We start from the raw sequence: 57,671 nt of genomic DNA on the forward strand, positions 1-57,671 counted from the left end.
AATATCGAACTCAGGCCTTGAAAGCCGCTTAACAGAAATGTCCAACTTTACGGGGTCACTTCATAAAGCGGCTTTAGAGAAGTTTGGAAAGATTACTTAGTCGAGTTTCGATTGCACGAACGCTAGGATTTCTTGCATCGTTGCATCGTCAACTTTCTTCAGGTTTAGCGCTAGATTAGAGCCTTTACGGCTGTATGAAGCACGACCTTTGATAAGCTCAACTTTAGGTGATGCTTTTTTCGCTGGCGCAGGAGCCAGTTCAAGAATCCAACCTTCTAGTGTTTCCGTTACGTCTTTAGTTAAACGAGTTACACCTTGTGCTTCGCTGCGCTGCCACACAAAACCTTCAGACGCATCACACTTAGTCAGTAACGATTGTTGTTGGTCGTCAGTCAGGCCGCTGAATTGTTTATGCAGTTTAACAATCGTTGGGCGACCAAGATCGCTCACATTTGGGTAAGCTTGCAGTAATTCCAGTGGTAAAGCGGCTGCTTTCAATGCACCACTTACTAGCGCCTCACTGCATTGGAACATTTTTGCTAGCGCTTTTTGGTCTTCAGCTTCGCCTTTATCAAGCTTCGCTTGCATCTCTTTCCCCTTCTCGTACAGAGAAAGTGGTTTATGAGCGTTTGCAACGTCAGATAAGAACTTAGCGTGTTCGCCGTTAATGTTTTCAGCAACATAGATAAGGAACTCTTTGTCAGCCAAAATACACGACATACGACGACGGCTACCATCAAGAACTTCAATCTTACCGTCTTTGTTTTTACGACCAACTGCTGGATATTGCTGACCGCGTTCTTTCAATGTTGTAAGAACATCAGAAAGAGCATGTTCGTTTAGGAAAGATTGCTCACGAGCATTCTCTTCAAAAACAACGGTGCGAGTTGCTACTTCAGAAGCAGGAATTCGAACCAATTCAAATGAAACTAAATCTTCGCCAGCAACAGAAAGCTCGATCACTTGAGCCTGTTCTTTAGCAGCCGTTTGCGCTTCTTGAGGCGTAGCAACACGACGTTTGTTCGCCTTACCAAATAGCTTTGCATTTAAGTCAGATGTTTTAATTGCCATTCTTGTTATCCCTGATTAAGTGAAGGCCAGTTGCTATGTAATACTCGCTCTAATTCTAGAGCACTTTTTTGTACCGCGTCTTGAGCGACAGCCAGAGTCTTCTTACCACCTTCAAAATCACTCACAGTAAGGTCGAAAACCGTGCTGTAAGTATCTGCGCAAGTCTCGAATGCGCGGCTTCTTGGAATGGTTGCCATCATGACTTGGTCATTCAACAGGTAGTTCATTTCAGTCAGTACTGATACCTGTTTCTTGTTGTCGTCTTCAAACATGGTTGGCATCAGACGAACAAACTCAAGCCCTTTCCAATCGTCCGGGAACATTTCGTAGACGGTTGGTAAGTGTTGGAAGAAGTTAACCGTTGAAGCCCAGTCCAAACGCTTCGCCGCACATGGAATCAATAGCGCGTTAGACGCGTACATTGCGTTCCATACAAGTGGGTCTACGTGAGGGCCAGTATCAATCATAATCACATCGAAATCGTCCGCGATTTTATCGATAAGCTTCTCTTTTAAAAGACGAACAATGTCTAAAGACTGATCTTGAGAAAGGCTTTGCCACGCCTCAGCATTAAACATTGCATCTTCTGGGAACGCAGAAATCGTCTTTAGGTTTGGATATTGTGTTGGCAACAATACATTTTTGCGCAGAAATTCTTGGTCAACCTCTTGGCCTTCAGGCACGTTGTCCAGCATGATATCAACAGCAGAATAAATGCTATCGTGCTCAGCACCACTAATTTGTGGGTTTAGGAACAAACGCAGTGAGCCTTGTGGATCTAAATCGATCAGACAGATGCGGTAACGCTTATCAAGATTCAAAGATAAGCATGCCGCTAAATGAACCGCTGTCATTGATTTACCCGTACCACCCTTTTGGTTCTGTACGTTGATAATCCATGGCTTATTGCCCGCATGCTGTTTACGTTGGTGGAACTTTGGCACTTCAGCCGCGTCCATTAGCATGTGAGCTTCGGTCAATGAAATCGAGTAATGGTTGGCATTATTCTTCGTAAACTGATGGCCTTCCGCCTCAAGCTTAGTGATAGCTTCATCCAATTTACGACGAGTTAAACCAGAACGAGTCTCCATCATGGCCTTAGACATAGGCGGAAAATGCTCATCACTTCGCTCTTCCAAAATAATCTCAATTCGGTCAGCCTGAACTTGTTGAGTTTGTTCGGCTAGCTGATAGAGCTTATCAATCGTTTGTTCTCTTTTCATTGCCAGTTTCCGTAATGATTAACTAAGTACAAATTGTACAGCGATTAACAATAAAAACAACAAAAACATGAACATACATTTATGAGTAAAATCACATAAAATAGACTGAATTTTTACAGTTTGATGAAATAGTATCTAAAACGAATACAAATTTGACCATTTTCATAGTGTATAACGAGCCTAATTTCTCCTTAGATTTTAAATGTTACAGCATCACTTATTTACAATGTAAATGCGAATATGAAGAAAAACCTTCGGAACGATTGAAATACAACCATAGATTACGGTAGATGTGATTTGTATTCGAATATTGACTGTGAAACAGGTGATGAACATACACGTTCAATAACAGAGTTGATTGATGCTAGATAAATAACTCGCAGACCTAAAATTTAGTCGTCAGTTGGCCAAACGAACAATCGTGTCGCCGACGACGACGGAAGAATGATCATTGGTTTCATCACATATGCTTGGATTGATAAGCACATATTATGAAGCATGATCAAGGCTTATGGTCCCCAATATTGATCCACTAAAATGCGCGCTCCAAATGATCAATCTCCGGAAAAATGATCAAGCAGATATCGTTTCGGAAGCATATATTTTCAGGGCTAACTTACGGACGAATGCTTTTGGAATGGGGATTCAAGGCTCATAAGGCTTAAACACTAGGAAATTCAATCGACACGAGCTGAGAATACGTAAACATGACAATTTCATGATCATGCTTCCTATATTTAGCGGGTTCTCTTTCCGGAGCTCCAAATCAGTAATGAGTAATCAATATTGAGTGGATTTTGTACGACAGGAGGTAGGAACGATAAAAATACCGACTTACTTGATCATCGTTCCGATACATTGATAATCAAAAATATCCACATTGCCAGCAAATAAGTACTTCGAAACAAAGTAGACAAAGATCGGCTGTGGATAAGCTGTATAACCATAATGATCATGCTTTCGAATCAATAATGATCATACTTACAATGACTTAATGATCATCGTTCTGACTCGCTGTGATCATGCTTTCTTCTGTTTTATGATCATCGTTTCGAGTAACTTATGATCATGCTTTCCAAGCGAATTTTATTTAACAGTTTAAATTCAGCAACTTAAAAGCAAACTTACAGCCAGATCATTAGATCACTTAATCATTTAAGATCATATTAATCAAAAAGATCAGTTATTTAAAAGCCAATAAATTCTCTTTATTTATGATCATTCTTTCTTTATCATTCAGGAACTATAGTGAAATTACGGTTAGTGTGATACGGATCAAAAATGAAACCAGAAGAGAAATTGTTAATTAAGGCACGAAGCCATAAAGATGGTCATTTATTTGAGGTATCTGAAACAGCCGTTGAATGGATAGAACAATATCAACACTTCAAAGGTGTCACCAAAAGCATAGTTGAGCTTCTTAACCTAATTTCACTTCGTGGGTTTAGTAGCAAAGACGGATACGTCTCCACCACTGAGATTATCGAATCAACCGATGGTCAAGTCACTCGCGCGGCCTTACAGCAAAGGCTGAGAGCAGCAGTCAATATTGGATTGTTCAAACAAATCCCCGTTCGCTTTGAAGAAGGCCTTGCTGGTAAAACCATGTTGCATCGCTTTGTGAACCCAAACCAACTGATTTCGGTACTGGGTGCCACAAGCTTAGTAACAGAAAGCGTGAAACAAAATGAAAAGCAAAAGCGCTCTAAAGCCCTAGCTCAAACCAAAGTAAACAAGCGCTTACTGAATGAACATGGACTGAATACCCCACCAACGATGAAAGATGAAGCGGATCAATTCATTGTTTCGCCAACCAATTGGGCGGGGATTATTGATCAAGCGTTAGCGCCGCCTAGAACTCGTAAGAGCTACCAGAAATCCATGGTTTCGATCTCTGGCACTCGAGCGGTGATCGAGACACGATCTTCTAAAAATATCATGACGGTTGACGATCTGATGACGCTATTCGCGTTATTTACGCTCACCGTTCAATATCATGATCATCACCAAGATGATTACCACCTAGACGCTAAACACACACCGAACAAAACACCACTCTACATCACTGATATTTTGTCTTTGCGTGGCAAGAAAGACAGCGGCCCAGCACGTGATTCGATCCGCGACAGTATTGATCGTATTGAATTCACTGATTTCCAACTGCATGAGCTTACAGGCCGCTGGCTTAGTGAGAACATGCCAGAAGGTTTTAAGAGTGATCGTTTCCGATTCTTAGCTAGAACCATTACCGCATCGGAAGAAGCGCCTACAGAGGGCTCTGACGGCGAAATTCGCATTAAACCGAACCTATACATCTTGGTTTGGGAACCTTCGTTCTACGAAGAGCTGCTGACGCGTGATTATTTCTTCCTATTTCCGCCAGAAATTCTGAAGCAACATACCTTGGTCTTCCAAATGTATTCGTACTTTAGAAGCCGCATGGCACGTCGTCATTCAGATTGTATGTTGCTCAGTGAGCTCAACCAGAAATTGGCGCGTAACATTGATTGGCGTCGGTTCTCGATGGATCTGATCCGTGAACTCAGAAAGTTGGGCGAAGTAGGGGATCATGAAGATACCTTCCTGGTTAACCTTTGGGGTTATCACTTGACGATCACCGCGTTGATCGAAAAAGGCAAAACGACGGATTATCAAGTAGATATCAAGTGTAACGTGGAAGAAGTACTACGTTACTCAAGAGCACGAACTACCAACGCCGGTAAACGTAATATGGCGCCGACGCTACCGAACCCGCTTCGTAACGAAATGGTTTCCAAGCAGAAGCTGGAAGAGCTGTCTGAAATCATTGATGGTGAGTTCGAGCCAATCCAACGTAAAGCACCATCACCAAGAGGCAAGTTAGGACGTCGCGTTAAACAACGTAAGCACTCTGTAGAGATTAACGCTGATGAGATCATGATAACGCTCTCTAAATATACCTCTGCAGAGGCTCTAGAACGCAGTATAACGGCTTTATCTGCTATGACAGGGCACTCGCATGCCTCAATCAAAGAAGAGTGTTCAGAGCTTATTGAGAAGCTTGATTGGCTGAGAGTAGGGGATGAGATCATTCCTTACGAAACACTAAGTAAGTTAATTGAGCTATATAACGATCGCGATAGTAACAGTAATCGCCACCTTTCGATTGAACGTCTTATCTCAGGCTTAGCGGTGCGTCGTAAGGTTTGTAAGCAAGTTCACGAAGGGCATTTGGATGAAAATGTATTCCTAGCGTTGGATGAAATGGCGATAGGTCATTAATTCTGTGCCAGTTTTCAGTGCTATGAATGGGTCTTTGAAACACATTAGGTGTTGATAAGAACCGCACCTAACGCTGACAAAGTGATGACAAAGTAGCGCACTCGGTTGATTATTATTTATCCCGAATAGACAACCTTTTGTCCTTTCTTATGATTAATAGATTGGCTCATATTTTGTTACATCATACTGAATAGATTTTTGCGAGTTCCCCCAAGGGACTCGCTTTTTTTTGTCTAAAATCCGCCTAACTATTAAAAATCAACAGCTTAAGATATTCTTTACCGAAGCATGATCAAGGCTAGATCATGCTTTCATGGATCCAACTCATCGCTACCGATGAAAACTTTTACGAAAAAGTATCAGATCAATAACTCGGTGATCAGTGAATCTGATGTTTTACATTGCCTTGATCATCGTTTCGGGGATGGCTGGCCATAAAGCGGACATGCGACTCGATCAACTTCTCTGATTCTGCTTGCCAGCGCGGCTCCTGCTGTTGATTGGCAAACTCTAGAGCCAGTACACACAGATGCTGAACTCGTTGAGTACACCACTCTTGCAAGTCTGGCTCCGCTTTGGGGTCACAAGACACCGCTTGCAGCTTGCCGTAAGCAAACATTAGGTATTGGTAAGCCTTTTCTTGATGGTGTGCATTTTCGTTCGGCTGTCGATAGAAGGTAAAGATTCTCAGGCAGCCATCTAACCAACATGCGATGCCTTTGCTTTGTTCATCCGTGATCAACGGCCCCCAGAGTGCATCTGGAGGCGTTAAGAGCAAAGGTTCTAACCGTTCCACTTGATCATGCTTTCGGGCTTTGTACCAATCTCCGATCCGCTCTAACCAAGTGTCTAGTTCATTCATGCAACATTATCCCATTGTTTTACAAAGTGATTATCAGCAACTTGCTTAACGTTATGCTGTATTTCACTGCTTTGTTCTCGAATACGATCTGCGTCTATTGAATAGTTTGGTTCATTTTTAACGAGTTCGCCAAATGGCAGATCAGGATCTGGCACCGCAGAGCTCAATAGCTTGGTGTATGGGTGTTGAGGATTGGTCAAGATCGACTGAGTGGATCCCCATTCGACGATCTGTCCTTTGTACATAACTGCTGTTTCTTCTGCTATGTAATGTGCGGTCGCGAGATCATGGGTTATGTACAAAAAGCCAATCCCGAGTTCTTTCTTCATTCGTTGCATTAGGTTGAGCACGCCAAGTCGAATTGAAACATCCAGCATGGAGGTGGGTTCGTCGGCAAGAATAACCTCAGCACCAACAGCCAGTGCTCTTGCTAGGTTAACCCTTTGTCTTTGGCCTCCACTGAGCTCGTGAGGGTACTTAGCCAGTGTTTCAATGGGTAACTCCACCAGCGTTAATAACTCTTCCAGACGCTCTGCTAGCGCTTTTTTATTAGCGACTTGCTTATGAATCTTGAGAGGGCGCGTTAAATGGTGCTCTATAGTATGTGTCGGATTCAACGAGCCAAACGGGTCTTGGAACACCATTTGCACTCTGCTGCGGTAGTCCAAGATCTCTTTGCGGCTGTTGAGGGTTGAGATGTCTTTGCCATTGAACAGGATCTCGCCTTCTGTCGGTGGGTAAACCTTGGTCATTAGCCTCGCGCAGGTACTTTTTCCGCAGCCTGATTCGCCAACGAGAGCTAACGTTCTTCCTGCGTATAAGTCAAAACTCACGCCATGCAGGGCTCTAAATATCTCCTCTTTGCCAAATCCGCCACCAACGGTGAACTCTTTAACGAGGTTTTTTACTTGCATAATTGGTTGTGACATTGAAGCTCCTAGCACGCTGTGGCGTGAGCATGTTCGTGAATATTAGGGAATGAACTCCACAGCTTTTGGGTGTAGGAGTGTTGAGGGTTATTGCGAATCTCATAGGCTTGATTGACTTCAACTATCTTGCCATGACGCATAATGGCAATGCGGTCACACAGCTGGCTCATCAGGGCCAAATCGTGGGTGATAAAGAGGATTGAGAAGCCGAACTCTTCTCTGAGTTGGTGTATCTGTTGCAATATTTCTCGTTGAACGACGACATCCAATGCCGTGGTTGGCTCATCCATGATGATCAGTTTGGGATTGAGCGCGAGAGCAATCGCAATCACTAATCGTTGACGCATACCGCCACTAAATTGGTGAGGATATTCGGTCAGGCGATGACGAGGGATATTCACTAGGTCGAGCAGCTTTTCTGCGCGATCCTTGGCTTGTTCATCACTCATCCCTTTGTGGTGGCGTAACACATCGGCAAACTGTTCTTCAATGGTTAACACTGGGTTGAGTGAGTTCATGGCACTCTGAAACACCATGGCGATCTCACTCCAGCGTAATGTATTAAGCTGGCTGTCAGATAGTCTCAGTAGGTCTTGCCCACCAAAAAGTATTTGACCGCCAGAGATGAATGCGGGCGGCTTATGAAGTCGGTTAATGGCAAATGCGATGGTGCTCTTGCCACAGCCTGACTCGCCAGCCAGGCCAAAGATTTCTCCTTGTCCTATGCTAAAGCTGACGGACTTTACCGCGTTGAAGTCTCCGTCATCGGTGATGTAGTCGACACATAGGTTCTTCACTTCGAGAAGAGGTGTATCTGGATTTTCCATAGACATAATAGATACTCAGTTATGATATTGATAACTATTATCATTAACATGTGTTGGATTTAGTGAAAGCGATCAGCACAAAAACAATGAAGTGCCTCGAAATTTATCTTGGGGTATTTCAGGAATTTTCAGTGGGAAACGCGAAAACTAAGGGAGGAAAGTGAGAGTTGGATCAAACCACATTTCTTATGGGGAATCTTTTAAATGTAATTGCAGAAAATGGCTTTGGCAAAGTTTAAATGAGCCATTTATTAATTAGCTTTATGAAGCGTCGGAATCATCACATTTCAGTGCAGAATTTCTTAACAAGCGAAATAGCATTTGCTACAGATTACCTGTCCATTACATGGTGCTTTTCGGAGGAAAACATGTCCATTAATTCTATCAACCATGATGAAATGACAAACATTGCAAACAAGTGGGATGCTGAAGAAGAAGTATCTTTCAAGCCAGAAAAGAAAATGAAGTCCGCTGAAGCTCGTCGTCGTATCGAGGCGCTAAGAGAAATTAGAGAAAGCGGTTTGAGTCTGGAAGAAGCGAGGGAGCTGGGTCTTATTCACTAATATCCCCGATTGCATTTAATAGGGTGGCTCAGTGCCACCCTTTGATTTATAAGCACTTTATTCATCTCTCTTTCGATTCTCATCTGTAATTTCACCTTCTGGACACAAAGTTCACTCACACAAATTTTCTCAGTGGTCTCTATTTTTTGTTTAAAAGCAGGCTGACGGCATACTCTTGAACTAAGTTGTTTGACAGCAATATGTGACGCCACTAATTTTAAAGGCAAAGCAAAAATATGCGATGTCGTTGGTAGGGAGAAGGCTATGTCCAATTCTGTGGCTCAAGCTGAAGAAGTGTTGTTTTATGAACCAGAAGATCCGAACGGATACCTTTCAAATTTTGCTGCTTGCCCGATCAAGGTAGATGGGCAAGTGTGGGCAACCAGTGAGCACTATTATCAGGCAATGAAGTTTTCTTCACCGTCGCTGAGAAACATGATTCTTGAAGCCTGCACACCTGCTGAAGCATTCGCTTTGAGCCGCCAATACGAAGAGCAGGTTCGAGAGGACTGGTACGATATTCGTGTAGAGGTAATGCGATTCATTGTGACCGAGAAATTCACACAGAACCCGCAGTTTGCTTTGTTTTTAACGAGCACGGGTGATTCGGTGATCAAAGAGCACTCTCATAAAGACCATTTTTGGGGAGATGGGGGAGATGGAACCGGTGAGAATCACTTAGGGAAAATTTTGATGGCAGTGCGCCAACAACTTCGTAGTCAGCAACTGCATTTGATCACATCACATTAATTACACATTAAAAAGGCCGCTCTGTTTAGCTTGTACGCTAAAAACAGAGCGGCCTTTTGTATTTCTGTAGTTCCGGTATCCGAAGTCGCTAGAGTGCGCTAACGAGCCATAGAATGACGTTAGAACTATAAGTAACTTTGGACGATGTCATCAAGCTGTCCATCGTCTTTCATTTGGTCTAAACGTTGGTTAATAAAAGTTTCGAGCTTGGGATCCATTTCTGGGTCGAAAGCCAAATGAATTGGGTAGTTACTGATGACTGAACCGAAGTCCTGCATTTGGTAATCATCGATATTGAGTTTCTGATCGTTTAGGTTGTATTTGATTCGTGATTCCATTTCTACAAATACGGTATCACCAGGTGCACGGTTAATAACGCGGAATGCGGCTGTATAATCTTTTACTCGGATCTCATTGAGCTTGCCTTGCTTGATGTACGGCTCTAAGTTTGGATATTCAAATCCCACGAGCAATACCACTGCCTTGCCATCTAAATCGTCAATGGTATTGAACTCGAACGGTTTCTTACCGCTACTCAGCAATACGTGTTTTACATTGTAAATTGGCTCTTCAGACAGGTTTACTGATTGGATGTTTCCCCAGCTAGGACTGCCATAGGTAACCCAATTTGGGTTCTCTCTCGCATCTAGCTTGTCAATCATTCGATTAAAAGGGTAGGTGTGGTAGTTAATCTCGTACTGGCTATCGTCAAACACTGCTTCAACAATATCAGAAACGATTCCTCTGTGGGATGACCCGTCAGTTTCGATCTGAAAAGGTTGCGCTTGGCTCGCAATAATGTAGTAGTGAAGAGGCTCGCTTGAGAAAGCATAACTGCTTGAAAACAAACTGACTATGGATGCAACGATAATATGTTTTTTCATAACCTTCCCTAGTTATTTGATGAATGACTACTACTATACTAGTTGAGTAATTGTAGTTTACTAAGATAACAACATTGGTAATTTTTATATGGTGAAAAAAGGAAAACGCTATATTGGACTCTCTCGACAGTTGATCGGGGCCATCATTGCCATCAGTACCTTATTCACAGTCATAGTGACAGGTCTGGGGCTGTATGTGGAGTACCAAAATCGAGTTTCTTTTATCAGTTCTCAGATCGAGCAGGTTAAAGCTGGCTACCTTTCTGGTTTAACGTCAAGCCTATGGGTTGAAGATCGCGCTCAGTTGTTTGTACAAGCGGAGGGCATTTCGCGTCTCCCTTCCGTCAGTTATCTCCTTATCGTAAGCCCTGACGAAAAAATCTTAGAGCTTGGCAGCCCCACAACCGGGCAATCTTATTCTCAGTCATGGGAAATGGTGTATCAAATGGGGGGGAAAGACTTCCCACTTGCCACCCTCACGGTGCAATCCGATTTAAGTATGATCCTCAATGACTTCGAAGAACGAGTGCTGTTGCTACTCGCTTTTGAAGCCGTGAAAATCTTTTTGCTGTCATTGGTCTCTTTGGCCATTGTTTATCGCTTGGTCGTCAAACGCTTGATGACCATGTCCTCTCAGATAAACGAGCAGCAAGTTGAAGACAATAAACCCCGTTTTTTAACGCCAACTGACTCTACTTATAAAGATGAAATATCGACGCTGGAAAACAGCTACAACCAATCAATCGAACGCATTCGTCAACAGTATCAAGAGTTGATTAAAGCTAAAGAGACGGCTGAAGTTGCTAACCGCAACAAGAGTGAATTTTTGGCTAACATGAGCCACGAAATCCGCACTCCAATGAACGGAATCATCGGACTTTCGTCTCTGCTTTCAGAAATGGATATGCCGAAAGAGCAAAAAGAGTACGTCAACATGCTCAATACCTCTTCGTTAACTCTTCTAGACCTTATTAACGACATCTTGGATTATTCGAAAATTGAAGCGGGACGTTTAGAACTGCAACAAGAACCAATGAAAATGATGGGTATTGCAGCCGATGTTGAATCGACCTTCAGAGTGAAAGCCGAACAAAAAGGTTTACGATTCCAATTGGAGATAGACCCTAAGATCCCCACCATGGTGATTGGAGATGGAACCCAGCTCAGACAGGTACTGAATAACTTAGTCGGCAACGCCATCAAATTTACCGAGCGAGGTCATGTGACGCTTTCTCTTCGCTTAGAAAAAGTGATCGAGCCTGAGCAGAAGTTGAGAGTTCGATTTGAAGTTGCTGACAGTGGTATTGGTATCGCAGAAGATAAGCAAAAATCGGTATTCGATAAGTTTCAGCAGGCCGACGGCAGCACCACTCGTATTTACGGCGGCACAGGATTGGGTCTGACCATATGCGATAAGATAGTGTCCTTAATGGGCAGTAAGCTTGAGCTAACCAGTATTGAAGGCAAGGGCAGTACCTTTTACTTTGCGGCTGACTTTGATCCGTGTTTGGAGCTCGACGAGAGTAATATCGATTTCAATAAGGTCTCGGTGTTGCTGGTGGATGATAGCCAACTGAACATGCGTATCACATCGACACAGCTACAATCGTTTGGTGTGTCCTCTACATGCTGTCAAACAGCAACCGAAGCGCTAGAGCTCGTTTCAGAGTCTGTCGAAAACGCTTCGCCTTACGACTTAGTGTTGGTTGATAAATTGATGCCTTCCATCGATGGGTTCCAGCTTGCAAGAAAACTGATAGAGCGCTTTGGCAAAGCCTGCCCTAAGCTTGTCATGATCTCTGCCGACCCTCGTAAGCAAGACGAAATGCATGCTAAGCAAGTGGGGTTTATTGCCTACATTGCTCGCCCGTATCAAGATAACCAGCTTAAATGGACCATCAGTGAGGTGTTGGCGAGAACAGCTGAAACCGAGACCTTTACCTATCCAAATCGAGGTGAGGTGGCGTTTAAGGACAATGACCCTCTATCAACCACTAAACCCGCGGTGGTGGCGAAAGAGAGCGTTAAGGTTGAAGAGTCTAAGCCTCAAACTGAAACTTCGTTATTTAGCGGTAAAGTACTGGTGGTCGAAGACTCCAGAGTCAACCAACAAGTTGCCAAGATGATGCTCAAGAAGCTTGGTTTTGAAGTGGACATTGCCGACAACGGTAAAGTCGGAGTCGATAAATTTAAGCACAACGAATATCAGATGATCTTCATGGATTGTCAGATGCCAGTGCTCGATGGTTTTGAAGCGACGAAACAGATTAGAGCACTCGAAGAAGGGACGTCGAAACATATTCCTATTGTGGCGCTGACAGCCAACGTAGTGCTGAAAGATAAGCACTTATGTTTTGATGTGGGGATGGATGAGTTTCTACCTAAGCCTGTTAATCAAGGTACACTGAGAGAAGTCGTAGCGAGTTTTTTGTCTGATAAGAACAAGCTTACAGGCGACAGTGAGCAGAAGATTGTTTAGTCCGCGCGCCATTAAATCTCATCGTTAAAACCCAAAACTCCGACTTAATCCGTCGGAGTTTTTGTATATGTGACTTTACTCTCTAAAAAGATACGGCACTAGCCAATGCTATCAATGTGGATCACTACTGAGTCTGGTCGCCAGTATTCCAGTTCGCAGTCCATCAACTCGCCATCTTGCTTGTAGTTCACACGGCAGATCTTCAGCACCGGTTGACCCTCAGCCAAATTTAGCGCCTTAGCGACATAGGCTGGGGCTGAAGTGGGAATTACATCAAAGCGCGATCGTTTGGTTTCGTAGCCGTATTTTTCTCGGTAGATACTTGTCAGTGACATGGTGAGGTTTTCCGACAATATTTTTTCAAACAGGGGTGCTTTTAAGACGTTTTCGACGAACAGCACCGCTCGGCCATCAATAAAGCGTAATCGCTCAATCACGTGTATCGGGGTTATCTGATCTATCTCTAATGCTTTGGCGTAATCGCCTGCGGCCATCTCTGTGCGGGTGCTCAGCAGCCTTGTTTCTGCAATGCGATCTTGTTCGCGAATCATTTGATGAAAGTGAGAGCGAGATAATGGGTTGTAGCGAATACGTTCGGGTGACACATACCATCCTCGGCGCTCCTCTCGGTATATCAGACCTTCAGTTTCTAACGACACCAATGCATCTTTGAGTGTGATTCGTGTGGTGGAAAACAGTTCGCTGAGCTCTCGTTCGGATGGCAGTTTTTGCCCCTCGGTGAAGATACCCGATTGAAGTTGTTCTCTAATGCTCGCCTTAATTCTGCCTAGTTGTGTCCCTGATTGTGCTGTTGCCAATGTTCTCATTACTAATCTAGTCCATAAGTTCGTATGCTCAATAAGGTAAACCATGGAGTTAACAGGAATGTGACAGTAAACAAAGGCTTACTGTCATATGAGTGAAATATAACTGCCACGAAAATGCACCCTAACTGTCAAATAAGTTGCGCGAAAGCGTCACACTCTGGCGATAGTATACAAAACGAACTTACTGACCTAGTCCAGAGGGATAGAGACAATGAAAACTTTGCTTAGCCGTTCAACTGTATCGCCAGCCAAACTGATTGGTTCACCTGCAAAATTAATCGGCGCAACGCTAATAACGGCAACACTTTCAATGCCAGCGATGGCGAAGGATGCTGATCTTGAGTCACTGATTGAGGCCGCTCAAAAAGAGGGTGCAGTTTACAGTGTGGGCATGCCAGACAGTTGGGCAAACTGGAAAGGCACATGGGCTGATCTGAAAGCAAACTACGGTTTGAAGCATCAGGATACAGACATGAGCTCGGCACAAGAGATCTCGAAATTTGAAGCAGAGAAAAGAAACGCAACCGCAGATATCGGTGACGTTGGCTTCGCCTTTGCACGTGTTGCGGTGAAGAAAGACGTGACTCAGCCATACAAGCCAAGTACTTGGAATGATATTCCAGACTGGGCGAAAGACAAAGATGGTCACTGGGCTCTGGCCTATACGGGCACTATCTCGTTCATCTCAAACAACAATCTTGTTGAAGATGCACCAAAATCTTGGAGTGACCTACTAGAAGGCGATTACAAAGTCACTGTTGGTGACGTTGGCGTAGCAGCGCAAGCAAACAACGCGATTCTCGCGGCTGCATTTGCTAACGGCGGTGACGAGTCGAACCTAAAGCCTGCTATCAAATTCTTTGGTGAGCTAGCGAAGCAAGGCCGCCTATCTTACACCGATCCAAGCATTGCGAACCTTGAAAAAGGTGAAGTGGAAGTAGCGATCATGTGGGATTTCAATGCACTGAACTACCGTGACAAGATTGATCGTGAGCGCTTTACTGTAAATATTCCACAAGATGGTTCAGTGATCTCTGGTTACACAACCATCATCAATAAATACGCAAAGAACCCGAATGCGGCGAAGTTAGCTCGTGAATACATCTTCAGCGACCAAGGCCAGATCAACCTAGCAGAAGGTTACGCGCGCCCAATCCGTAGCAACGTGACGCTACCTCAATCAGTACAAGACAAGCTGATCTCGAACGAGCAATACAGCAACGTTCATCCCGTCACTGACTTCTCAGCATGGGAAAAATCAGCACGTCGTCTGCCGCGCCAATGGCAAGAAAGCGTCTTGATTCACCAGCAGTAATCCCCGCTTAACAAGCCACCTGTAACGGGTGGTCCATAGAAACAATCAATAGAGAATAGACCATGAGCAATAAGGTTATCCTTGTTGTTCTAGATGGACTGAATTATCAGGTAGCCCGTGATTGCATGGGCTACCTGAACGGTCTTCTAGAACTGAGTGATCTTCATGAAAAACAAGGCGATTCGCTAAACATGAGCACGCAGAAAAACAAGCTGCGCGCGACGCTTTACCCAATGCAGTGCGAGCTGCCGTCCATGTCACGTCCGTTGTATGAGTGCATCTTAACTGGAGTCCGCCCCGTTGAGAGTGGCATCGTTAACAATCAAATCGTGCGTTTGTCGAATCATGAATCAATTTTTAGCTTGGCCAAATCGCAGGGCAAAGTAACAGCCGCCGCCGCGTATCACTGGGTGAGTGAGCTGTATAACCGAGCGCCCTTTGATGCGATGCGTGAGCGATTTACCAACGACGAAACCATGAACATTCAACATGGCTGTTTCTATCACTGGGACCACTACCCAGATGAAGCCTTGTTCTTGGATGCTGAGCACTTGCGTGTCACTCATCAGCCGGACTTCTTACTGATTCATCCAATGAACATTGACGACATGGGTCACAAGCACGGGTTGGACTCTCGCCAATATCGCAATAGTGCACGTGGCGCGGATATTTACCTATCGAACTACCTTGAGAAATGGGTTGACGATGGTTATCAGGTGATCATCACCAGTGACCACGGCATGAACAATGACTTATCGCACGGTGGCATTCTGCCTGAAGAACGTGAAGTGCCATTCTTTGTGATTGGCGATAAGTTCACACACCAAGCCTGTTCAGTGAAACAGACTGATATTTGCGGCAGTGTGTGTCAGCTACTCAACCTTGAACACGATAAATCTTACACTCAGGAATTGTTGGCCCTATGAGCAGTTCTGTAATCACGCAGAGCGATGGCTCTGCCCTTAAACCTCAAACCAAATCTTGGTTCAAACGCTGCAAGCCCGCTTTGTGGCTTGCGCCTTTCGCCCTGTTTTTCTATCTGTTTCAACTGGCCCCTATGGTTTGGGTGCTGATCAACAGCTTCTTCTACGACGATGAGTTTTCCTTAGAAAACTATTCTGAAATATTCGACTCTGCTTTTATGATGCAGGCCTTTGGCAACAGTTTATGGTTGTCTATTTGGTCGAGCATTGTTGGCTTGGCGATTGCGACTCTGCTCGTTTCTTCATTGCGTCGCGTTGATTCTAAAATCCGCGATGCGGTGATTGCTTTCACTAATATGAGCAGCAACTTCTCTGGCGTACCTTTGTCGTTCGCCTTCATCATCATCTTAGGCACTAACGGTGCAATCACCTTATTGCTCAAGCAGTACGGATTGCTTGGGGACTTCGACTTGTACGGCAAGTGGGGCTTACTGGCGATTTACATCTACTTCCAGATTCCACTGGCGGTGTTGTTGCTGTATCCAGCGTTTGATGCCCTTAGCGATGACTGGCAAGCCGCCTCAGCACTGCTTGGTGCGAAAACCTGGCAATACTGGACCAAAGTTGCGCTTCCTGTGCTGTCTCCGGCCTTATTTGGCACCTTCATCATCTTGATTGCTAATGCGATTGGCGCGTATGCAAGCGTGTATGCGTTGACCTCGGGTAACTACAACGTGATTACGATTCGTATAGCGAGCTTGGTATCGGGCGATTTGTTCCTAGAACCTAATCTAGCTGCGGCGATCTCCGTGATTCTGATGGCGATGCTGGCCTTCATCACAGTGATTAACCAATGGCTGATCAGCAAAAGCTACGCAGGGAAGAGAAAGTAATGAATACTGTAAATACTCACTTTCATAAAACCGTGGTCTATTCGATCGTGGGTATCATGATGATCCCGCTCTTAGCGACCTTTATCTACTCGATCTCGTCGCGCTGGGGCGCCACGATCTTGCCTGATGGCTTTACTTTGGATTGGTACATCAACCTGCTGACGGATCCTCGCTTCTTACAAGCCTTCGGCCGTTCACTGTTTATCTGTGTGGCGGCGCTGTCACTGAGTGTGGTGTTGGTTCTGCCTGCGATTTTCGTGGTGTTCTACTATTTCCCGAAACTCGACAAGGTCATGAATATCATGATCTTATTACCGTTCGCGGTGCCACCTGTTGTGTCGTCGGTGGGCTTACTTCAGCTGTATGCCGATAGCGAAATCTCACTGATAGGTACACCATGGATTCTGATTGGTACTTACTTCACCATCGCGCTGCCATTCATGTATCGCGCGATTGCCAACAGCTTTGAAGCAATCAACTTGCACGACTTGATGGACGCGGCTCACCTGCTCGGCGCAAGCACCACCAAGGCATTCTTGCTGATTATTCTGCCAAACCTTAAGAAAGGGTTAATGGCGTCACTGTTCTTATCGTTCTCGTTCCTACTAGGCGAGTTCGTGTTTGCCAACATCTTGGTGGGGACACGTTACGAGACATTGCAAATCTACCTATACAACATGCGTCAAACCAGTGGTCACTTCACGTCAGCCCTTGTGATGACGTACTTTCTGTTTATTTTCTTACTGACTTGGTTGGCAAGTCGTTTCAGCCAGGGAACCAAATAATGAGCTATGTAAATGCGAAAAACCTCACCAAGCGTTTTGGTGACAACACAGTATTTGAAGACATTGAATTTTCCATCGAGAAAGGTGAATTCATTACGCTACTTGGCCCGAGTGGCTGCGGTAAATCAACGTTGCTACGTAGCTTAGCAGGTCTAAATCCGGTCGATGGTGGCGAAATCTGGGTGAATGGTGAAGAGATCACTCACCAAGTGCCGCAAGAGCGTGGCATCGGCATGGTGTTTCAATCTTATGCGTTGTTCCCGAATATGACGGTTGAGGGCAACATTGCGTTTGGCCTTAAGATGAAAAAGCTTGCTGCTGATGAGATAAAGCGCGAAGTCGCGAAAGTGATTGGGCTGGTGGATTTAACGGGCAAAGAGAAGTTCTACCCGCATCAACTATCAGGCGGTCAGCGCCAGCGTGTGGCTTTGGCAAGAGCCTTGGTGGTCAAGCCGCGTATTTTATTGCTTGATGAACCACTTTCAGCGCTGGATGCGAAGATCCGTAAACATCTGCGCCAACAGATCCGAGACATCCAAAAAGAGATGAATCTGACCACGATCTTCGTGACTCATGATCAAGAAGAAGCGATGATCATGTCTGACCGTATCTTCCTGATGAATAAAGGCGAGATCGTCCAAGCCGGCACACCTGAAGAGATCTACACTCAACCAGCCAATGAGTTTGTGGCAGGGTTCATGGGACACTACAACTTGGTACAAGCGAGCAAGGCTAAGCAGCTGTTTAATATTGAAACCGAGTGGAAAGTGGCGATTCGACCTGAATCTATCTACGTTAAAGAGCAAGGCCGACAATATGGCGAACATATCTCTGCGCCGAAAACCGGCACCATTCGTAACCACCAGCTGTTGGGCAACGTGATTCGCTACCAAGTGGATGTCGATGAGTGCGAGTTAACGGTCGACCTACTTAACCGTTCCTCTGAACGACTATTGGCAAATGGCAGCCAACTTGAACTCCTGTTTAACCTGAACGAAATTCAACCTGTGAGAGCCTAAGATGTTCAAACCTTTGTATGTATTTGATATGGACGAAACGCTGATCAATGCCGATGCAGCGATGCTTTGGAATGAATTCTTGGTTGAAAAGGGCATTGCTACAGCACCGAACTTTATTGAAGAAGACCAGCGCTTAATGGGCTTGTATTCGGAGGGTAAGCTGAACATGGAAGACTACCTTGCGTTTGCTATGGAGCCACTGGTTGACATACCAACTGAGCAAGTCACCGCCTTGGTTGAAGAGTGTGTTGAGCAACATATTTTGCCTAAGCAGTTCAAACAGTCGAAACCATTGATAGAGCAGCTGGAGCGTGATGATATCGACATGTTGATCATCTCGGCGAGCGTCACTTTTCTAGTAGAAGCTGTGGGACGCAAGATTGGTATCGTGAACGCACTCGGTATCGATTTGGTCGAAAACCAAGGGCGTTTCACGTCTCAAATATTAGGCGTGCCAAGCTATCGTGAAGGTAAAGTTACCCGTTTGAAAGAGTGGTTAGACAATCAAGAAACTAACTATTCAGACATTCACTTTTATACGGATTCAATCAACGACTTACCTTTGTGTGAACACGCTGATTTTGCGTACCTAGTGAATCCATGCCCGCGTTTGAAAGCACTGGCCGATCAACCGAATTGGTCGATTTTAAACTGGGATTAACGTGAACCCTATATTCGAATTAGCTTCGTTTTAGAACTTATCAAGCCGCTGACTACAGCGGCTTTTTTGCCTCATCAGTCTAATGTTCGACTTATCACCTTAGCTCACAAAAGCTTGAATGTAACAATTCAATAACATCTCTTGCTTGCCTGTAAATCAAACCACCATCTTTCAACCCATTGATAGCGCTCACTTTCTTGTGAATAGAGCTTGCGTGTAACAAATATTTTACAAATTGACGGGTTTTTAGCGTGATTGTCCATTTCTCTCTATCCATTCCAATCTGTCGGCTTGTGGGCCAAATTTAGTTAAGGACAAAAAACAAACAATCATTTCACAAAAAACGTAACACAAGACCGATAGGTACAAGGAGAAAGTTCATGGTGGAGTCATACAACCCGCTTGGTACGGATGGATTCGAGTTTGTTGAATACACAGCTGTCGACCACAAGGGAATTGAGCAACTTAAAGCGCTGTTTGTGTCACTGGGTTTTGCCGAGATCGCTAAGCACCGTTCAAAAGAGGCTTGGCTTTATCGACAAGGTGACATCAACTTTATCGTCAATGAACAACCACACAGCCAAGCTGAAGCGTTCGCTAAAGTTCACGGCCCATCGGTGTGTGGCATGGCGTTTCGTGTTAACGATGCAACCACGGCAATGACGCAGGCGTCTAGCGGTGGTGGGGAAGAGTACAAGACAGAAATCGGGCCAATGGAACTGAGCATTCCTGCCATTTACGGTATCGGTGAAAGTCTGCTTTATTTCGTTGACCGTTACGGCAAGCAGAGCATCTATGATGTTGATTTCCGATTCTATGATGATGCGGAAGAGCGCATGGCAAAAGCTGATGTAGGCCTCTACGAGATTGATCACCTTACGCACAACGTGAAACAAGGCAATATGGACCTGTGGTCTGGTTTTTATGAGCGTATCGGTAACTTCCGCGAGATTCGATACTTTGATATCGAAGGTAAGCTGACAGGCCTTGTGAGCCGAGCAATGACCTCCCCATGTGGTAAAATCCGCATCCCTATCAATGAGTCTTCAGACGACAAATCACAAATTGAAGAGTTCATCCGCGAATACAACGGTGAAGGCATTCAACACATCGCACTTGCAACAGATGACATCTACAAAACAGTGAAAACTCTGCGTGATCGCGGCATGGACTTTATGCCAACGCCAGACACCTACTACGAGAAAGTTGATGAGCGCGTTAAAGGCCACGGAGAAGACACTGATCTGCTGCGTGAGCTTCGTGTTCTGATTGATGGTGCACCGACGAAAGACGGCATCTTGCTGCAAATTTTCACACAGACGGTTATTGGGCCTGTGTTCTTTGAAATCATTCAGCGTAAAGGCAATGAAGGCTTTGGTGAAGGCAACTTCAAGGCGCTGTTTGAATCGATCGAAGAGGACCAGATTCGTCGAGGAGTATTAGACGATGCATAAATGGATCTCGTTTCCTCATCGGGAGGGGGTGTGCTCTAAACAAGCGCATGCTGATTTCCCCGAAGAGGCTATCTATGAGCGAGAGGCGGGCCGAAGTGGTTTCTTCGGCCCTGCCGCTCACTTCCATCACCAACATGCGCCGACAGGTTGGTCTGAGTGGGAGGGCGACTTACGCCCTCGCGCTTTTGATTTTACGCTGGTGGAAAAAGCCAGTCAGATAACCCCTTGGGCTGTGCCTCATCTTTTGCACAACGCGGACTGCAAAATTCGCGTATGGCGCATGGATGAGAAGATGGATTTCTTGGTACGTAACTCCGATGGCGATGAACTACTGTTCATGCACCAAGGCAGGGCTGATTTCTATTGCGACTATGGTCATTTAGAGGTGAGTGAAGGGGATTACGTGATGATCCCGCGTTCGACCAATTGGCGCTTGGAGCCAAGTGAACCAATGTTCATCCTGATGATTGAGAACACCGACGCCGCTTATTCCTTGCCAGAGAAGGGCATGGTCGGCAATCACGCGGTGTTTGATCCGGCCGTTCTTGAAATCCCATCGATCAACGATCAATTCCGCGCTCAGTATTCAGAAGATCAAACTCAAGTGCAGGTGAAACGCCACGAAAAAGTCAGTGTGATCACTTATCCGTTCAATCCTTTAGACGCGGTTGGCTGGCATGGTGATTTGGCCGTGGTGAAAGTGAATTGGCGCGATATCAGACCGCTGATGTCACATCGCTACCACTTGCCACCGTCTGCACATACCACTTTTGTTGGCGCAGGCTTTGTGGTTTGTACCTTTGTGCCACGCCCGATAGAGAGCGACCCTGGTGCGCTGAAAGTGCCGTTCTACCATAACAACGATGATTACGATGAAGTGCTTTTCTATCACGCTGGAGACTTTTTCAGTCGTGACAATATTGAAGCGGGCATGGTGACTTTCCACCCTGCTGGCTTCACTCATGGTCCTCACCCGAAAGCCTTTAAGGCTGGGCAAGCGTATAAGAAAAAGTTCACCGACGAAGTGGCTGTGATGATTGATACCCGTCATGCACTGCAGTTTTCTGATGAGCTCGATAGCGTTGAGAACAAAGAATATGTCTACAGTTGGCAAGAGAAGTAAGGGGCAACAAGGATGAAATTAGCAACCAAGAAAAATGGTACTCGCGATGGTCTATTGATGGTCGTGAGTCGAGATCTAAAACAGTGTGTGCCAGCGACGGATATTTTCCACGCGATGCATCTGACGCCGACAATGCAAGTCGCTCTGGATAACTGGGACAGCGTTGCACCTCAGTTAGAGGAGCTATACAACTCGATCAACACTGGTCATGTAACGGGCAGTGAAGTGTTTGCGCCTCATTATTGTGAATCGCCTCTGCCACGCGCTTATCAATGGGCGGATGGCAGCGCGTATGTAAACCACGTTGAGCTGGTGCGTAAGGCTCGTGGCGCTGAAATGCCAGAAAGCTTCTGGGTTGACCCGCTCATGTATCAAGGTGGCTCAGATTCGTTTATTGGCCCACATGACAATATTGAATTTGCCAGTGACGAGTGGGGTATCGATTTTGAGGGCGAAGTCGCGGTGGTTACCGGAGATGTGCCAATGGGTGCAAGTGCCGAGCAAGCGCATGATTCGATTCGTCTGCTGATGCTAGTGAATGATGTGTCGTTGCGTGGTTTGATTCCTGCTGAGCTCGCTAAGGGCTTTGGTTTCTTCCAGTCTAAACCGTCTTCAGCGTTCTCTCCGGTTGCCGTTACGCCTGATGAGTTGGGGGAACATTGGAAAGGGAGCAAGGTGCACCTGCCACTGACTTCAACCTACAACGACACGCCTTTTGGTTGTCCAAATGCAGGTGTGGATATGACCTTCAATTTCGCGGAGCTGATTGTCCATGCTGCGAAAACTCGTCCACTGTCGGCTGGTGCAATCATTGGCTCTGGCACGGTATCAAACAAACAAGGCACTGACCACGGCACCTCGATTGCAGAAGGTGGTGTAGGCTACTCCTGCATTGCTGAAGTACGCATGATAGAGACAATTCGCGATGGTAAGCCGTTGACTCAGTTCATGTCGTTTGGTGACTCGATTAAGCTTGAGATGTTTGATGAGGCTGGTGACTCGATCTTTGGCGCGATTGACCAAAAAGTCAGTCAATATCGACAGCCATAAATAAGCTATCGAGAGGCACGATATGAACAAGAAGATCACGCTCTATGGTTATTGGCGCTCTTCGGCAGCCTATCGAGTGCGTATTGGGTTGAATCTAAAGCAACTTAGCTATGAGTCGAAATCGGTGCATTTAGTGCGTAATGGTGGCGAGCAGCATGATCCACAATATCGTGATCTCAATGCCAGTGAATTGGTGCCAGTGCTGGTGGATGGTGACGTTCAACTCAATCAGTCGCTGACGATTTTACAATACTTGGACGAGAGCTATTTGTGTGAGAGCAGCCCAGATTCCTTGTTGATTCCAGAGCAAACACCACTGCGTTACCAAGCGTTGGCGATGGCTCAGGATATTGCGATGGAAATTCACCCTCTGAACAATCTGCGTGTGCTGCAGTATTTGGAGAGAGAATTGTCGTGTGAACAAGAGGCGAAAATGGATTGGCTTCATCATTGGATGAGCCAGGGGTTCCATGCTTTAGAAGAGAAGTTGGCTAAACACAGAAAAGTGTACGGTGACTCAGTGTATAGCCTCACGGATTCACCTTGTATCGTCGATATTTGCTTAGTGCCGCAAGTTTACAATGCGCTGCGCTTTGATGTGGATATGTCGCCTTATCCGCTGATTAACTCGATTGTTGCAGCGTGTAACCAGTTACCTGCGTTCATTGATGCTATGCCAGAGAATCAGGCGGATGCGAACGTATAGCTCAGATTAAGCCCCAATGGCTGTGAAGAGTAGAAAGCCCTCCACGATGTTCATTCGTGAAGGGCTTTTTTGATTCAAGCTTAAAGCGAAATTACACGCTTGATCTCATCGAGCACATCCGCATTGGCTATCGCGCCGATGTTCTCAACGGGTTTGCCATTTACCACCTGTTTCACTGCCAGCTCTACCAGTTTTCCTGAGCGTGTTTTTGGCACGTCGCTGATAGTAAAAATTTGGCTTGGTACATGCCTTGGTGAACAAGAGGATTTGAGCTTGTGCTTAATGGCGGCCAATAGTGTTTCATTTAGAACCACACCTTGCTGCAGTTGAACGAACAACCAGACCTGCTCATTGCGGTCGACATCTTTACCGACGGCGATGGAATCTATGATGCCCTCAATGGTGTTCACTTGTTGGTAGATCTCAGCAGTACCAATACGCACACCACCAGGGTTGAGCGTAGTGTCACCTCGCCCGTAGAACAGATAGCCGCCATACACGCTCTGCGCGACCTCATCACCGTGATGCCATACATTTTCGAACCTGTCCCAATAAGTGCTGTGATAACGCTCTCCGGTGTCATTCCAGAAGCCTACTGGGAAGTTTGGGAGGGAATTGGTACACACCAGTTCACCACGTTCGTGATCGACTTTATGGCCCGTTGAATTGAATACCTTGATGTCGACGCCAAGCCCTGCCTGTTGGCACTCGCCGCGATACACCGGCGAAATAGGATTACCTAACACGAAGCATCCGCAAATATCTGTACCGCCAGAGATAGACGCTAAATGCAGGTCTTGTTTGATGTGTTTGTAAACGTAATCAAATTGCTCTGGGTAAAGCACAGAACCCGTTGAGCACAGTGTTCTTAAATTAGGCAGAGAGTGACTGTCGATAGGTGAGAGCTCTGCCTTCTCAATCGCTTCTAGATACTTGGCAGATGTACCAAACAGCGACACATCGGCGCGCTGTGCCAAGTCCCACAGTACATTGGGTTGTGGGTAAACAGGGCTGCCATCAAAGATCACTAAACAAGCACCGCTGGCGAGCGCAGAGACGTGCCAGTTCCACATCATCCAACCACATGTGGTGTAGTAGAAAACGCGATCTTTCGGCTTAACATCGCTGTGCAGTTGATGCTCTTTTAGGTGGTTGATGATGGTGCCGCCAACAGAGTGCACTATGCACTTTGGCTTACCTGTGGTTCCAGAAGAGTAGAGCACAAACAGCGGATCATTGAAGCCGATACGCACAAACCGAACAGGCTGTGGCTGGTAATGATTGATGATGTTGTGCCAGCTTTGTAGCGACACGTCGTGCTCAAAATCATTCTTTTTTAAATAGCCGATCTGACACACCTGTTTTAGCTCACTGAGGTGCTCAATGATGGCGCTGTTCTTGTCTGCCATATCAAATGTTTTACCATTGAAGGTGTAACCATCGCAGGTGAATAGCACCTTGGGTTTCACTTGGCCAAACCGCTCAATCACACTCTCAACGCCAAAATCAGGCGAGGTTGACGTCCAAATCGCTCCTAAGCTGGTGGTCGCGAGCATGGCTATCACGGTTTGTGGTAGGTAGGGCGTATACGCAGCAACTACATCACCTTGCTCGATGCCGCTATCAACAAGCCATTGCTGTACGTTGGAGACAGCTTCACACAAGGCTTTCCATGTGTAGCTCTGCTGCTCACCACGTTCATTCTCAAACCAAATCGCGTGCTGGTCAGGCATGGTTTGCGCCAAGCGCAGCAAGTTCTCGGCATAGTTTACTTGCGCATTCGGAAACCAAATCGCATCACGATTCGATTTAGGCTGCTGCCATCGGCTCTCACCTTGCGTTTGAATTTCACTTCCTTGTGAGCCAACCACGCCACAAAACTGCCACACGTTTTTCCAAAACGACTCCGGTTGATCCACCGACCATTGATGTAGCTCGGCGTAGCTTTGTATACCTCTATCTAGATGTAATTCAGACAGATCAAAGTTGTCGATAAATCGGGTTAAGTTGGCACCAGCGATACGCTGCTCACTTGGCTGCCAAACTGGCTTGTTGCTTTCGTACATTCCTTTACCTTTAACAAAAACTTAACGATTTCAGTCTGGTATGAAGGTTTTACAAAGTCAAAAGATCAGTGAAATAAGGCTTTGATATATTTATGTAAATAAAATGTTACATAAAGGGGTGTTTCGAAAAATAGTGTAAATTTGGCGCTTACAATGAGTGGGGATAGGCTTAAAGGGAGACATTCGAAAGGAGGTACGTAATGACTCAATATCATTCTAAGCCCGTGAGCCAAGAGGGATGGGTTGAGTGGAGCCTCGAAGAAGACGCCATTTGGCACGACTTGGTGAAAAGGCAACTGGACGTCATTGATGATCGCGCATGTGAAGCCTATCTTCATGGATTGACGCTGCTTGATCTGCCATTAGACAGAGTTCCTCAACTACCTGAGATAAACAAAGTTCTAAAGGAAACAACAGGTTGGCAAGTACATCCCGTACCTGCGTTGATAGATTTCGACCGTTTCTTTGATTTGCTCGCCAATAAGCGATTCCCTGTAGCCACATTTTTGAGAACGCGAGACGAGTTTGATTACCTACAAGAACCAGATTTCTTTCATGAAATTTTTGGTCACTGTGCCATGCTCACTAATCCTGATTTTGCCGCTTTCACTGAGCAATATGGAAAGCTAGGCCAAGCCGCCACCTCTAAACAGCGAGGTTATCTTGCCCGTTTGTATTGGTTTACGGTTGAGTTCGGATTAGTAAAAGAAGGCGATAAATTGAAAATCTACGGCGGCGGCATTCTCTCTTCTCCAGCAGAAACCCATTATGCGCTGGAAGGGGAGTTGGCCGTTCGTGAGCGTTTTGATTTGCAAACGGTGCTAAGAACCCCTTATCGCATCGACATCATGCAACCGAAATATTATGTGATTAATGACTTAGCTGAGCTATTTCAAATCAGTCAAGAAAACCTGTTACAGCAAGCTGATCTCGCAATTGAAGCGGGGTTACTACCACCACTTTTTGAACCCAAGGAACCGACACATGTTGAATGAATTAAAATGCGAAGCCTGCAGTATTGACGCGATTGCCCTGACTAAAGCTGAACAACAGTCGCTATTGTTGGAGTTGTTTGATTGGCAAATCATCGAAAGAGACGGCATCCCGCAGCTTGAAAAGGTATACAAGTTTAAGAACTACAAACAAGCATGGGCATTCAGCAATAAAGTGTCAGAGTTGGCAGAAGAAGAGTTCCATCATCCTTCTATCCTATTGGAGTGGGGTAAAGTCACCGTCACCTGGTGGAGTCACTCAATCAAAGGCCTGCACAAAAATGACTTCATCTGTGCCTCACGCTGCGATGTGTTCGCGGAGAGTGAGTAGCATTGTAATTTGATTAACCGATTCGGTTCGTGTTGCGGGCCGAATCATTGATACTCTCGTTGTAAAAGGGCTAACTTCTCTTACCCCAACTTGACCTGCATCAGCACTTGCTTGGTTTCTTGTCTCATAAATCCTGTCTGCTACTCATAGTATTGGTTTTATGAGGCTGCTCTATGATATATTTCTCGGCCAAGTGTATTACAGACGAAGGCGACTAATGTCTATCAACCTTTCACTCCTTCCACCCAGCGAGAAAAACAAAATCGAACTGGATAAGCAGGCATCGTTTCTAGTATGGAAATTGAAGCAGGCTAAATGTGGCCCAGAAGCCATTGTTGAAGAAGCAATGAAGCTCGGTGACCCAGATGAAAAGGCGTGGTTTGAACAGTCTGTAGAAAAATACAAACGAGTAATGGGCGTCGCATAACCGCAGACAAACCTTGCTCAGCAAAGCTGTAGAATTGAAATGACACAGTAATTTGCTAGAATTTGCCCCGTTAATTGAATCAGAGAGAAGATCCCGATGGGAAGAAGTTTTGAAGTGCGCAAAGCCTCAATGGCTAAAACTGCTGGCGCAAAAATTAAAGTTTATTCCAAATACGGTAAAGAAATTTACATGTGTGCGAAGAATGGTGGTTCAGATCCAGACATGAACCTTTCGCTAAAGCACCTTATTGCTAAAGCGAAGAAAGACCAAGTTCCTGCACACGTTATCGACAAAGCGATCGACAAAGCAAACGGCGGCGGTGGTGAAGACTACGCACCAGCTCGTTACGAAGGCTTTGGCCCAGGCGGCACAAGCGTAATCGTTGACTGTCTAACTGACAACGGCAACCGTACTTTCCAAGACGTTCGCCAATGTTTCGTTAAAACTGGCGCGAAAATCGGTGTTGAAGGTTCTGTTTCTCACATGTTCGCTCACCAAGCTGTATTCCAGTTCAAAGGTGAAGATGACGAGATCATCCTAGAAACACTAATGATGGACGACGTAGACGTAACAGATGTAGAGCTAGAAGATGGTGTAATCACTGTATTCGCTCCAACAACTGAATTCTTCAAAACGAAGACTGCACTAACTAACGCGTTCCCTGAGCTAGTTCTAGATGTTGAGGAAATTACTTTCGTTCCTCAAACTATGACGCCAGTAGCGGAAGAAGATTCTGAGAAGTTCCAGAAGTTCCTAGACCTTCTTGATGACTGTGATGACGTTCAGCAGGTTTACCACAACGCTGAGCTGTAATTTTTACAGTGACAATAGTTAATAAAAACCGAGCCTAGTGCTCGGTTTTTTTATCTTTTGAGTATTGATCAGCCTTGATCATCGTTCCGCATTTTTGCCAACAAAGAGCCCGTTGATACAGCACTGATTAGCAAAGCGTGCGTGGTCGACAAATCCACTCAGACAGCTTTCGAATCAAAGGGAGTACTGTAAGGTTCAGCACAATGGCACACGGCCAAGCAAGAAAGAAGCTTTGTAACCAGATTGGCGGCCACTCGTGGCTGAATCCCATTTTATAGCCAGAAATTAACCCAGACATGATGGTTGCCATGGTGAGTGAGGATAAAATCGCGGTTACCCAAAATTGTTTTTTGCTCATATATGTTTCTCCCGTGATTTTCTGTAACTGATGAGATAAGGTTACAACTATCCATTAATGAGAAAAATAGGCATAAATAGAAATATGAATTCCATATTCGGAAACATTGACGATCTATTCCTGTTTTGTACTGTGGTTGAAGAGGGCTCGTTGCTGTCGGCATCGAAGCGGCTTCAACTGCCTGTGTCGACCATGTCACGCCGGTTAACCGCTTTAGAAGAGCGTTTGAGCATCCGCTTGTTAGAAAAGAAGGGTAGGGAGCTGGTGGCGACGAAAGATGGCGAGGCGGCTTTTGCAGCGCTGAGTAGTGGCATGGAGTCTCTTCATCAAGGTTTTAGTAGCCTGCTTGAAGAACGTGATGCCATTCAAGGCAAGATTAAACTCGCAGTCCCTCATAATTTCTATAGTGGTTTTCTTCGCCCGACTGTCGAGCAATACCTTACTCAATATCCAAATGTGCAGCTCAATCTGATTTTGAGCCAGCAACAAGTGGTGCCTCAAACCGACCGTGATTTGTTGATCACGTTTCAGATTTCCGAAATGGAAGGCATGATCGCTCGACCATTGTTTAAAGCGAAACATGGTTTTTTTGCAAGCCAAACCTATTTAGAATCACGTGAGCCGATCGTTAAACCACAAGATCTCGAACATCAAGACTGGATTAACGTTGATGATGTGTTTGATATGCCGCTTTACAAAGCGGGTCACCTGGAACAGATGGTGACGATCAGGCCTAAGTTTATTGTGAACGATATTCGTGCGGTCGCGGCAGCAGCGCAGAAGGGGCTGGGTATCGCTTCGCTGCCTTTTCGTCATGTGGATCCGGAAATGAATCTGGTTCAAGTACTCCCTGAGTACCATCGGGGTGATCGTCAAGCGTATTTAGTGTACAAAGAAAGAAAATATCAGCCGAAGGCTTTAACTCTGCTTATTGAGGCGTTAATTAAAAGCGTTCAGTCGTTCCATAGCGACGAGCTGAGTTAAACAAAAGGAGAAAGAGATGAAAGTAAGTTTTATCGGGTTAGGTGTTATGGGTTTCCCAATGGCAGGACACCTAGTCAAAGCCGGTTTCGAGGTAACGGTATTTAACCGTACTCATAGCAAAGCATTGGACTGGGCTGGAAAGCACCAAGGTAGAACCGCTGAGAGCGTTGCTGAGTGTGTGGCAGAAGCCGATGTTGTGCTGGTTTGCGTGGGTAACGATGATGACGTACGCAGCATGACAACCAGCGAAACAGGTGCATTGGCCGCTATGAAGCCAAACGCGATTCTTGTTGACCACACCACAACGTCTGCAATCCTGTCTGAAGAGCTTGAAGTCGCTGCGAAGCAAGCTGGAGTTCGTTTTATGGATGCACCAGTGTCTGGTGGTCAAGCAGGTGCAGAGAACGGCGTGCTAACTATCATGTGTGGTGGTGAGCAACAGCTATTCAACGACCTTCAACCTGTGTTTGAAGCTTACGGTAAATCGTCAGTTCTGATGGGTAAAGTCGGCCAAGGCCAGCGCGCGAAAATGGTTAACCAGATCTGCATCGCAGGTGTGTTGAATGGCTTATCTGAAGGCTTAGTGCTTGCTGAGAAATCAGGTTTAGATATCCCAACTCTGGTTGATTGCCTCAAAAACGGCGCTGCTGGTTCGTGGCAGATGGAAAACCGCGCTACGACAATGGCGCAAGACAAGTTTGATTTCGGTTTCGCCATTGATTGGATGATCAAAGACTTAGGTTTCTGTTTAGATGAAGCTGAGCGCCAAGGCATTCAACTTCCATTGACGGAGAAGACCAACAACGCATACAAGGCTCTTTCTGCACAAGGTGAAGGCCGCATGGATACCTCTGTATTGATGAAAGCTGTGGTTGAAGAGACAAAGAAGTAGAAAGATAGAAACTTCGTTTAGATAATTAAAAATAGCCGCTAATCAGCGGCTATTTTTTTGCCCACCCACACTCGAACTTTGCACCTCCTGGAAAACCATACCTACTGATAGATAGGCAATCCCTGTGAATTATGCTATATTCACCTAAAATATAGGTGGAATTAATATGAAAGAACTTAATCCAACGGCAGAAAAGATCGTCGATTTAGCGGAAAGTTATATGCAAAGCCGAGGTTTTAATGGCTTCAGTTTTCGCGACATTCAAAATGAGCTTGGGATAAAGACTGCGAGTATCCATTATCATTTCAAAACGAAACAAGACCTGGCTCAAACGGTATTTGAACGTTACCTTGTTAATTACGAAGTAGCGTTAAAGCGGATCGAGAGTCAAGACATCTCTGCAGAAGGTAAAATTGAAGCATTAGCCGAAATTTTTGTTGATGTACGCGAGAACAACAAACTGTGTCTATGTGGTATGTATGCTTCTGACTTCTATTTTTTAGCGGATGGTTTGGAAAGCCTATTGTCTAAATTTGTTCAAATTAATGAAGACTTTATTCGTAAAAGCATAGAGCAGGGGATTGCGAGTGGACATTTCCGTTCTGGATTAGAAGCGACTCAAGCTGCGAGGCTAATTTTTGTCGCCTTAGAGGGGGGGATTTTACTGTCTCAATTCAAGGACACAGATTATATCCGTTCAGTGAAAGCCAGCTGTTTAAACATTCTGCAGGCGTCATAGTTTATCGCTCAGATTGATACGGCGCGGTATAGCAATCGGCCTTGAAGTTAGCGACCTAACTCACGTCAGAATAAGTCGCTGACTGACCTAACTTCTGCTCTACAATCTAAACACGGGTGTTTTTCGAACACTTTCATGCTGCTTTCGCTATTTCAGATAGACTCATCCTGTGAAATGCCTAAATTGACCTGATTTGGGCTTGAGCCAGAGCATGGTGTACCAGCTCTGACAGCGGCTCCCAGCCCTAAAGCGAAGATACGTTAAACGGTGCCCACAAAGAATGCACTCAAACGGATCAACCTTCACATACCCTTTCAGCATAGCTGCGTAACCGGGCATTTCAGGTGAGTCTTTAGGGGCGACGCCCAAGGCATTGTAGACCTTAGAGAGCACCTCACCACGACGTCGGTTTGATAGAAAACCGAAGTATCGAATCATTTTGAAGTGCTTATCTGGAATATGCTCAATCATGCGGTCTATCAGAGCTTCTGGACTCAAAATGAGGGATTCCGTTCTACCATTCCTATGGTTGAGTTAATCAAACGTCACCAAGCCTACCGTAAACGCGACGCCGATATAAGTGGGCGCTTTAGGTATCGGCCGCGGTAAGTCATGGTGGGCGTCACGTTGGCTGTTTTCTTTGCAAAGTGCAGCTTCCATCGACGGCAATATTGGCTGGTTAAAAATCGGGACCAATCTTGCTCATTGCGAATAAAAGGGCAGCCTTCTCCACTTAAGTCTAACTCTGTGTAATGGGAGCTGAGAAGTTGAGTGATGGCACCGCGCCAACACTTCTCAGTGGTATTAGCTTTAAAGAAAATGGGCTTCTATAGAACAGTCTTCTTACATAAACCACCACGTGCGACAGACAAATGGATGTGCACATTCCAATTCAGCTTTCTGCCGTAGGTATGAAGTGCACAGAACACGCCAATATCGATATCGAGTTGCTTTGCCCACCCTAAGAAGATTTTGGCTGCACAGCTAAAGAGATGATTGAGAAGAAAACGATTATCCCGAAAGACTGGCCAAAACGTGTGTAGTAGCGTCAACGTTACGTGTTGATACTCACACTCAGGAAAGACATGTTGTTGCTTTTGTATCCACCACTCTGTGGCTTTTATGCCACAACTGCTGCAAAAGCGAGATTTACACGTCTGGTGGATGTATTTGTGATGGGTGCAGTCAGCATGACTGCCTCGATACACTTTAGAGCCAAAAGCTGCGGTACTGCAAGCGAGCATCTTGGTGACGTTTTCAATGACGACGGTTCGGAGGGTTTCTCGGTACTTATTGAGGTAGTTCAGCCAAGTATCGTTGGCATTGAAGAGTTGTTTGATGGGCTTATTCGGATGCATAACCTATAGGATAAACGATCCATGTAAAGCACCTTAGTAGGTTGAGTCTAGTTGTTTTCGGCCGTAGGCCGCTCAGGCGACACCGTCGCCGGTTCAGAATTATGTATGTCATTGCTATTAGGCTTCACACAGCCGTGTTTGGAATATTATCACACATTACTAAAGGCTTGTGACAGACCTGCAATACCGGAGAGGACGTATTGCATGCTACATTTATCGCCGGTCGTTTGGTCACTTCGCTCAGGCTCAGCCCTTTCTCATAGCTGTAATAATGCACTTTACGGTGGCGTTACACCAACTTACTTTGATCACCTTTCACCGGTTTAGAATGTCCGGTTTTCATTACTTTTTGTGACGTGTAGGTTGTCGTGGGTGTTTCTTCTTCTGGCAGGCTCGTGAGCATACCGGCCTTAGGCATATCTTTCAGTCGATACCTGTCCCCCTTGATATTGAGCGTATTGCAGTGAAGAAACACTTGATAGGAAAAATAGTAACGGAGTGCCTGAAGGATCAATATGTCAGGGTATTGCTTGCCGGAAAAATAGGGTGCCATGCCGTGGATGCTCCCTGGAAGAGTTGGAACATCATCAACATCTCACCCGATCCCATCAACTTTGCGCTAGAACCCTAATTTATTGCTAGTGTTCGTCGAGCAATCTATTTCAATCGTTTCTTGACGAAAGCATTGCCAACCAGAGTGAGACCAATCCGCCTGTAATAGTCCATTGCTTCCGGTGCTGAAAGCAATACTAAGGACACTTCGTCTCCAGTTGCCTTTCTGACTTGAGAGATAAGCTCTGTCCCGATTCCTTGTCGTTGATAAGCTCTGTCTACGGCAAGATCTGACAGATAGCAGCAATAACAGTAGTCGGTAAGTGCACGACATACACCAATCAGTTTATCTTCATGCCAGGCTGAGACAATCAGGTTCGCGCCTTCGAGCATAGATGTTATCCGTGGGATGTCATCAGTGGGCCGGTTAATGCCGGAGGCTTTAAATACTCTTGCAACTTCCTGCGGATCCAAGGGATGATTTTGGTGGTACTCAATCATTGAGCTTTAACTCCTGAGGCTGAATGTAATTGCTTTGTCTGAATCTTTCTACATAAATACAGACCTATTATGGGAAGGGCTATATAGGTTGTGCTGATGATCAGGACGCTGTTATCGGACATCACTGACACTAAAGCATTCACCACGAAGGCTAGCCCCATCTGCGAGCAGGAGTAGACCGCGCCTGCCGCGCCACGTTTGTCAGTAAATGGGGTCATTGATATTGCAGACGCACAGATCACTATGAAGGTGTAGCTGAAGAATACCCCTGAAACGCTAATAAGGAACGTCGTAGTAGACAGGTATCCTGACTCTGTTATAACTAGCAATGAAAAGCCACTTACGATGAGGATAATCAATCCAGTAGCGATAACAATGTGCATACCGTAGCTATTGACGAGCTTAGGCAATATATAGCGACTTACGAGTAAACCGGCCCCAACAAACGCGGACATCCACCCATAGTCGGTCGGAGACATCCCGAATAGTTCTTGCAGAATAAAGGAGCTAGAACTTGTATACATCACGAAGCAGGCCATTCCTATGCCCGAAAGTACTGTTGCCAGAAGTAAGACGTCGTTTCTAAGCACTGAGCGATAGTTCGCGAAGCATTCATGCAACTTTATGGATTGGTCCTTGTATCTGTTCGTCTCCGGACATAGCAGAGCGTAGATTACAAGTATGCAAAAAAGCATAGCAGCCATCACCAAGAAGTTGGTTTGCCATCCGTACCATGATTGAATGGCACTGCCGATCACAGGCCCAAAGACAATAGACAGTCCCGTGAACATGGTTATGTAGGAACTGGTAATGGCATAGCGCTCGCCTTGAACTATATCTGACAGTACAACACGAGACAGTGCGAGGCTCACGCCACTACCGACACCTTGAACAAAGCGGGAAATTAGGAATGGCTCGATATCAGAGAGCGTGGTTGCCCACAAATTGCCGGCTATGGCAGTGGAAATTCCGATCATGATGACCGGCTTTCGCCCATATTTATCACTTAATGGTCCGTATACAAGGGCACTGCATCCAACGCCAAGTAGAAAAATTGATATTGAGGACTGCATCAGCTCCTGGGTGGTGCCCATAAACTTTGTCATTTCCGGCAATGAAGAAAGATGAATATCCGTACCCATCAAGCCGATAAAAAGCAATAGCGTTAGAATGGACACCACCTTAAGCTCTTCACGAGATAGTGGGTCATGTTTTTTCTGAGGCATATTTATCCTTGTTTGTTGTTCAGGTTTCGAGTGCATACCTGCCAAAACCTGGCCATGCCGTACTGGCAGGTATGCTACACCTATGTGGCCGGTATTACTGACCTGTAAAAGATAGTTTTACAGTACAGCCGATATGCTCTTTAAAGGATTCGAGCAGTTCACTTGTCTTTTCCCCATGGAAATATTGGTGGCCCAGTATCAAACCAGCCCGGCAATCCCTGTGCGACCTGGTCATTTCCCACGCTGCCCAAGTCACCATGAAGCTGGTGAGCTTAGCCATACCGGTCAGGTTAGATTCTTCGTCCCAAGTTGATACAAGGCTGACTTTTACTTCGCCTCCAGAAGCGAGCTCTCCAGTCACTTCGACAAAGCTGATGTCAGGCCCATTACGTTTGAGATTACCGTTTTGCATTAGGATAGAATGGGTAAGGTCATTCGGCACTAGGTCACCGGCAAGCGTGGGGGCATCTTCCAGTAAACCCAGCGCTATAAGCGTCCGCATACATTCGAAAAATCCGGGCCACCTTGCCGTCTGTTGCTTAATATTCGGAATATCCTTGATGTAGGGGGAAGAAAGAAGATATGGAGACAGCCCATCGTGAAACACTTCAAGCATACCTACGCCATCTACAAAACTTCTTTCGCATATATCGAATCGATTGCAGTAACTCAGGCTTCCATTTAACTTGAATAACGCCCTTCGATTCAATGATGGCAACCTGTCCCCGAAGAGAAGGTCATAATTTAGCGGAGGCGTCGGATTAAGCGGCACGCCACCACAAACTGAACGGAGACATGTTAGCGATTTGGAGCCTTGTTGCCAGGCTACATATTGCATAAGTATTTCGACGAGACCCGGTTCTAACCCCAGTCCGAACAATAGGGTGATATTGTTTTCAACGAGGTAACGATCCAGCTCTTCATGTTGGGCAATATCATCATAGCTAGGGCGCCCCAGACTGACGAAGACTTTATCTCCACTGAAACATGAATGGTTCTTTGGATCGGTAACAAACTCAATTGTCTGTGGGCCACTGAGAGAAAGCAGTATTACATCAACCTTGTTAGTATATATCCCTTGTTCGACATGCATCATTGGATAGACCTTTGAGATATTTTCTTTCAGATTGAGCGATTTCTCCTGGTCCAAGTCATGAACAAATAGCTCGTCAAATCCGAGCTTACCGATGTAATTAGCCAGAGAAAAACCCAGATTTCCGCATCCGACTAAACCTAAACGCTTCTTCATATCACGCCTCCATCATAACTTTCATGTTGTTTAGTTCGTGGAAGACTGGGTCAAGGTCCTGAGCAGTAACAACCTGAACTTGAATTCCCTTCGATTGATAATCCTCTGGGCCAATTTCGAAGCAGGACAAGATCTTTGTGGCAATCTTCGGGGTGACAGGATACAGGCAATATCCCAAGCATTTGTAGGCGTAATGCGTTAACGCAATCCTGGTCCTGAGATAATTCTTATCTCCAGAGTAGCGTGTGCTCTCTTCGATATAATCCCTGATTACGTCGATGATGTAGGAGATACGCTTTATAGAAGACTTGAGAGCACAATCCGTGTAGCTGTTGATGCAATGACGCATAGCTTCGTTAAGCTCCTGATAGAAGGTTACATCCTGCTTCAACCACGGGCCCGCTTCTGCCGCTCCATCATATTGTGTCGCGAGATCTCTACCCTGACTGAAAATATCGCCAACGGTATTGATAAAGTTTCGAGACGATTCATGAAACTCACCGACGGAAAACCTGCTTTCAAAAGTCTGATTCTGAATACCAGCCAAATATATGCGGAGCAAATCGGCAGGGTATGAGTTAAGAAACTCGCTAGCCCAGATAGCATGACCAGCACTAGTCGAGAACTTTCTACCTTCCAGTAAACAAAAGTTTGTAATGATAGATATTGGTATTTGCTTATCTGGAACTCCTAAGACTTTTAGAATAAACGGTAGGTATATTGCCGTCCCACACATGTTGTCCTTTCCGCAGAAGAAGACATGACGCTCTGCTTCTGGGAAGAGTGAGATGGCGTGATAAGTTCTGAGAGCCCGCTCCAGTATCACCGACAGCTTCTGGTCACCATAAATTGAAATCCCATTTCTTTTGATAGAGGTAACTGCAATGTCTGTCAGACTGTTGTTCTCAAGGTAACCTTTGAAGCCATCAAAACTGGTTCTACCCATAGCAACATTATTGCTATAACACGTAGCAAGAAGTTCCGTTATAATTTCTCTGTCAAGGGTGAGGTAGAGGCGTTTTATTGGCCTGTGGGTCAGTTTTTCCTTTGTGACAGAGTGAAAGGGATCGATCAGCTCACATTCGTCCTGATACAGACCACAACTTTCACACTCCATTCCAATTGTGATCTCACCACAGTTTGGGCAGCCTCCTGAAACGTAACTCTCACTTACGAAATCGCCGTATGAATCGCTATATGGGTGAAGAACTTCACGCTCATCCAGATAGGATGATGACATTAGTACTTCAATAAACTTTGTTGTTGATGTATTAAATGAACCGGATGTCAGAGTGCTGAAGTGCGTCAAGAATGCGTCATATCTCGTCTGGAACATCTCCAAGTTATTGATAATTTTCTGCTCACTTCTGGATGCAAGCTCATTATAGGATAGCGCCTGCACTTCCGCGGATCTGTCTATATGGTTTGTGTGTCCGAAGGTTCCACAGAATGAAAAAGTTTCAATGCCCTTTAGCTCACAGCAGCGTCTGTGTATGTCTGAAATTAAATATGCCCCGGACAAGTGTCCGAGATGGAGGGGACCATTTGGAGTAGGGAATGCAGTTTGAATCAAAAGCTTAGAGCTGTATTGTGAATCTTTGTTCGCTTCAGCTAGGACTTCCGCCCAATCTGCATACCAGTATGCTGTGAAGCATAGGTTTTCACTGCTCCGGTTCTCAATGGTATGAGGTTCAAATAGTGAAAACTCTATGTAGTCACCCGCTTCCAGGACTGCAGTAGTGTCACCGTTCCTGACTATCCCTTTTCCACTTTTTATATACCAGCACTCTTTGTCGTGGTGATTATGAATGTTTGTTTTTTCATTTGTGTGGAGAACCATATTTTTCGTATTCGCCGATTTAGTACGGACATCAAACGAATATGGCAACGCTTTGGTTATCTTCATGTATTATTACTTTCTATCTTCGTAAGTATTTGAAGGTGCAGCTGCGAGCAACGCAATGCCCAGCGAGAATTGCACCTAAGACACTATTAATTTCCAATTTTATGATGATTGGTATATCACATGGGACGCAGCATCATTTCATATAGAGCGTTCTCGTTACGCCGTACCAATTTAAAGTCATGCTCAATCTTCTCTGGTGACGTGGCCACCATATAGACATATCCCGGCCTGACCTTTCCCTTTGTCCGGTCAGTCTTCTCAAGGTAATCTCCTTTAGATACCTTGAAATAACCACTGCTGACACTATCAATCCCTAAAAACAGGCTCAGGTCGGGTTGATTCAACACGGGCCCCTCTACTGGGGAAGATAGATATACCTTCCTGACGCATTTAGTTGTTGGAGTCTTGCTGTTGATACGCTTAATGAAAGAGTCTGTATCAAGCAGTGCATCCGGGAGCAATGACATTTGGGTTAGACTATGGGTATCATGGAGCACGCCGAAATCAACGCCGCCTGACATTCTGGCCGCCACTTCGACCAGATATGGCCCTTCCTCGGAAATTCGAAGTTCAAGATGGGCGGCACCATAGCATATTCCCAGTGCATCAAGGGTATGGGATGTATACTCAGCTATCACTTGGTAGTCTTCAGAGGCCGGGGTTACTAGGTCTGCATGGCTGTCATTGGAAGGAGCATCATCGTTATGACGGGTTTCTATCCAGGCGTCACAGACATAGTGATTCCCGCTGGAAGACACTGTATTAACCAAGTACTGCTTCCCGGAGAGATACTCTTGGACAAGTACCTTTTCGTTGATCTGGCCAAGATAGTCTTTAACACCTAAAATCCGGTCTACTGCTTCCGCAATCTGCTGTTTGGAATCGCAATAAAAGACTCTGTCAGTGTTAGAACTCGCCTCAGGCTTCAACACGATCTTTCTGCCTAGCTCTGTATGAAAGTCGTAGATTTCCTGTATATCAGATGTCAGAAGCTGTCTGGCTGACCTAATTCCGTTACGTCTTAATGTTTCATGCATGAGGTATTTGCTTCTGCGGGCACGGCTTAGTGAAGCCACATTACGAGGCGTATTGAAAATATTACTCAGCTTATCTGCAAATTCCACGCATGGTTCGCTGCCAGCTATCACAGCTTTGACCCGGTACTGCCGCATTTCCTCAATAAAATCACTGTCATCGTTTTCTGACAGCAGAATATAGTTTGCAAAATAATCATTCGGCTTAAAGGTTGGTTTAAGGAAAGGGTGTTCTATATAGTCCTCCGTGCAGACATGAACACAGTTGTATCCCAACCCATTGAAAAGAGGGGCCAGATGGTTGCCACTGGAGATGCCACCGACAATGATGATTACTTCTTTTTTAAACAGATAACTCATAACTAGCCCCTTTGTGACACATGACTGTTCGGCTTACATCACTGACCTGGTGACTTTTTGTCATTTCTTTGGATTCAATGGCTGCCCAGTCAACGAATGGATCGTCTAGAGGGGCGCTTTTTTGCTGGTTGAGCATACTGTCTATGACAACCTGACTTCTCCAGGCTGTAAGACTCAGATTCGGATCAGCCAAGCCGCGCTGGTTCTTGGCGGAGTTTTGGACAAAAATTTTCCTGTCGGACGGACCATCCCAAATTGCGGAATAGTCTTTGTTGAGTCGGATTTCAGTACCTTCATATTCAACTCTGTGTGCAATAGGGTGCAAAAATGGTTGCGGGGTTGAACGAAATCCTGTCGCCCAGATGATGGTGTCCGCATCCAAATACTCAGTTTTTTCTTCAAAAATATGTTTGATGTTCACTCCCCACACATGCGCTTTCTTGTCGATAGAAAATACATTGCGGTTTGGCATCAAATTTATTTTCATAGGTGAACGCTCTATGTATCGCATGGTGTAGATACGCTGGTAAATATCTCGTACTGTGTGGCCTGAAATACCATCGCTGGCCAATACATTTCGCTTAAGGAAGTCTTGTCGGAATGCTGACCCTTGTTTATAGAAATATTCAGAATGGGTCGGAGTGAACAGATCGTTGGTAAAAGGGGAGTCGTCTATTGGGAAAAAGTTTTCCCGGCGAGATAACCATGTTACTTCTTCAGGCGCATCACTGCCTGTACGGTTTAGCAAGTCCAGTATAGCTTCAGCCCCTGACTGTCCTCCTCCAACCACCACCACTTTTTTTCCACTGAAATCACGTTCCTGCCGGGCGAATTCATGAATGTGAAAGTGTGACTCACTATCAATGTGCTCTTTGGCAAACTGGGGTACATGGGGGGTTATCCCTGCACCAATTACAATATTTTTACCGAAAACACGTCTTTTTGAGGTATCTACCACGAAATAATTGCCGTCAAAATCCACATTTTCTACTCGTTCACCGAAGCAAATATTTTTGTTGCTTGTTGCTGCCCACTTAAGGTAATCCGCAAACTCAAGACGAGAAATCTGGTTGAAGTCCGAGTTTAAATACTGGAACAGCCTGCCATGTTGGTGCAGGTAGGATACGAAGGAGAATTTATTTGTGGGAGATGCGAGTGTAACCAAGTCCTTAAACATAGAGACTTGCAGCTTTGTATTCGGCAGCATCATTCCATCGTGCCAGGTAAAGCCAGGCTTCATATCGAAGAATACATTACTGACATCATGTTTATCATATAGCTATGAAGCGATACTGAGGTTGGATGGCCCGCAGCCTATTCCTATACATTCATAGTGATTCTGTTTATCAGAAAACAAAACAGCTCTCCTTGTTAACTAATGAAAATACAACAGTTTACATATTTGCAAACTTTTCATAACTTATGCGAGGCATTTATACCAAGTAACATTCCCGTGATAAATGACTTTACAATCTATTGCATAGCAAATGGTTTTATATGTGAAGTCATTCACATGTTAATTATGTTGCAAAGTTGACGGGATGTGGTGAAATGTTGATGATGCTCTGACTCTTCCAGGGTGTATCCACGGCATAGCAATGGGCTTTGTAGGAGACATTGTCATCGCGCTGTAGATATATTGGACGTAGTGCAACCCAAAAGAGGTTGTAGTTTTGAAAGCGAGGCTTAGCCCTCGCTTTTTTTATGTCTGCAAACTGTTCATTGGACAAAAATTCGTAATGGTTCTGACTCACTAAATGGTGTTGTAGACACTTTTTATGAGACGGATGCTTATTTTACAAAAATAATTCTATAACCTATGTTTATGATAAATATGGGTTTTTATTGAAAACAACTTTATCTATCTACTGGTAGGTAGATAAAGTTGTTGACGCGAAACCGATCCGATCTTAAAGTACACCCACTGACGAGGAGATGGTCTCTACTACTCCTCCATTTTTTTGAATAAGCAACCTATCTACTAGTAGGTAGTTTTTAAGTTAAGGATTTCATTATGTTTAATACATCTTCTATTGCACTAATTGTTGGCGGTTCTTCTGGTATGGGTAAAGCAACAGCAGAGCGACTGCTTAAGTCTGGTGTGCCTGTAATGATCCTCTCTCATGATAAACAGAATCTTGCTGAAGCAAAATTGGATCTGGAATCAACCACGAATGGTCATGTTGAAACTGCTCAGGTTGATTTATACGACCCTTCTGCTGTTCAAAGCTTTATTGAACAGTTAAATGCAGAAAAACGTCACATTGGCTACTTGGTGAACGCGGCTGGTTTCTTCAAACCTGTCGATTTCCTTGAGCATTCTGAGCAAGATTACGACCTTCAGTTAGATATGAACCGTGCTTTCTTCTTCATTACACAAGCCGTTGCGAAAAATATGAAACAACACGGTGGTGGCGCAATTGTAAACATCGGTTCTATGTGGGCACATCAAGCAATTAAAGCAACGCCTTCTTCAGCTTACTCTATGCAGAAAGCGGCACTACATGCACTGACAAAAAACTTGGCCATTGAACTAGGCGACCACGGTGTACGTGTAAACGCTGTGGCTCCAGCAGTCGTGATGTCGACAATTTATAAGTCATTCATCGCTGAAGACGAGATTGAATCTGCACTACAAGGCTTTAACGATTTCCACCCAATCGGTCGAATTGGTTCTACAGACGATGTTGCTGACGCGATTGAATATCTACTGTCGAACAAGTCTTCTTGGGTAACGGGCACGATTCTAAATGTCGATGGCGGCGTGATGGCGGGTCGAAACTAAATTACATGTCGCCTTCCACGCGGTGTGGGAGGCACTACATGAATATTAATCACTATAAACAAGAAATAATTAAAGGACTTAACATGAGTAATGCACCATTAAATGACCTTAACTTAGAAGACCTATCAGCTTATACGAAAGTTATTACTGATGATGCGACACAAGCGGTATCTGAATACGGCATTGTTGCTGAATGGAAAGGCGGTGTTCATAGCGAAATTCGCACGTTGAACCAAAAGGTAGGTGGAACAGAAATCGTTAAAGATTTTACTTTCGACGTGGGTGAACCAGAAGAGCTTCTTGGCAATAACGCATACCCTACGCCACAGGATTATCTGTTGGGTGGCATGGCTGGCTGTATGATGGTTGGTTTTGTTGCAGGCGCCAGTGCCCGCGGCATTCGTTTAGAATCTGTAAAGTTGACCATCAAAGGGGCTTTGGATCTTCGTGGGTTCTTGAATGTAGCTGAAGAAGCTCCGGTTGGCTTCGAAGAGATCCAATTTCAGTTTGAAGTTCAAGGTGATGGTACTCAAGCTGATTACGATGAAGTTATTGCTGGGGTCCAACAATTTTCTCCGAATTACCGAACAATCAGTGATGCCGTTAAAGTATCAGCGATTGTGGCTTAATTAAACGAATTTATTTAATTAGCTAAAAATATATAAACCTATTTTAATTTATGCACTGCCACTGCTTTGAGCCTATATTTTAATATAGGCTCTTTTTTATTCTAAATTCTCTAAATTAGTTAGATTTAAATTAGATTTCTTTAAATTTGATAATGTTAATTTATTTCATTCTAATTAATAATGTAATAGGCTTAGTTACATAAAACATACATATACCTACACTGATTACTATTAAATTAATTTATCATTTTTAACTTCAGTATAGTGGAGTAATAAAATGAAACCTCTTAAATATGTGATGACATTTGCTTTAATTCAAGGCTCATTCGCATGTCATAGCGAACAAGTTAAAAAAGACCAGAATCATGATATTAATGGGGTTTGGTTTAGCCAACGAGATGGCGAAATTAAAGTTATCGAAAATGAGAATATAAGAACAATACAGGTGGTTAATAGCACTTGTTATGAAGTGTCTAACTCTCTGAGTTATGGCACAGAGTTGAGTTATGAAGCAATAAAACAGCATTCCATTCGTCAAGATAATCAATTGATTCTTAATATTCTTCGACCTAGACCTTTTACTTATACTTTAGTTAGCAATATCAATGATGTATGTACTGAAGGCCTAGGCCACTCTATGGTTCGCGATGGTTACTTTGATTTTGATGCTCAATCGATGTTCGATATATATTGGCAAGATATGAACAACCACTATGCCTTTTTTGATGAACGTAACATTGACTGGGATGGGGTTTATGATAAATATTATGATGACTTATACGGTGCAGACGACGAGCAGCTAATTAATGTATTCGATGAAATACTGCGTCACTTAAGGGATGATCATAGTTCTATTTCTATCCCTTCAAAAGAGCTGCAGATATGGTATAGCAATAAAGCCACCTTGGAACAACAATTGGAGTTGGAAGCTGACCAGTTAAATATTCCTGAATCAGAAAAAGAAAGCTACATAACCAGTCAGAAGGATAAAATCACGCTCAATATCATGAAGTATTTGTTTGAACATGAACAGGAAGGTTTTAAAAAACGAGCTTCTCGTGAGAGCAAGGAATATCGTCTTAACTGGGGCATCATTGATAATAAAGGCATACCGACTGGATACTTAAGAATTGGCGACTTCATGAGCTATATCGATGAAGGTTTAATAACAGAGACTCCTAAACGAAACACAGATAAAGCTCATCGTCAGTTTGAAGAATTAGTGACTAAAATTTTAACGCAGCTAAATGATACCCAGTCGTTGATTATCGACATCCGTGAAAATGAGGGTGGGCTTGATATGCAAGGTTTATGGTTATTGCAGCATTTGATTGAAGAGCAGCAGTTAGCTTGGCATGTTAGCTCTTACTTCAAAGGTGAATTCAGCCATGATGTCGATGTCACGATGACTCCGAGCGATGGTATTTCATATACAAAACCGATTGTACTTTTGACCTCTTTTGGAACGGTTAGTGCAGCAGAGACATTCGCATCGGCGATGAAGACGCTCCCTCACGTGACCATCGTTGGTGAATCGACATCAGGCGCCACCTCAGATGCGTTTGGCAGAATGCTGCCTAATGGCTGGGAGTATTCATTAAGTAATTTATATTATAAGAATCGCGACCTTGAAAACCATGAAGTCAAAGGGGTACAGCCAGATCACGTGGTTAGAAACTTTGTGTTAGAAGATCGTCAGCAAGGCCGAGATGTTGTGCTCGAAAAAGCATTGTCATTACTTTATTAAGGCTAACGAGCGCCGAGTTGGAGTGTCACTTGGATAACGAAAAATAGCCGCTGATTAGCGGCTATTTTTGTATGGCTTGTATAAATCCAGGCAAGCCTATCGATGGTTATGTATACCCGAGTAGTTCGGTACACATAGTGCTTTTAATCAGGTTTTAGCTAGAGACTAATCTAGGTTAACACGCTCAAATTTGACAGTGTGACCACCGGTGTTTTGACTTGATTCTGTTGCGTAATACAGAGATACCTTACCATTTGAATGAAGGTAGAACTCTTCACCTGTATTCACTTGAAGCGTCGAATTTTCAGAATTTCGAGAATCAATGTAGTTGATCGATACTGCGGTAATAGCATTTCCGTTTTCATCGGTTGCGCTTCCCGTCGCCGAAACTCGATACGTCGTATCCGCATCAATAAAATGTGATAGAGGCTGAGCGTTGCCTGCAAGAATATTGTGATCAGACGCGCTAACAGCGACACCTTCTTGAACAGGTAAACCACAGAATCTTGCTGTTACTTTGATTACTTCGATGGTTTCATTTGAACCTGTACGGCCTAACCCAAGATTCAGTTTTCCGTCAACTAAACGTGAAAAATAACGGTCACTGTTTAGATTCATGTGAAGTTCAATTCTACCAGCGTTATTCGAGCCGCCGTTTGATCCACTCTCTCCCTCAAGGATACCTGAAATCGACATTGCTTCTGTAGTGCGGTTAGCTAAAAGAACCTTAACTGAAAAGCCTCGTGGGTTTTCAATCTTGTCGTAGCCGAAATCAAAATCAAACTTTTCGATTTCACCCCATGTTCTGGTGTTGTAATCAATGAAGAGTGGTTTATCTGGCTCGATGATACTTTCTAGCCATTGAGAGCCATCGGTTTCTCCCATGTAGCAGCCGCTGCTGGCCATTGACTGCGCTGATGTCATGAATAATACACTGGTGATAGCTGTGATAACCGATTTGTTAAGTAAGTTCATTTTGTTCTCATTGAATTGTTATAAGACTAGCCATTGTTTAGAACGACCGACGTACGCGAATTATAGCTATCAAAGCATTGATTAATTGACCTGATGGTTTTTTGTTCTTTTAAATCAGTAACTTGTGACGAGCTATTTCGGGTTGTACCCTATATTAATACGCAGTGTGAAATCAAGCTCTTATGATGGTAAATGTTATGGGGTTGTGTATTGATAGTATGAATTTATTATATTGTGTTTAAATTATGTACTAATGTTGCTTGAGTCGTTCTAATTAGCTTTATAAAGGGCTAAATTATTTGGGTTAATTGAAATGGCCAGTTAACAAACAGTGCAGCATGATGGTGACTAAACTTGAATCTTTCTTTGCAGAGAAGGGTAATGACTCCCACCTCTAACTTCCCCACTCACGCCTTCACTCAACCATTCACTCCGCATTATTGCCATTCGTCGCATTGATAAAACGGCGTGACAGTTTGTGGTTAACCTTTCAACGTCAACATTTGAAAGGGATTACATATCATGACGGCTTCAAACACTTCAAACTCATTTACTGCTCTGTTTCGTCGTTCACTTTTAATTGGGTTAGCTTCAATCGCTCCTACGCTGGCGCTAGCTAATCCAAGTTCAGACGTGCTTGATATTTACAATCAAGCCGCGCAAGGCAATGAAGACCTGGTCGAGGTTGCCTATGAACGCCTCAATGACACGCTGCAACAAGACGGTGCGACGCCGCTGACTTTGGTTTACCTAGGCAGCACAGAAACCTTAATGGGTCGTGATGCACTCTTGCCTTGGAACAAAATGAAGTATGTCGAGAAGGGCTTATCGACCATAGATAAATCATTGGTGTTGCTGAAAGACGAAGACCAACCCATTCATGAACAACCTCGCGTTCAAGGATTACCAGATTCTTACCTGACTCGCGCCATGGCCGCGGTGACTTACACTTCTCTACCTGACATGTTTAACCACTTTGATCGCGGTTACGACTTGTTTCTCTCGCTACTCGCGGAAGATGAATTTCAACAACAGCACTTCTCTGCAACCTCATGGATTTATCGCTACGCAATTACTGCATCGATTCGTGCTGAAGACCTAACGCAAGCACAGGCGTGGTTAAAACAAATGGAAATGGCCGATGCCGATAACATCGAAACGATGACTGCTAAGGCCCTAATAGCGAAAGCCAAGTAATAGTTGCGAAAGCGAAACAAAGGGCATGGAAGCTGAATAGTAGGCGAGTAATCAGAGGAAAACGGAATGATTGAATTTAAAGAAATCGGCAAATCGTATCTCACGGGTGGACAACGTGTCGCTGCTCTAAAGGGAGTCGATGGTCAGATCAAACGTGGTGAAATGGTGGCGTTGTGTGGCCCATCGGGATCGGGAAAAAGTACATTGTTGAACATCCTAGGTTTGTTGGATATGGACTATCGAGGTGAGATTAATATTGCTGGCAAAGCGTATCCAACAGAGCAGATTGCTGCTGCGCATTTTCGCCGCCAGTCGTTGGGTTTTGTGTTTCAGCGCTTCAACCTTGTTCCGGTGATGACAGCACTTGAGAACGTCGCTTACCCATTGATGTTGAACCAATGCTCGAAGCAAGAACAACAGACTAAAGCGCAAGATATGTTAGAGCGTGTTGGGCTGGGAGATTATGTTCATCACCGACCAGACAACCTTTCAGGCGGTCAACAGCAACGTGTCGCGATAGCCAGAGCACTGGTCCATAACCCAAGCCTAGTGATTGCCGATGAGCCGACTGCCAGCTTAGACAGCCACACAGCCAACCTGGTGATCGACATTATGAAAGATCTCGGTCATGAGATGGGCACTACCTTTATCGTCGCAACGCATGACCCAAGAATGGCGCAGCGTTGTGATCGAGTGATTGAACTTATCGACGGACAACTGGCGCCAGAAGCCGAAGCAATGGAGGCGATCTCATGGGCAAGTTAACACAAGGCTTTAGCTCCGTTTTATTTCCAACCTCGGTGCGTTTGGCGTGGCTCAATCTATTGAGAAATGGTCGACGTAGTCTGCTTTCGGTGTTGATCATCGCGATTGCCGTGTTTGCACTGACTAGTGCGGGCGGTTATGGACTATACACCTACGAATCTTTGAGAGAATCAACCGCGCGCGATACGGGTCATCTTACTTTGAGCACACCGGGTTATTTTGAACAAGACGAAGATATGCCGCTGAGTAATGGTCTGGATAACGTTCAAGCGCTCACCAAGAGCATTATTGGTGACAGTGATGTACGTGGTGTGCAGCCACGAGTTTACTTTAGCGGTTTGGTGTCTAACGGAAGCAAGTCGACCATTTTTATGGGAACAGGCGTTAATGAGCGCGAGTTCGACATGAAAGGACCTTTCCTGGATGTGCGCAGCGGTCAAACCCTCTCGGATGTGAAATCACCAAGATACGACAGCCAAGAGCCACAAGTGATGCTCGGAACCGATCTTGCTCGTAACCTCAAAGTGGCCGTTGGCGATTGGGTCACACTGCTCGCCACCACCAGTGATGGCGCATTGAATGCCTTTGATTTTAAGGTGCAGGGCATTTACTCGACTGGTGTGCCTGAGTTGGACAAACGTCAGTTGTACGTACACATCACCACCGCTCAAGAGCTTTTAGCGTCGGATAAAGTCAGCACCTTGTCGGTATTTCTTTTTGAAACTAACAAGACTTCGACGGTTCAACAACGCATCCAATTGGCTTTGGACAAGCAAGTTGGTCAGCAAGGCTCAGAGATTGAGGTCACCCCATGGCAAGATCGCGCATTCTTCTATACCAAGGTTAAAGACCTTTACGACCGTATCTTCGGCATCATGGGCGCAGTGATGGCATTGGTGGTATTTGTGTCGCTGTTCAATACCATGACCATGTCGGTGACGGAACGCACTCGTGAAATCGGCACCTTATCGGCACTCGGCAGTTACCCATCTGAAATAGTGGCGGGTTTTCTAAAAGAGGCGGGCTTACTGGCGGTGATTGGCAGTGCGATAGGCGCATTAGTGAGTGGTTTAGTGTCGGTGTTATTGCTGGTGATTGATGTGCAAATGCCACCACCTCCGGGGCGAACCGAAGGTTACCCACTCAATATTTATTTCTCATTGGAATTGGTTGGTTACGCTACTTTGGGTGTACTGACGATCTGTTTGCTGGCTGCTTATTTCTCTGCTCGCAAAGGCGTAAATAAGCCAATCACGGAGGCGCTGGTTTATGTATAAATTTACTCGTTCACTCACTGTTTTAGGTTGTGCGTTGGCCTTGGCTCTAGTATCGGCATCAAGCTGGGCTATCGATTCACAACAAGTTACCGAGATGATTGCTAAGGCAGATAGCTACCGTTTGAACAGCGAACAGGCATCAAAAGTGGTATCTCTGGTCGCGCTATATCAAGACGAGCAACTAGACAAAAACCGTGAGTACAACGTCTACACAAGACCAAATCGAGAGTCGCTGGTCGTGTTCAAGTCGGCGGTCGAGGCGGGTCAAAAGATGCTGATGATAGAGGACAACTATTGGTTACTGATGCCGAAATCGCGCCGTCCAATTCGTATCACCCCGATGCAAAAATTGCTTGGTGAAGCTTCGGTTGGTGATATCTCAACGCTGACTTGGAGTGAAGACTACCAAGGCGAGTGGGTTGCTGAACAATCGGTTGAGATGCCAAGTGGTGAGCTGCTTGATACCTACCACTTAAAACTCACGGCAAAAACTAAGGGCGCGAGTTATCAATCGATTGATCTGTGGTTAACGGCAGACCGAGCATTTCCAGTCAAAGCGGATCTGTATCTGCGTTCAGGTAAGTTAGCCAAGCAAGCTTGGTTTACTGAAGGCGTGCGAGATGGCTTGCCAAGTGTGGTGTCGATGACCTTGCTCGATAAGATTCAACCAAGTAAGAAAACCGTGATTGAGTATCGCGAGGTAAGCGAGCAAGCTTTGGCAGATAAATACTACAACCCTGCTTACTTATCGCGTAATAGCGTCTCTGGGCTTTAGGTGGGTGGCATGAGAGCTTTTAGTCGTCGATTCCACATCAAGCCTTCAATCGCTAGCTTGCTTGCATTGTCTTGTGTGAGTAACACGACTCAAGCGGATGATCTGAGCCTAGCGTGGGACTGGCAACTGAGTGCTGAGGCCGTTGAATCGCGAGAGTCGCCATTTAGCCCTTTAGCGTCTGACAACCGTCAATCACTCAATGGCTTGCTGGATCTTGAAGTTGCATATGGCAATTGGCTTGGCCTGTTTGCCGTGAAAGCCAATGATATTTTTAGTAATACTCCTCAAGACCAAGACGCGAGCTTTGAATCGGAATTTATTGTGCGCGAGTTGTTTTGGCAAGGTGGTGTTGAACTGTCTAATTCAGCGTTCGGTGATCACTACCTCGATGTCACACTCGGCAAGGTTCGCCTAGATTGGGGCGTAGGTTATGGTTACCGACCTTTAGACATCATCAAGCCTTACCGACAAAACCCAGTGGGCATTGTCGCAGAAGAGGGCGCCGGTGTGGCTTCAGCGTCATTGTTCGATATGACGGGCGAATGGACACTGCTTTACAGCGACTCATCATGGACTTCCCAAGATGTGAATCAATTCGAAAAGCAGAATCAGCAACAAGGGGTTGGCTTACGTCGTTATAACTTAGTAGGCGATCACGAATATCAATGGGTCGCTTATTACGACGATGTACGCCACGGTTTGCTTGGAGCGAGCTTGGTGTCGGTATTGAACCTCGCATGGGAGTTTCACGGTTCGATGGTTTATCAGCGACAAAGTTTGGGTTACAGCCAGCCCAATTCACTGCTTGAACCGGTTTATCGAGAAGAGCAGGGCGAGGCTTACCAAGCCTTACTCGGACTAACATGGGCCAATGAGGCGGGCCACAATGTGGTACTGGAATACTGGTTTGATAGCCGCGCTTGGAGTGATTCTGAGTGGCAAAGCGCTTTAGATAATGCTGAGTCTTTATCTCTTAATCCCATGGCGACATCGTTGGCGGGCTCTTACGCTCAAGGTTATCAACACGCTAATTTGGTTCAACACAATCTCATGTTTCACTGGTCTTTGGACTCGACACATGGCTGGCTTGAAGATATCACGCCAACATTTGATGTCATGCTGTCTCCACAAGACGGTGGCTTTATTGCTACGCAGTGGCTCAATTATCAGGCTTTCGATAATGGTGATTCATCGTTGGAATTGGAACTTGCTGCACGCTTTCTAGGCGGTAAAAGTGATTCTGCTTACGCCAACTTACCGGATAGTCATATGATTCTTTTAAATATCAAAGGACGATTTTAATGGACACTTCTTCAAACAGTCGGTTTGCATGGATTAAAAGCTTTGCGTTCACTACGCTATTTTGCGTTCTTATTGCAATTACAACCAATACGATTTGGGGAGGCGGGTTTACGCTCAACTTGGCCATCAGCTTCGGCTTTGGCTACAGCGCGGTGGGTTCTTCGTTTGTTTTGGTTAAGTGGTTTAAACGAGAATCTCGCGTCTTTGAAGTTGGCGTTTCGATGCTCATTGCTATGGTGGTGGGTACCTTGAATGCACACTATTTGTTGAACGGCTTTTTCGGCTCTAACCTTTCCGATCTTAAGTCTGTGATGCTGCTTGGTGTGATCTTTTGTTCCGTTTGTTATTACTATTTCTACACAAGAGAGCAGCAGCTACGTGCCGATAATGAATTAGAGGTGGCGAAGCGTCGCCAAGCTGATCAAGAAAAGGTTGTCGTACTTAGCCAGTTAAGACAGCTGCAAAGCCAAATCGAGCCGCACTTTTTGTTCAACACTCTTGCGACCATTAATGTATTGATTGAGAGTGATAGCGCCAAAGCTAAGTTGATGCTTGAAAAACTGACTGACTTGTTGCGTGTGACCCTGAAGAGCAGCCGTACCGAGCAATCGACTATTGCTCAAGAGGTCGATTTGCTCGACGCTTATTTGAACATTCAGAAGATACGATTAGATGAGCGCTTGACGTTTTCGATTGAAACCAACGACATCAGCGATCAGCAAGTGATTCCACCTTTCTTGATTCAACCTTTGGTTGAGAATGCGTTAACACACGGAATTGAACCTAAGGCTACTGGTGGTGAAGTCAATATCCGAATTGTTCAACAAGATGATCAGATGAAAATTGAAGTATCAGACAGTGGCGTGGGGCTAACAGCACCGTCTATTGCTACTGGCCATGGTGTTGGATTGAGTAACATTCGTCAGCGTATTGATACCCTATACGGAGATAAGGCGAGCCTGACGATCACAGAGCGAGCGACTGGCGGCGTGGTATCGACGATATTGTTGCCGCTCATCAGCGAAACTAGCTCCGAGAATGCAGTTCTGAAACTCTAAGTACTGTTAAAAACAGACGATTTACATTGTGAATTTAAAGGAAGAATAATGATCAACTCAGGAGTAAAGCCCAGCGTGACGGCAATTATTGCAGACGATGAAGCGCTGTTAAGACATCACTTGGATAAGAGTCTTGCTGAGGCTTGGCCTGAGCTAGAGATTATCAGCAAGGCCAAAAATGGGACAGAGGCTATGCAGAGCATTCAGCAGCTACAACCAGATGTTGCCTTTCTTGATATTCGTATGCCAGAGCTTGATGGTATTTCGTTAGCCAAGCAGTTGAACAAGCTTGCATCAGCGCCGCTGGTGGTCTTCATTACGGCTTACGACGAGTATGCGGTTAAAGCCTTTGAGCACAATGCGATAGATTACCTACTCAAGCCAATCAATGAAGAGCGCCTGCTTGTTACCTGTCAGAAGATTCAAGCGCGCTTATCAAGTAATCAAACACAGTCTGGTCACATGCCAGAACAACCCGACATCGCTGCACTCATGAGTCAACTTCAGCAACTGTCACAATCGGCGTCACAGCAAACGCAGCCTACTTATCTGTCGCAGAAAAAGTATCTCACGTGGCTCAAAGCCAGTGTTGGCGAAGACATTCACTTGATCGCTGTTGATGATGTGGCGTATTTCAAAGCAGAAGATAAGTACGTATCGATATTTAAGAAAGGGCAGGGTGGGCTTTTAGAGGAGTTTATTCTTCGTGTATCGCTAAAAGAGTTACTCGCTCAACTTAATCCGGATGAGTTTTGGCAGATCCATCGTTCAGTGGTAGTGAAAGTGTCGGCTATTGATAAGGTCAAAAAAGGACTATCCGGTCAGATGTCGGCGTATGTATCCGGTGACAAGCTGCCAATCAGCCGTGCCTCGCAAGCTCTGTTTAAAGGCATGTAGTCTGTTTTTCTTCCCCTTACTCCTGAACTTCTAGTTGAATATGGCTGACTTTACATGTGTTATTGTAATTTATAAGATGACGATCTAGATCACAACTAAACTCATTTGGTTCAATATTAAATAATAATCATTAACTCAATCTGTATATTGTCAGTGAATGACATTAAGAGGTTGTTATGAAGACATATTATTTAGCGACGGCAATATGCTTTGCCCTGGTTGGTTGCAGTTCTACATCAAAAACCAATGAAACTTTAATTCAACCAGATCCTGCCTGGACATCTGCTCAACTGGATAATGGTTTTACTTACCATGTTTATCCTGATCATGAAGCATCGGTATCTGTGCGTTTAGTTGTGCACGCGGGCTCCATTCAAGAAACACCTCAACAAGAAGGCTATGCTCACTTTGTCGAGCATATGGCATTTAATGGCAGCAAGAACTTCTCTCAAAACGATGTGATTCGTCTATTTGAAGAAGCTGGCTCCAGCTTTGGTGCGGACATCAATGCCTATACTTCCTATGAAGATACGGTGTATGAATTAGATTTGCCAGATAACCTCCAATTAGAGCAAGCATTGACTTGGATGCGTGACGTTGGCGATGGCCTCGATCTCTCTAGTTCGGAAGTTGAAAAAGAAAAGGGAGTGATTCTTGGTGAGTTTCGTATGGCTCGTCTCGATGATAAGTCATTCCCCGAGAAATATGTTGATTACCTATTCGAAGGCAGCCCTTACGAATCGCAAGATGCGTTAGGAACTAAAGCTTCGGTTATGGCTGCCACGTCGGAAGGGCTTACCGACTTCTACCAAACTTGGTATCAACCTCAAATCGTTGAGCTAGTGGTCTCTGGTGATGTGGACCTTAAAACACTGATCCCACTGATTGAAGAGAAATTTTCGAGCTGGGAGCGCGGTAAAACGTCAAAGCCACAAAAGCAGAATACGACTTCGTTCAATGAAGGTGACTACATTGAATATGCTGGCAGAGAAGCTCCGAGTATTTCTTTGACGTTTAACCGAGGTTTAAACACTGTTGAAACCCACGCTCAACAACATCAGCGTTGGTTGGATGAAACCACTCAGATTCTTATTCAGCAGCGTTTAGAGGCAGACTTTAATGATGCAGCGCTACCGACGCAATGGATAACGTCAGATAACATCAGGTTGGGTGCTCTGCTTTATTCATCGACAAGTGTTGGCTTCCCAGCAGGCAGCCGTGATGCGGTTCAGAAAGCGTTGGTTTCTACTTTAACGTCGTTACGTGATTACGGTGTTTCTGAAGGAGAAATTGCGAGTGAGCTCCATTATTATCAAGACTCACTGGATGATATTGAGCACGACTGGGATAAAAGGGACAGTGTGGATCACGTGAACGATAAAGTGAACGCATTACTGTCTGGCGATATTGTTCAATCTCAAAAAGACTATCAGGCCAGCATGGAAGCCTTTCTTGCTAATTTAAGCCTTGAAGCGATTAATAAAAATATCAAAGAAGTCCTTTCGAGTGATTACTTTTTGATTGTCGGCATGGATGACAATGAGGATCGCACAGCGGTTCTGGCTTCTCTAGATGGATTAAAAGCTTCTTATAGTCAGCAGGGTACACAGACATTCGTAACGGCAACAGCCAGTGCATTTGCTTCGCCTGCCGTACCCGGCGAGGTTGAATTGGTAGAGCAAATGTACGCCGATCCAAATATTCAAAAGTGGACTTTAAGTAATGGTATCGACATGTGGTACCTACGTGATTCATACGCGAAAGACGATGTTGGAATAATGTACGTGAGTCTTGGCGGTAAAGCGGCGTTGGAGCCGGATTTATACGCAGCTGCAAATGTGACACTACCTGTTATTGCTCGAAGTGGTGCTGGTGACTTTACGGGATCTGAGCTGAAAGCCTACTTTGATCGTGAAGGGATTTTAGTCGATTCTTTTATTTCTTCGACGCGACATGGCATTGAGTTTAATATCGAAAAAGATGGGATGAGTGACGCGTTTGCTGCGCTATATACCTTCATGGTGTCTCCTAAAGTGAATTCTGATCAGCTTGAAGCTGTGAAGCAACAGCTAGTGCAAGATAAAGAGTCCTTCCTAAGTACGCCTGTTGGTCAATTTGAACAAGCGATCAATCAAAATATTTATCGCTCGGGAAGCCGCCATCTATTCGTAAATAAAGAGCGTGTTAAAGCGGTTTCTGTTGAAGATGTCCGTGCTGTTCATCAACAACTGTTTGGTCAACTAAGACACAACCAGTTGGTGGTCGTTGGTGATATCGACCCAAGTGAGTTGAAACCTCTAGTTCGTAAGTACTTAGCTTCAATTCCATTGCAAGCGGGGACGGTGCCAGATTTCAAAGTGGAGTACAAGCAACCAGCGAAACCACGTATTGATGTCGCGATCAACAACGTAAATAGTGCGGAATATATCTTACGAGTGATTCCAGAGCCGACGACAATAGAAAGTGGAGGCTGGACTGCAAAAGATGTCTTCATGGAAGACTTATTGCAACGTTTAGTCGCATCTCGTTTAGACTCTTATGTTCGTGAAGAGTTGAGTTTAGATTATTCACCTTATGCTTATACGGCTTCGAATGATGGTGAACCGATTCATGAGTGGGTAATCGGAGCAATGATCGCGCCGGAGAACGTAGATACTGTTGAAATGGCGATTGATAGAGTGATCTCAGACCTCCTACAAGGTATTTCTGAAGACGAACTGCATTCGATAGTAAAACAGTTTGAAGCTGACTTCGCGCCACTAGAGGCAAGTTCTATCGATCAGGCGTGGTTTGTGTCTCGTTATCTATTGTATGGGTATGGAGTGGAAGCCTTGGCTGATGTTGACCGAGTCGTTAAATCAATATCGGTTGAAGACATGAATACTCTGCTCCATCACCTGTTTGGCGAGAATAGCCGTAAGGTTAAGAACATCATGCGACCTAAAGCGTCATAACGATCAGCGTTGGACGCATACGTAATGGAAAGCCAAGCCTAGTTGCTTGGCTTTTTCTTTTTTTAGAAGCATCAAAGCTTAATCGGTTGCATTGAATCATTTTCTAAAAAAATGTTTTAAATCAAGACAGCGTTTCATTTGTGTTGTAGATTGGCGATCTACGAGAATATTGTTTGGATATTAGATTGCTTAAACTGGGTACCCGATTAGTCTTAATGTTGTTTTTACTGAGCTTTGGCTTAGTGAATTCTAACGGCTATTCGTTTCCTTCTAAGCCGTTTCAAATCGAGACTGCTCAACAGCAATCTTTCGCGCAAAAACAGTGTCAGAACGCTGCCATTGATGACCCATCGGCCTATTTGGAGTGCGATAAAGTTCAAGTAGGCGCTTCGTCAGTAGGTGACAGATCCAATTATCACGATACTGAATCTAGCCTTCAAGCGACCACTTACCGACGTATATCAACCAATGAGCAAGAAAGCGCGCCTGACCTTGAGCCTGCTTATCACTTGCTGATTGACTTCTCTCCCCCTTCTTTACTGGCTTCGCTGTTAGCGACAACCCCTATGTTGGACCTCAAACAGCACTGGACCAGTATTGTCAGCTCTCCGCCTTCCCGTTTATCGGGGTGGAAAGAGGGCAACATCCAATATTCCCACTTTCGAGAACTTCTTAGCTAATCCTTTGCCCCTGATTGGTCGCATCGACGATCCCCTGTGTCCGTTGTTTTAGCCAATCCCCAAAACAATTCGCGAATGCACTCTGCTGCCGTTCAATCAGTTTGGTCTGGTTGGGGTTAGCCATCATTCGCGTTCGCAAAACTTAGTTAAAATAAGAGATCTTGACTGTGAAAAAACGCATTCCAAGAAAACAAATCAACCACTACTCTAAGTGGAAATACGTGGTACTTATTACCACCATTATCCTCATGATTCTGAGCGCTTTGCCGTCGTGGTATGGTGAAGATGCTTCGGTTCAAATTAACAATCGCTCTGAGCAAACCATCGACGCGACTCAGGTCACTCAATACCTTGCAAGCGAAGGCATCCAAGCTAAATCGGCTTATCAGAAAGACAAGCGTTTAGTGGTGATCTTAGAAGATGCCGAGCAGCAAGCAAAAGCCAAAGAAGTGCTGAATGAGCGTCTGCTTGATACTGCAACCGTCGCGCTAGCAATGGAGCCAGCGGCACCAAAATGGCTGACTGACATGGGCTTTGCACCGATTCAGCTAGGCCTGGATTTACGTGGTGGTGTGCAGTTCTTACTCGAAGTAGACATGGAACCGGTTTACCACGCGCAAGCGCAAGCCGTGGTGGACGAGATCACCAGCCAAGTGCGTTATGCCCGCGGTAAAGTTGTAAACGACAAAGTGGAATTTAATTTCCGTACCGATGCGGATTTTGAAAAGGCGCAGAAGCTTATTCGTGAAGAGTTCCCGCAATGGCTACGTGACAGCTCAGACAAAAAGCTGACTCTAACGCAATCTGAAGATGAACAACGCACGCTTCGCAACCTAACGGTTCAACAAAACCTACAAATCATGCGCAGCCGTATTGAAGAGCTAGGTATCACCGAAGCTTCAATTCAGCGCCAAGGCGAAAGCCGTATCCGTATCGAATTACCGGGGGTACAAGATCCTGCAGCTGCAAAAGACGTGATTGGTGCCACAGCATCATTGGCGTTCTACTCGGTTTACGACAACCCAACGCGCAACACTCAAACGCTAAAAGATACCGATGGCAACCGTGTGGTTGTTGCTCGCAAAGCAGTACTAACTGGTGAACACATTATTGATGCACGCAGTGGCATTGGTGAAATGGGCAGCGCGGAAGTAAACATCACCTTAGATTCTGCGGGTGGTAAGAACATGTCTGAGTTCTCTCGTCATAATATCGGTAAGCCAATGGCGACAGTGTA

At 45.0% G+C, this 57,671-nt stretch carries 51 protein-coding genes and 2 pseudogenes (1 of these 53 running past the window's edge); 34 read left to right on the forward strand and 19 right to left on the reverse strand.

All coding sequences use genetic code 11. The annotated features are described in order from the left end of the window. Window positions 1–96: 96 nt before the first annotated feature. The gene (locus JC606_RS07955) at window positions 97–1,071 is read right to left on the reverse strand and encodes a ParB/RepB/Spo0J family partition protein (protein ID WP_102425412.1); all 975 of its coding nucleotides are present in this window, start codon (window positions 1,069–1,071) and stop codon (window positions 97–99) included. A gap of 5 nt (window positions 1,072–1,076) precedes the next feature. Continuing rightward, entirely contained in the window at window positions 1,077–2,294 is a 1,218-nt protein-coding gene (locus tag JC606_RS07960; RefSeq protein WP_008217969.1) for a ParA family protein, read from the reverse strand. A gap of 1,281 nt (window positions 2,295–3,575) precedes the next feature. Between JC606_RS07960 and JC606_RS07965 the strand changes: the two genes are divergently transcribed. Further along, window positions 3,576–5,555 (forward strand): replication initiator protein RctB domain-containing protein, encoded by a 1,980-nt coding sequence (locus JC606_RS07965; protein WP_198778376.1) that lies wholly within the window; start codon window positions 3,576–3,578, stop codon window positions 5,553–5,555. Window positions 5,556–5,934: 379 nt separating this feature from the next. On the opposite strand, the gene JC606_RS07970 is transcribed toward JC606_RS07965, so the two are convergent. Genes JC606_RS07970 through JC606_RS07980 form a run of 3 tightly spaced genes read right to left on the reverse strand, consistent with a single transcriptional unit; the run spans window position 5,935 to window position 8,179 of the window. After that, window positions 5,935–6,417, reverse strand: a complete 483-nt coding sequence (locus tag JC606_RS07970) for a transcriptional regulator (protein ID WP_137407957.1) — start codon at window positions 6,415–6,417, stop codon at window positions 5,935–5,937. Beyond that, window positions 6,414–7,346: an ATP-binding cassette domain-containing protein gene (locus tag JC606_RS07975; RefSeq protein WP_137407958.1), complete on the reverse strand. Its 933-nt coding sequence runs from the start codon at window positions 7,344–7,346 to the stop codon at window positions 6,414–6,416. Before JC606_RS07975 ends, JC606_RS07970 begins: the two co-directional genes overlap by 4 nt. An 8-nt stretch (window positions 7,347–7,354) precedes the next feature. Next, a complete protein-coding gene (locus JC606_RS07980; RefSeq protein ID WP_198778377.1) occupies window positions 7,355–8,179 on the reverse strand; it encodes an ABC transporter ATP-binding protein in 825 nt (274 codons plus the stop codon). A 362-nt stretch (window positions 8,180–8,541) separates the two neighbouring features. On the opposite strand from JC606_RS07980, the gene JC606_RS07985 reads away from it, so the two are divergent. Next, window positions 8,542–8,736: a PA3496 family putative envelope integrity protein gene (locus JC606_RS07985; protein WP_004736928.1), complete on the forward strand. Its 195-nt coding sequence runs from the start codon at window positions 8,542–8,544 to the stop codon at window positions 8,734–8,736. Window positions 8,737–8,925: 189 nt separating this feature from the next. After that, window positions 8,926–9,486, forward strand: a complete 561-nt coding sequence (locus JC606_RS07990; protein WP_137407960.1) for an NADAR family protein — start codon at window positions 8,926–8,928, stop codon at window positions 9,484–9,486. A gap of 125 nt (window positions 9,487–9,611) precedes the next feature. Here the strand turns inward: JC606_RS07990 and JC606_RS07995 are convergent, their stop codons facing one another. Beyond that, on the reverse strand, window positions 9,612–10,370 hold the full coding sequence (locus tag JC606_RS07995) for a substrate-binding periplasmic protein (RefSeq protein ID WP_198778378.1): 759 nt from the start codon (window positions 10,368–10,370) through the stop codon (window positions 9,612–9,614). Between the two features lie 88 nt (window positions 10,371–10,458). On the opposite strand from JC606_RS07995, the gene JC606_RS08000 reads away from it, so the two are divergent. Next, a complete protein-coding gene (locus JC606_RS08000; protein ID WP_198778379.1) occupies window positions 10,459–12,849 on the forward strand; it encodes a response regulator in 2,391 nt (796 codons plus the stop codon). 98 nt (window positions 12,850–12,947) lie between these two features. Here the strand turns inward: JC606_RS08000 and JC606_RS08005 are convergent, their stop codons facing one another. Beyond that, window positions 12,948–13,676, reverse strand: coding sequence for a UTRA domain-containing protein (locus JC606_RS08005; protein ID WP_198778380.1), 729 nt, complete (start codon window positions 13,674–13,676; stop codon window positions 12,948–12,950). Window positions 13,677–13,887: 211 nt separating this feature from the next. Here JC606_RS08005 and JC606_RS08010 point away from each other — a divergent pair, with 211 nt between their 5' ends. From JC606_RS08010 to JC606_RS08035, 6 genes are all read left to right on the forward strand, one after another. Next, window positions 13,888–14,991 carry an ABC transporter substrate-binding protein gene (locus JC606_RS08010; protein ID WP_198778381.1) on the forward strand — a complete coding sequence of 368 codons (1,104 nt, stop codon included), beginning with the start codon at window positions 13,888–13,890 and terminating at the stop codon, window positions 14,989–14,991. A 62-nt stretch (window positions 14,992–15,053) separates the two neighbouring features. Beyond that, entirely contained in the window at window positions 15,054–15,917 is an 864-nt protein-coding gene (locus tag JC606_RS08015) for an alkaline phosphatase family protein (protein ID WP_198778382.1), read from the forward strand. Next, window positions 15,914–16,807: an ABC transporter permease gene (locus JC606_RS08020; protein WP_198778383.1), complete on the forward strand. Its 894-nt coding sequence runs from the start codon at window positions 15,914–15,916 to the stop codon at window positions 16,805–16,807. Before JC606_RS08015 ends, JC606_RS08020 begins: the two co-directional genes overlap by 4 nt. After that, window positions 16,807–17,592 (forward strand): ABC transporter permease, encoded by a 786-nt coding sequence (locus JC606_RS08025; protein WP_198778384.1) that lies wholly within the window; start codon window positions 16,807–16,809, stop codon window positions 17,590–17,592. Before JC606_RS08020 ends, JC606_RS08025 begins: the two co-directional genes overlap by 1 nt. Continuing rightward, window positions 17,592–18,611: an ABC transporter ATP-binding protein gene (locus tag JC606_RS08030; protein WP_198778385.1), complete on the forward strand. Its 1,020-nt coding sequence runs from the start codon at window positions 17,592–17,594 to the stop codon at window positions 18,609–18,611. Before JC606_RS08025 ends, JC606_RS08030 begins: the two co-directional genes overlap by 1 nt. A 1-nt stretch (window position 18,612) precedes the next feature. Then, on the forward strand, window positions 18,613–19,272 hold the full coding sequence (locus JC606_RS08035) for an HAD family hydrolase (protein WP_198778386.1): 660 nt from the start codon (window positions 18,613–18,615) through the stop codon (window positions 19,270–19,272). A 94-nt stretch (window positions 19,273–19,366) separates the two neighbouring features. Here JC606_RS08035 and JC606_RS23345 read toward each other — a convergent pair whose 3' ends face one another. Next, entirely contained in the window at window positions 19,367–19,549 is a 183-nt protein-coding gene (locus JC606_RS23345) for a hypothetical protein (protein ID WP_233090203.1), read from the reverse strand. 103 nt (window positions 19,550–19,652) lie between these two features. Here JC606_RS23345 and hppD point away from each other — a divergent pair, with 103 nt between their 5' ends. From hppD to maiA, 4 genes are read left to right on the forward strand one after another with little or no spacing between them, the layout of a single operon-like run. Then, a complete protein-coding gene (gene hppD, locus JC606_RS08040; protein WP_004736942.1) occupies window positions 19,653–20,726 on the forward strand; it encodes a 4-hydroxyphenylpyruvate dioxygenase in 1,074 nt (357 codons plus the stop codon). Continuing rightward, a complete protein-coding gene (locus JC606_RS08045) occupies window positions 20,719–21,849 on the forward strand; it encodes a homogentisate 1,2-dioxygenase (protein ID WP_198778387.1) in 1,131 nt (376 codons plus the stop codon). Before hppD ends, JC606_RS08045 begins: the two co-directional genes overlap by 8 nt. Window positions 21,850–21,861: 12 nt before the next feature. After that, window positions 21,862–22,899: a fumarylacetoacetate hydrolase family protein gene (locus JC606_RS08050; RefSeq protein WP_198778388.1), complete on the forward strand. Its 1,038-nt coding sequence runs from the start codon at window positions 21,862–21,864 to the stop codon at window positions 22,897–22,899. A gap of 22 nt (window positions 22,900–22,921) precedes the next feature. Further along, window positions 22,922–23,605, forward strand: coding sequence for a maleylacetoacetate isomerase (maiA, locus tag JC606_RS08055; RefSeq protein ID WP_137407968.1), 684 nt, complete (start codon window positions 22,922–22,924; stop codon window positions 23,603–23,605). A gap of 80 nt (window positions 23,606–23,685) precedes the next feature. Here the strand turns inward: maiA and JC606_RS08060 are convergent, their stop codons facing one another. Beyond that, window positions 23,686–25,671 (reverse strand): acetoacetate--CoA ligase, encoded by a 1,986-nt coding sequence (locus tag JC606_RS08060; RefSeq protein ID WP_137407969.1) that lies wholly within the window; start codon window positions 25,669–25,671, stop codon window positions 23,686–23,688. A 200-nt stretch (window positions 25,672–25,871) separates the two neighbouring features. On the opposite strand from JC606_RS08060, the gene phhA reads away from it, so the two are divergent. The 4 genes from phhA (at window position 25,872) to JC606_RS08080 (ending at window position 28,234) form a co-directional block, all read left to right on the forward strand. After that, window positions 25,872–26,666, forward strand: a complete 795-nt coding sequence (phhA, locus tag JC606_RS08065) for a phenylalanine 4-monooxygenase (protein ID WP_137407970.1) — start codon at window positions 25,872–25,874, stop codon at window positions 26,664–26,666. Then, on the forward strand, window positions 26,656–26,994 hold the full coding sequence (locus tag JC606_RS08070) for a 4a-hydroxytetrahydrobiopterin dehydratase (protein WP_137407971.1): 339 nt from the start codon (window positions 26,656–26,658) through the stop codon (window positions 26,992–26,994). The genes phhA and JC606_RS08070 overlap by 11 nt, the downstream gene beginning before the upstream one ends. Window positions 26,995–27,211: 217 nt before the next feature. Beyond that, on the forward strand, window positions 27,212–27,421 hold the full coding sequence (locus JC606_RS08075) for a DUF3283 family protein (RefSeq protein WP_004736949.1): 210 nt from the start codon (window positions 27,212–27,214) through the stop codon (window positions 27,419–27,421). Between the two features lie 96 nt (window positions 27,422–27,517). Then, window positions 27,518–28,234, forward strand: a complete 717-nt coding sequence (locus JC606_RS08080; RefSeq protein WP_004736950.1) for a YebC/PmpR family DNA-binding transcriptional regulator — start codon at window positions 27,518–27,520, stop codon at window positions 28,232–28,234. Window positions 28,235–28,361: 127 nt separating this feature from the next. Here JC606_RS08080 and JC606_RS08085 read toward each other — a convergent pair whose 3' ends face one another. Further along, window positions 28,362–28,592: a DUF2798 domain-containing protein gene (locus JC606_RS08085; protein ID WP_004736951.1), complete on the reverse strand. Its 231-nt coding sequence runs from the start codon at window positions 28,590–28,592 to the stop codon at window positions 28,362–28,364. Window positions 28,593–28,676: 84 nt separating this feature from the next. Between JC606_RS08085 and JC606_RS08090 the strand changes: the two genes are divergently transcribed. The 3 genes from JC606_RS08090 to JC606_RS08100 all read left to right on the forward strand — a co-directional run bounded on the left by JC606_RS08090 (window position 28,677) and on the right by JC606_RS08100 (window position 31,207). Next, window positions 28,677–29,576 (forward strand): LysR family transcriptional regulator, encoded by a 900-nt coding sequence (locus JC606_RS08090; protein WP_137407972.1) that lies wholly within the window; start codon window positions 28,677–28,679, stop codon window positions 29,574–29,576. A 16-nt stretch (window positions 29,577–29,592) separates the two neighbouring features. After that, window positions 29,593–30,468 (forward strand): NAD(P)-dependent oxidoreductase, encoded by an 876-nt coding sequence (locus tag JC606_RS08095; protein WP_004736953.1) that lies wholly within the window; start codon window positions 29,593–29,595, stop codon window positions 30,466–30,468. Between the two features lie 166 nt (window positions 30,469–30,634). Next, entirely contained in the window at window positions 30,635–31,207 is a 573-nt protein-coding gene (locus JC606_RS08100) for a TetR/AcrR family transcriptional regulator (RefSeq protein ID WP_137407973.1), read from the forward strand. 178 nt (window positions 31,208–31,385) lie between these two features. On the opposite strand, the pseudogene JC606_RS08105 reads toward JC606_RS08100, so the two are convergent. The 8 genes and pseudogenes from JC606_RS08105 to JC606_RS08140 all read right to left on the reverse strand — a co-directional run. Beyond that, window positions 31,386–32,565, reverse strand: a pseudogene (locus tag JC606_RS08105) (IS91 family transposase). Between the two features lie 289 nt (window positions 32,566–32,854). Further along, on the reverse strand, window positions 32,855–33,118 hold the full coding sequence (locus tag JC606_RS08110) for a hypothetical protein (RefSeq protein WP_198778389.1): 264 nt from the start codon (window positions 33,116–33,118) through the stop codon (window positions 32,855–32,857). A gap of 104 nt (window positions 33,119–33,222) precedes the next feature. Beyond that, complete coding sequence (locus tag JC606_RS08115; RefSeq protein WP_198778390.1) at window positions 33,223–33,510, reverse strand: GNAT family N-acetyltransferase; 288 nt, start codon at window positions 33,508–33,510, stop codon at window positions 33,223–33,225. Between the two features lie 104 nt (window positions 33,511–33,614). Then, a complete protein-coding gene (locus JC606_RS08120; RefSeq protein ID WP_198778391.1) occupies window positions 33,615–34,844 on the reverse strand; it encodes a multidrug effflux MFS transporter in 1,230 nt (409 codons plus the stop codon). Between the two features lie 94 nt (window positions 34,845–34,938). Continuing rightward, on the reverse strand, window positions 34,939–36,093 hold the full coding sequence (locus tag JC606_RS08125; protein ID WP_198778392.1) for a saccharopine dehydrogenase C-terminal domain-containing protein: 1,155 nt from the start codon (window positions 36,091–36,093) through the stop codon (window positions 34,939–34,941). 1 nt (window position 36,094) lies between these two features. After that, window positions 36,095–37,999 carry a class I tRNA ligase family protein gene (locus JC606_RS08130; protein ID WP_198778393.1) on the reverse strand — a complete coding sequence of 635 codons (1,905 nt, stop codon included), beginning with the start codon at window positions 37,997–37,999 and terminating at the stop codon, window positions 36,095–36,097. Between the two features lie 116 nt (window positions 38,000–38,115). Then, window positions 38,116–39,393: an ATP-grasp domain-containing protein gene (locus JC606_RS08135; RefSeq protein ID WP_198778394.1), complete on the reverse strand. Its 1,278-nt coding sequence runs from the start codon at window positions 39,391–39,393 to the stop codon at window positions 38,116–38,118. Continuing rightward, window positions 39,377–40,651 (reverse strand): annotated as a pseudogene (locus JC606_RS08140) (lysine N(6)-hydroxylase/L-ornithine N(5)-oxygenase family protein); the annotation flags it as partial. The pseudogene JC606_RS08140 and the gene JC606_RS08135, both read right to left, overlap by 17 nt. Before the next feature lie 756 nt (window positions 40,652–41,407). Here JC606_RS08140 and JC606_RS08145 point away from each other — a divergent pair. The 3 genes from JC606_RS08145 to JC606_RS08155 all read left to right on the forward strand — a co-directional run bounded on the left by JC606_RS08145 (window position 41,408) and on the right by JC606_RS08155 (window position 44,554). Next, a complete protein-coding gene (locus JC606_RS08145) occupies window positions 41,408–42,178 on the forward strand; it encodes an SDR family NAD(P)-dependent oxidoreductase (protein WP_010647221.1) in 771 nt (256 codons plus the stop codon). An 83-nt stretch (window positions 42,179–42,261) separates the two neighbouring features. Next, window positions 42,262–42,807 (forward strand): OsmC family protein, encoded by a 546-nt coding sequence (locus JC606_RS08150; RefSeq protein ID WP_198778396.1) that lies wholly within the window; start codon window positions 42,262–42,264, stop codon window positions 42,805–42,807. Window positions 42,808–43,084: 277 nt separating this feature from the next. Continuing rightward, on the forward strand, window positions 43,085–44,554 hold the full coding sequence (locus JC606_RS08155) for a S41 family peptidase (RefSeq protein WP_198778397.1): 1,470 nt from the start codon (window positions 43,085–43,087) through the stop codon (window positions 44,552–44,554). Window positions 44,555–44,719: 165 nt separating this feature from the next. Here the strand turns inward: JC606_RS08155 and JC606_RS08160 are convergent, their stop codons facing one another. Next, window positions 44,720–45,529 carry a hypothetical protein gene (locus JC606_RS08160; RefSeq protein WP_004736958.1) on the reverse strand — a complete coding sequence of 270 codons (810 nt, stop codon included), beginning with the start codon at window positions 45,527–45,529 and terminating at the stop codon, window positions 44,720–44,722. 522 nt (window positions 45,530–46,051) lie between these two features. Here JC606_RS08160 and JC606_RS08165 point away from each other — a divergent pair. From JC606_RS08165 to secD, 10 genes are all read left to right on the forward strand, one after another. After that, entirely contained in the window at window positions 46,052–46,726 is a 675-nt protein-coding gene (locus JC606_RS08165; RefSeq protein ID WP_004736959.1) for a hypothetical protein, read from the forward strand. Between the two features lie 66 nt (window positions 46,727–46,792). Continuing rightward, window positions 46,793–47,491 carry an ABC transporter ATP-binding protein gene (locus tag JC606_RS08170; protein ID WP_198778398.1) on the forward strand — a complete coding sequence of 233 codons (699 nt, stop codon included), beginning with the start codon at window positions 46,793–46,795 and terminating at the stop codon, window positions 47,489–47,491. Further along, entirely contained in the window at window positions 47,479–48,768 is a 1,290-nt protein-coding gene (locus tag JC606_RS08175) for an ABC transporter permease (protein ID WP_198778399.1), read from the forward strand. Before JC606_RS08170 ends, JC606_RS08175 begins: the two co-directional genes overlap by 13 nt. Then, window positions 48,761–49,543: an outer membrane lipoprotein-sorting protein gene (locus tag JC606_RS08180; RefSeq protein ID WP_198778400.1), complete on the forward strand. Its 783-nt coding sequence runs from the start codon at window positions 48,761–48,763 to the stop codon at window positions 49,541–49,543. Before JC606_RS08175 ends, JC606_RS08180 begins: the two co-directional genes overlap by 8 nt. A 9-nt stretch (window positions 49,544–49,552) precedes the next feature. Beyond that, a complete protein-coding gene (locus JC606_RS08185) occupies window positions 49,553–50,845 on the forward strand; it encodes a hypothetical protein (protein WP_198778401.1) in 1,293 nt (430 codons plus the stop codon). Beyond that, a complete protein-coding gene (locus tag JC606_RS08190; RefSeq protein WP_198778402.1) occupies window positions 50,845–51,903 on the forward strand; it encodes a sensor histidine kinase in 1,059 nt (352 codons plus the stop codon). The genes JC606_RS08185 and JC606_RS08190 overlap by 1 nt, the downstream gene beginning before the upstream one ends. Window positions 51,904–51,951: 48 nt before the next feature. Next, on the forward strand, window positions 51,952–52,800 hold the full coding sequence (locus JC606_RS08195; RefSeq protein ID WP_198778403.1) for a LytR/AlgR family response regulator transcription factor: 849 nt from the start codon (window positions 51,952–51,954) through the stop codon (window positions 52,798–52,800). A gap of 176 nt (window positions 52,801–52,976) precedes the next feature. Then, complete coding sequence (locus JC606_RS08200; protein WP_198778404.1) at window positions 52,977–55,754, forward strand: insulinase family protein; 2,778 nt, start codon at window positions 52,977–52,979, stop codon at window positions 55,752–55,754. A 215-nt stretch (window positions 55,755–55,969) separates the two neighbouring features. Beyond that, entirely contained in the window at window positions 55,970–56,434 is a 465-nt protein-coding gene (locus JC606_RS08205) for a hypothetical protein (protein ID WP_063524822.1), read from the forward strand. A gap of 161 nt (window positions 56,435–56,595) precedes the next feature. Beyond that, window positions 56,596–57,671 carry the 5' portion of a protein translocase subunit SecD gene (secD, locus tag JC606_RS08210; RefSeq protein ID WP_198778405.1) on the forward strand. It continues 724 nt past the right edge of the window, so 1,076 of the gene's 1,800 nt are visible here — the first part of the coding sequence; it begins with the start codon at window positions 56,596–56,598; its stop codon lies beyond the right edge, outside the window.

Source organism: Vibrio sp. IB15 (genome assembly GCF_016406055.1).
Classification (GTDB): Bacteria; Pseudomonadota; Gammaproteobacteria; order Enterobacterales; family Vibrionaceae; genus Vibrio; species Vibrio chagasii.

Bases quoted from the DNA above. Each gene is read 5' to 3' on its own strand.
- JC606_RS07955 (WP_102425412.1), bottom strand. From the start codon at position 1,071: ATGGCAATTAAAACATCTGACTTAAATGCAAAGCTATTTGGTAAGGCG.
- JC606_RS07960 (WP_008217969.1), bottom strand. From the start codon at position 2,294: ATGAAAAGAGAACAAACGATTGATAAGCTCTATCAGCTAGCCGAACAA.
- JC606_RS07965 (WP_198778376.1), top strand. From the start codon at position 3,576: ATGAAACCAGAAGAGAAATTGTTAATTAAGGCACGAAGCCATAAAGAT.
- JC606_RS07970 (WP_137407957.1), bottom strand. From the start codon at position 6,417: ATGAATGAACTAGACACTTGGTTAGAGCGGATCGGAGATTGGTACAAA.
- JC606_RS07975 (WP_137407958.1), bottom strand. From the start codon at position 7,346: ATGTCACAACCAATTATGCAAGTAAAAAACCTCGTTAAAGAGTTCACC.
- JC606_RS07980 (WP_198778377.1), bottom strand. From the start codon at position 8,179: ATGTCTATGGAAAATCCAGATACACCTCTTCTCGAAGTGAAGAACCTA.
- JC606_RS07985 (WP_004736928.1), top strand. From the start codon at position 8,542: ATGTCCATTAATTCTATCAACCATGATGAAATGACAAACATTGCAAAC.
- JC606_RS07995 (WP_198778378.1), bottom strand. From the start codon at position 10,370: ATGAAAAAACATATTATCGTTGCATCCATAGTCAGTTTGTTTTCAAGC.
- JC606_RS08000 (WP_198778379.1), top strand. From the start codon at position 10,459: ATGGTGAAAAAAGGAAAACGCTATATTGGACTCTCTCGACAGTTGATC.
- JC606_RS08005 (WP_198778380.1), bottom strand. From the start codon at position 13,676: ATGAGAACATTGGCAACAGCACAATCAGGGACACAACTAGGCAGAATT.
- JC606_RS08010 (WP_198778381.1), top strand. From the start codon at position 13,888: ATGAAAACTTTGCTTAGCCGTTCAACTGTATCGCCAGCCAAACTGATT.
- JC606_RS08015 (WP_198778382.1), top strand. From the start codon at position 15,054: ATGAGCAATAAGGTTATCCTTGTTGTTCTAGATGGACTGAATTATCAG.
- JC606_RS08020 (WP_198778383.1), top strand. From the start codon at position 15,914: ATGAGCAGTTCTGTAATCACGCAGAGCGATGGCTCTGCCCTTAAACCT.
- JC606_RS08025 (WP_198778384.1), top strand. From the start codon at position 16,807: ATGAATACTGTAAATACTCACTTTCATAAAACCGTGGTCTATTCGATC.
- JC606_RS08030 (WP_198778385.1), top strand. From the start codon at position 17,592: ATGAGCTATGTAAATGCGAAAAACCTCACCAAGCGTTTTGGTGACAAC.
- JC606_RS08035 (WP_198778386.1), top strand. From the start codon at position 18,613: ATGTTCAAACCTTTGTATGTATTTGATATGGACGAAACGCTGATCAAT.
- JC606_RS23345 (WP_233090203.1), bottom strand. From the start codon at position 19,549: ATGGATAGAGAGAAATGGACAATCACGCTAAAAACCCGTCAATTTGTA.
- hppD (WP_004736942.1), top strand. From the start codon at position 19,653: ATGGTGGAGTCATACAACCCGCTTGGTACGGATGGATTCGAGTTTGTT.
- JC606_RS08045 (WP_198778387.1), top strand. From the start codon at position 20,719: ATGCATAAATGGATCTCGTTTCCTCATCGGGAGGGGGTGTGCTCTAAA.
- JC606_RS08050 (WP_198778388.1), top strand. From the start codon at position 21,862: ATGAAATTAGCAACCAAGAAAAATGGTACTCGCGATGGTCTATTGATG.
- maiA (WP_137407968.1), top strand. From the start codon at position 22,922: ATGAACAAGAAGATCACGCTCTATGGTTATTGGCGCTCTTCGGCAGCC.
- JC606_RS08060 (WP_137407969.1), bottom strand. From the start codon at position 25,671: ATGTACGAAAGCAACAAGCCAGTTTGGCAGCCAAGTGAGCAGCGTATC.
- phhA (WP_137407970.1), top strand. From the start codon at position 25,872: ATGACTCAATATCATTCTAAGCCCGTGAGCCAAGAGGGATGGGTTGAG.
- JC606_RS08070 (WP_137407971.1), top strand. From the start codon at position 26,656: ATGTTGAATGAATTAAAATGCGAAGCCTGCAGTATTGACGCGATTGCC.
- JC606_RS08075 (WP_004736949.1), top strand. From the start codon at position 27,212: ATGTCTATCAACCTTTCACTCCTTCCACCCAGCGAGAAAAACAAAATC.
- JC606_RS08080 (WP_004736950.1), top strand. From the start codon at position 27,518: ATGGGAAGAAGTTTTGAAGTGCGCAAAGCCTCAATGGCTAAAACTGCT.
- JC606_RS08085 (WP_004736951.1), bottom strand. From the start codon at position 28,592: ATGAGCAAAAAACAATTTTGGGTAACCGCGATTTTATCCTCACTCACC.
- JC606_RS08090 (WP_137407972.1), top strand. From the start codon at position 28,677: ATGAATTCCATATTCGGAAACATTGACGATCTATTCCTGTTTTGTACT.
- JC606_RS08095 (WP_004736953.1), top strand. From the start codon at position 29,593: ATGAAAGTAAGTTTTATCGGGTTAGGTGTTATGGGTTTCCCAATGGCA.
- JC606_RS08100 (WP_137407973.1), top strand. From the start codon at position 30,635: ATGAAAGAACTTAATCCAACGGCAGAAAAGATCGTCGATTTAGCGGAA.
- JC606_RS08110 (WP_198778389.1), bottom strand. From the start codon at position 33,118: ATGGCACCCTATTTTTCCGGCAAGCAATACCCTGACATATTGATCCTT.
- JC606_RS08115 (WP_198778390.1), bottom strand. From the start codon at position 33,510: ATGCTCGAAGGCGCGAACCTGATTGTCTCAGCCTGGCATGAAGATAAA.
- JC606_RS08120 (WP_198778391.1), bottom strand. From the start codon at position 34,844: ATGCCTCAGAAAAAACATGACCCACTATCTCGTGAAGAGCTTAAGGTG.
- JC606_RS08125 (WP_198778392.1), bottom strand. From the start codon at position 36,093: ATGAAGAAGCGTTTAGGTTTAGTCGGATGCGGAAATCTGGGTTTTTCT.
- JC606_RS08130 (WP_198778393.1), bottom strand. From the start codon at position 37,999: ATGAAGATAACCAAAGCGTTGCCATATTCGTTTGATGTCCGTACTAAA.
- JC606_RS08135 (WP_198778394.1), bottom strand. From the start codon at position 39,393: ATGAGTTATCTGTTTAAAAAAGAAGTAATCATCATTGTCGGTGGCATC.
- JC606_RS08145 (WP_010647221.1), top strand. From the start codon at position 41,408: ATGTTTAATACATCTTCTATTGCACTAATTGTTGGCGGTTCTTCTGGT.
- JC606_RS08150 (WP_198778396.1), top strand. From the start codon at position 42,262: ATGAGTAATGCACCATTAAATGACCTTAACTTAGAAGACCTATCAGCT.
- JC606_RS08155 (WP_198778397.1), top strand. From the start codon at position 43,085: ATGAAACCTCTTAAATATGTGATGACATTTGCTTTAATTCAAGGCTCA.
- JC606_RS08160 (WP_004736958.1), bottom strand. From the start codon at position 45,529: ATGAACTTACTTAACAAATCGGTTATCACAGCTATCACCAGTGTATTA.
- JC606_RS08165 (WP_004736959.1), top strand. From the start codon at position 46,052: ATGACGGCTTCAAACACTTCAAACTCATTTACTGCTCTGTTTCGTCGT.
- JC606_RS08170 (WP_198778398.1), top strand. From the start codon at position 46,793: ATGATTGAATTTAAAGAAATCGGCAAATCGTATCTCACGGGTGGACAA.
- JC606_RS08175 (WP_198778399.1), top strand. From the start codon at position 47,479: ATGGGCAAGTTAACACAAGGCTTTAGCTCCGTTTTATTTCCAACCTCG.
- JC606_RS08180 (WP_198778400.1), top strand. From the start codon at position 48,761: ATGTATAAATTTACTCGTTCACTCACTGTTTTAGGTTGTGCGTTGGCC.
- JC606_RS08185 (WP_198778401.1), top strand. From the start codon at position 49,553: ATGAGAGCTTTTAGTCGTCGATTCCACATCAAGCCTTCAATCGCTAGC.
- JC606_RS08190 (WP_198778402.1), top strand. From the start codon at position 50,845: ATGGACACTTCTTCAAACAGTCGGTTTGCATGGATTAAAAGCTTTGCG.
- JC606_RS08195 (WP_198778403.1), top strand. From the start codon at position 51,952: ATGATCAACTCAGGAGTAAAGCCCAGCGTGACGGCAATTATTGCAGAC.
- JC606_RS08200 (WP_198778404.1), top strand. From the start codon at position 52,977: ATGAAGACATATTATTTAGCGACGGCAATATGCTTTGCCCTGGTTGGT.
- JC606_RS08205 (WP_063524822.1), top strand. From the start codon at position 55,970: ATGTTGTTTTTACTGAGCTTTGGCTTAGTGAATTCTAACGGCTATTCG.